The sequence below is a fragment of the Microbacterium sp. NPDC007973 genome, assembly GCF_042958465.1.
Lineage (GTDB): Bacteria > Actinomycetota > Actinomycetes > Actinomycetales > Microbacteriaceae > Microbacterium > Microbacterium galbum.
Map to the genome: position 1 here is coordinate 511,113 of NZ_JBIBJJ010000001.1, position 57,671 is coordinate 568,783.

47 protein-coding genes (2 of these 47 cut by a window edge) are annotated in these 57,671 nt (G+C 70.6%); 17 read left to right on the plus strand and 30 right to left on the minus strand.

Features of this window, described 5'->3' with window-relative positions; all coding sequences use genetic code 11:
• The 3 genes from katG to ACFZA2_RS02680 form a co-directional block, all read right to left on the minus strand.
• A protein-coding gene (gene katG / locus ACFZA2_RS02670) for a catalase/peroxidase HPI (protein ID WP_391400233.1) crosses the window boundary here: on the minus strand, positions 1-2,165 show its 5' portion. Its footprint begins 88 nt before the window's first position; the window shows 2,165 of its 2,253 coding nt (coding positions 1-2,165); it begins with the start codon at positions 2,163-2,165; the stop codon falls past the left edge of the window.
• On the minus strand, positions 2,162-2,623 hold the full coding sequence (locus tag ACFZA2_RS02675) for a Fur family transcriptional regulator (RefSeq protein WP_315993314.1): 462 nt from the start codon (positions 2,621-2,623) through the stop codon (positions 2,162-2,164). The genes katG and ACFZA2_RS02675 overlap by 4 nt, the downstream gene beginning before the upstream one ends.
• Before the next feature lie 191 nt (positions 2,624-2,814).
• Positions 2,815-3,810, minus strand: a complete 996-nt coding sequence (locus ACFZA2_RS02680; RefSeq protein ID WP_391400237.1) for a stage II sporulation protein M — start codon at positions 3,808-3,810, stop codon at positions 2,815-2,817.
• Positions 3,811-3,826: 16 nt separating this feature from the next.
• Between ACFZA2_RS02680 and ACFZA2_RS02685 the strand changes: the two genes are divergently transcribed.
• Positions 3,827-4,657, plus strand: a complete 831-nt coding sequence (locus tag ACFZA2_RS02685; RefSeq protein ID WP_391400240.1) for an RDD family protein — start codon at positions 3,827-3,829, stop codon at positions 4,655-4,657.
• A gap of 157 nt (positions 4,658-4,814) precedes the next feature.
• Here the strand turns inward: ACFZA2_RS02685 and ACFZA2_RS02690 are convergent, their stop codons facing one another.
• Positions 4,815-5,021, minus strand: a complete 207-nt coding sequence (locus ACFZA2_RS02690) for a DUF3499 family protein (protein WP_136587001.1) — start codon at positions 5,019-5,021, stop codon at positions 4,815-4,817.
• A 263-nt stretch (positions 5,022-5,284) separates the two neighbouring features.
• On the opposite strand from ACFZA2_RS02690, the gene ACFZA2_RS02695 reads away from it, so the two are divergent.
• Complete coding sequence (locus ACFZA2_RS02695) at positions 5,285-5,716, plus strand: hypothetical protein (RefSeq protein ID WP_391401501.1); 432 nt, start codon at positions 5,285-5,287, stop codon at positions 5,714-5,716.
• 33 nt (positions 5,717-5,749) lie between these two features.
• Here the strand turns inward: ACFZA2_RS02695 and ACFZA2_RS02700 are convergent, their stop codons facing one another.
• The 4 genes from ACFZA2_RS02700 to manA form a co-directional block, all read right to left on the minus strand.
• Positions 5,750-7,141 carry a DUF5719 family protein gene (locus tag ACFZA2_RS02700; protein WP_391400243.1) on the minus strand — a complete coding sequence of 464 codons (1,392 nt, stop codon included), beginning with the start codon at positions 7,139-7,141 and terminating at the stop codon, positions 5,750-5,752.
• A complete protein-coding gene (locus ACFZA2_RS02705; protein ID WP_391400246.1) occupies positions 7,138-9,981 on the minus strand; it encodes a glycosyltransferase in 2,844 nt (947 codons plus the stop codon). The genes ACFZA2_RS02700 and ACFZA2_RS02705 overlap by 4 nt, the downstream gene beginning before the upstream one ends.
• A 95-nt stretch (positions 9,982-10,076) precedes the next feature.
• Complete coding sequence (locus ACFZA2_RS02710) at positions 10,077-10,400, minus strand: WhiB family transcriptional regulator (protein WP_058232110.1); 324 nt, start codon at positions 10,398-10,400, stop codon at positions 10,077-10,079.
• 143 nt (positions 10,401-10,543) lie between these two features.
• The gene (gene manA, locus ACFZA2_RS02715; protein ID WP_391400249.1) at positions 10,544-11,707 is read right to left on the minus strand and encodes a mannose-6-phosphate isomerase, class I; all 1,164 of its coding nucleotides are present in this window, start codon (positions 11,705-11,707) and stop codon (positions 10,544-10,546) included.
• A gap of 61 nt (positions 11,708-11,768) precedes the next feature.
• Here manA and ACFZA2_RS02720 point away from each other — a divergent pair, with 61 nt between their 5' ends.
• Genes ACFZA2_RS02720 through ACFZA2_RS02735 form a run of 4 tightly spaced genes read left to right on the plus strand, consistent with a single transcriptional unit; the run spans position 11,769 to position 17,475 of the window.
• Positions 11,769-13,169 carry an O-antigen ligase family protein gene (locus tag ACFZA2_RS02720; RefSeq protein WP_391400253.1) on the plus strand — a complete coding sequence of 467 codons (1,401 nt, stop codon included), beginning with the start codon at positions 11,769-11,771 and terminating at the stop codon, positions 13,167-13,169.
• A complete protein-coding gene (locus tag ACFZA2_RS02725; protein WP_391400255.1) occupies positions 13,166-14,542 on the plus strand; it encodes an O-antigen ligase family protein in 1,377 nt (458 codons plus the stop codon). The genes ACFZA2_RS02720 and ACFZA2_RS02725 overlap by 4 nt, the downstream gene beginning before the upstream one ends.
• Before the next feature lie 51 nt (positions 14,543-14,593).
• On the plus strand, positions 14,594-16,507 hold the full coding sequence (locus tag ACFZA2_RS02730; protein ID WP_391400258.1) for a glycosyltransferase: 1,914 nt from the start codon (positions 14,594-14,596) through the stop codon (positions 16,505-16,507).
• Between the two features lie 2 nt (positions 16,508-16,509).
• Positions 16,510-17,475, plus strand: coding sequence for a glycosyltransferase (locus ACFZA2_RS02735; RefSeq protein WP_391400261.1), 966 nt, complete (start codon positions 16,510-16,512; stop codon positions 17,473-17,475).
• Between the two features lie 10 nt (positions 17,476-17,485).
• Here the strand turns inward: ACFZA2_RS02735 and ACFZA2_RS02740 are convergent, their stop codons facing one another.
• Genes ACFZA2_RS02740 through glf form a run of 4 tightly spaced genes read right to left on the minus strand, consistent with a single transcriptional unit; the run spans position 17,486 to position 22,226 of the window.
• A complete protein-coding gene (locus ACFZA2_RS02740; RefSeq protein ID WP_391400263.1) occupies positions 17,486-18,226 on the minus strand; it encodes an ABC transporter ATP-binding protein in 741 nt (246 codons plus the stop codon).
• Positions 18,226-19,017 carry an ABC transporter permease gene (locus tag ACFZA2_RS02745; protein ID WP_391400266.1) on the minus strand — a complete coding sequence of 264 codons (792 nt, stop codon included), beginning with the start codon at positions 19,015-19,017 and terminating at the stop codon, positions 18,226-18,228. Before ACFZA2_RS02745 ends, ACFZA2_RS02740 begins: the two co-directional genes overlap by 1 nt.
• Positions 19,018-19,039: 22 nt before the next feature.
• On the minus strand, positions 19,040-21,082 hold the full coding sequence (locus ACFZA2_RS02750; RefSeq protein ID WP_391400270.1) for an acyltransferase family protein: 2,043 nt from the start codon (positions 21,080-21,082) through the stop codon (positions 19,040-19,042).
• Between the two features lie 7 nt (positions 21,083-21,089).
• Positions 21,090-22,226 (minus strand): UDP-galactopyranose mutase, encoded by a 1,137-nt coding sequence (gene glf, locus ACFZA2_RS02755; protein ID WP_315993328.1) that lies wholly within the window; start codon positions 22,224-22,226, stop codon positions 21,090-21,092.
• A gap of 148 nt (positions 22,227-22,374) precedes the next feature.
• Between glf and ACFZA2_RS02760 the strand changes: the two genes are divergently transcribed.
• The 9 genes from ACFZA2_RS02760 (at position 22,375) to ACFZA2_RS02800 (ending at position 33,919) form a co-directional block, all read left to right on the plus strand.
• Positions 22,375-24,300 carry a DUF6541 family protein gene (locus ACFZA2_RS02760; protein WP_391400275.1) on the plus strand — a complete coding sequence of 642 codons (1,926 nt, stop codon included), beginning with the start codon at positions 22,375-22,377 and terminating at the stop codon, positions 24,298-24,300.
• 1 nt (position 24,301) lies between these two features.
• Positions 24,302-25,498: a glycosyltransferase family 4 protein gene (locus ACFZA2_RS02765; protein ID WP_391400278.1), complete on the plus strand. Its 1,197-nt coding sequence runs from the start codon at positions 24,302-24,304 to the stop codon at positions 25,496-25,498.
• Positions 25,495-26,691: a glycosyltransferase family 2 protein gene (locus ACFZA2_RS02770; protein ID WP_391400281.1), complete on the plus strand. Its 1,197-nt coding sequence runs from the start codon at positions 25,495-25,497 to the stop codon at positions 26,689-26,691. The genes ACFZA2_RS02765 and ACFZA2_RS02770 overlap by 4 nt, the downstream gene beginning before the upstream one ends.
• A 5-nt stretch (positions 26,692-26,696) precedes the next feature.
• A complete protein-coding gene (locus ACFZA2_RS02775; RefSeq protein ID WP_391400284.1) occupies positions 26,697-27,830 on the plus strand; it encodes a glycosyltransferase family 4 protein in 1,134 nt (377 codons plus the stop codon).
• Positions 27,823-29,061 (plus strand): hypothetical protein, encoded by a 1,239-nt coding sequence (locus ACFZA2_RS02780; protein WP_391400287.1) that lies wholly within the window; start codon positions 27,823-27,825, stop codon positions 29,059-29,061. The genes ACFZA2_RS02775 and ACFZA2_RS02780 overlap by 8 nt, the downstream gene beginning before the upstream one ends.
• Positions 29,062-29,092: 31 nt before the next feature.
• Positions 29,093-30,070, plus strand: coding sequence for a glycosyltransferase family 2 protein (locus ACFZA2_RS02785; protein ID WP_391400289.1), 978 nt, complete (start codon positions 29,093-29,095; stop codon positions 30,068-30,070).
• Positions 30,071-30,209: 139 nt separating this feature from the next.
• Positions 30,210-32,414 carry a glycosyltransferase gene (locus ACFZA2_RS02790; RefSeq protein ID WP_391400292.1) on the plus strand — a complete coding sequence of 735 codons (2,205 nt, stop codon included), beginning with the start codon at positions 30,210-30,212 and terminating at the stop codon, positions 32,412-32,414.
• 109 nt (positions 32,415-32,523) lie between these two features.
• Entirely contained in the window at positions 32,524-32,964 is a 441-nt protein-coding gene (locus tag ACFZA2_RS02795) for a GtrA family protein (RefSeq protein WP_391400295.1), read from the plus strand.
• Positions 32,965-32,971: 7 nt separating this feature from the next.
• Entirely contained in the window at positions 32,972-33,919 is a 948-nt protein-coding gene (locus ACFZA2_RS02800) for a glycosyltransferase family 2 protein (protein ID WP_391400298.1), read from the plus strand.
• A 64-nt stretch (positions 33,920-33,983) separates the two neighbouring features.
• On the opposite strand, the gene ACFZA2_RS02805 is transcribed toward ACFZA2_RS02800, so the two are convergent.
• The 8 genes from ACFZA2_RS02805 to rfbA all read right to left on the minus strand — a co-directional run bounded on the left by ACFZA2_RS02805 (position 33,984) and on the right by rfbA (position 43,727).
• On the minus strand, positions 33,984-35,000 hold the full coding sequence (locus tag ACFZA2_RS02805; protein ID WP_391400301.1) for a Gfo/Idh/MocA family oxidoreductase: 1,017 nt from the start codon (positions 34,998-35,000) through the stop codon (positions 33,984-33,986).
• The gene (locus ACFZA2_RS02810) at positions 34,997-36,094 is read right to left on the minus strand and encodes a DegT/DnrJ/EryC1/StrS family aminotransferase (RefSeq protein ID WP_391400304.1); all 1,098 of its coding nucleotides are present in this window, start codon (positions 36,092-36,094) and stop codon (positions 34,997-34,999) included. Before ACFZA2_RS02810 ends, ACFZA2_RS02805 begins: the two co-directional genes overlap by 4 nt.
• On the minus strand, positions 36,087-36,710 hold the full coding sequence (locus ACFZA2_RS02815; RefSeq protein WP_391400307.1) for an acyltransferase: 624 nt from the start codon (positions 36,708-36,710) through the stop codon (positions 36,087-36,089). The genes ACFZA2_RS02810 and ACFZA2_RS02815 overlap by 8 nt, the downstream gene beginning before the upstream one ends.
• Before the next feature lie 57 nt (positions 36,711-36,767).
• Entirely contained in the window at positions 36,768-37,976 is a 1,209-nt protein-coding gene (locus tag ACFZA2_RS02820; RefSeq protein ID WP_391400310.1) for an ABC transporter ATP-binding protein, read from the minus strand.
• A complete protein-coding gene (locus tag ACFZA2_RS02825) occupies positions 37,976-38,893 on the minus strand; it encodes an ABC transporter permease (protein ID WP_391400313.1) in 918 nt (305 codons plus the stop codon). Before ACFZA2_RS02825 ends, ACFZA2_RS02820 begins: the two co-directional genes overlap by 1 nt.
• Positions 38,894-38,915: 22 nt before the next feature.
• Positions 38,916-40,844 carry a rhamnan synthesis F family protein gene (locus ACFZA2_RS02830; protein ID WP_391400316.1) on the minus strand — a complete coding sequence of 643 codons (1,929 nt, stop codon included), beginning with the start codon at positions 40,842-40,844 and terminating at the stop codon, positions 38,916-38,918.
• Entirely contained in the window at positions 40,841-42,754 is a 1,914-nt protein-coding gene (locus tag ACFZA2_RS02835; protein ID WP_391400319.1) for a rhamnan synthesis F family protein, read from the minus strand. The genes ACFZA2_RS02830 and ACFZA2_RS02835 overlap by 4 nt, the downstream gene beginning before the upstream one ends.
• 88 nt (positions 42,755-42,842) lie before the next feature.
• Entirely contained in the window at positions 42,843-43,727 is an 885-nt protein-coding gene (gene rfbA, locus ACFZA2_RS02840; protein WP_391400322.1) for a glucose-1-phosphate thymidylyltransferase RfbA, read from the minus strand.
• Positions 43,728-43,807: 80 nt separating this feature from the next.
• Between rfbA and rfbB the strand changes: the two genes are divergently transcribed.
• Positions 43,808-44,806 (plus strand): dTDP-glucose 4,6-dehydratase, encoded by a 999-nt coding sequence (rfbB, locus tag ACFZA2_RS02845; RefSeq protein WP_391400325.1) that lies wholly within the window; start codon positions 43,808-43,810, stop codon positions 44,804-44,806.
• A gap of 4 nt (positions 44,807-44,810) precedes the next feature.
• Positions 44,811-46,223: a sugar nucleotide-binding protein gene (locus tag ACFZA2_RS02850; protein ID WP_391400328.1), complete on the plus strand. Its 1,413-nt coding sequence runs from the start codon at positions 44,811-44,813 to the stop codon at positions 46,221-46,223.
• 42 nt (positions 46,224-46,265) lie between these two features.
• Here ACFZA2_RS02850 and ACFZA2_RS02855 read toward each other — a convergent pair whose 3' ends face one another.
• The 10 genes from ACFZA2_RS02855 to ACFZA2_RS02900 all read right to left on the minus strand — a co-directional run.
• Positions 46,266-48,314, minus strand: coding sequence for a hypothetical protein (locus tag ACFZA2_RS02855; protein ID WP_391400331.1), 2,049 nt, complete (start codon positions 48,312-48,314; stop codon positions 46,266-46,268).
• 94 nt (positions 48,315-48,408) lie between these two features.
• Positions 48,409-50,769, minus strand: coding sequence for an FG-GAP repeat domain-containing protein (locus ACFZA2_RS02860; protein WP_391400334.1), 2,361 nt, complete (start codon positions 50,767-50,769; stop codon positions 48,409-48,411).
• Positions 50,766-51,293 carry a hypothetical protein gene (locus ACFZA2_RS02865; protein WP_391400337.1) on the minus strand — a complete coding sequence of 176 codons (528 nt, stop codon included), beginning with the start codon at positions 51,291-51,293 and terminating at the stop codon, positions 50,766-50,768. Before ACFZA2_RS02865 ends, ACFZA2_RS02860 begins: the two co-directional genes overlap by 4 nt.
• A 61-nt stretch (positions 51,294-51,354) precedes the next feature.
• Positions 51,355-52,305, minus strand: a complete 951-nt coding sequence (locus ACFZA2_RS02870; protein ID WP_391400340.1) for a glycosyltransferase family 2 protein — start codon at positions 52,303-52,305, stop codon at positions 51,355-51,357.
• A 60-nt stretch (positions 52,306-52,365) separates the two neighbouring features.
• Positions 52,366-53,469, minus strand: a complete 1,104-nt coding sequence (locus ACFZA2_RS02875) for a glycosyltransferase (protein WP_391400342.1) — start codon at positions 53,467-53,469, stop codon at positions 52,366-52,368.
• Positions 53,466-54,932 carry an LCP family protein gene (locus tag ACFZA2_RS02880; protein ID WP_391400345.1) on the minus strand — a complete coding sequence of 489 codons (1,467 nt, stop codon included), beginning with the start codon at positions 54,930-54,932 and terminating at the stop codon, positions 53,466-53,468. The genes ACFZA2_RS02875 and ACFZA2_RS02880 overlap by 4 nt, the downstream gene beginning before the upstream one ends.
• Positions 54,929-55,396, minus strand: coding sequence for a 5-(carboxyamino)imidazole ribonucleotide mutase (gene purE / locus ACFZA2_RS02885; protein ID WP_391401504.1), 468 nt, complete (start codon positions 55,394-55,396; stop codon positions 54,929-54,931). Before purE ends, ACFZA2_RS02880 begins: the two co-directional genes overlap by 4 nt.
• Positions 55,397-55,515: 119 nt before the next feature.
• Positions 55,516-56,649 (minus strand): 5-(carboxyamino)imidazole ribonucleotide synthase, encoded by a 1,134-nt coding sequence (locus ACFZA2_RS02890; protein ID WP_391400348.1) that lies wholly within the window; start codon positions 56,647-56,649, stop codon positions 55,516-55,518.
• Between the two features lie 203 nt (positions 56,650-56,852).
• Positions 56,853-57,407, minus strand: coding sequence for a PH domain-containing protein (locus ACFZA2_RS02895; RefSeq protein WP_391400351.1), 555 nt, complete (start codon positions 57,405-57,407; stop codon positions 56,853-56,855).
• A gap of 80 nt (positions 57,408-57,487) precedes the next feature.
• On the minus strand, positions 57,488-57,671 hold the 3' portion of the coding sequence (locus ACFZA2_RS02900) for a biotin--[acetyl-CoA-carboxylase] ligase (RefSeq protein WP_391400354.1). It continues 599 nt past the right edge of the window; only the last 184 of its 783 coding nucleotides appear in the window; the start codon falls outside the window, past its right edge — the gene reads right to left on this strand; the stop codon is at positions 57,488-57,490.

The following is a 57,671-nucleotide window of genomic DNA, read 5'->3' on the forward strand; positions in this document are numbered from 1 at the left end:
GCGTACACCTCGGCGAGCGCGCGCAGTTCGGAGTTCGACGAGAACACCAGGTCGACGCGGGTTCCGATGCCGACCTTCTCGCCCGAGCCGTCCTTCGTGCCCTCGAAGGCGTGCTTGCCGCTGTCGAGCGGCTTCCACGTCGTGCCGAGGTCGAGGAGGTTCGCGAACACGTCGTTCGTCAGCGCGCCGGGGGTGTCGGTGAACACGCCCCAGTCGCTGCCGTCCCAGTTCGCGCCGATCGCGCGGAGGCCCCCGACGAGCACCGTCATCTCGGGCGCGGTGAGCGTCAGCAGGTTGGCCTTGTCGAGCAGCAGGAACTCCGCGGGCAGCCGCGCCTCGCGCGAGGCGTAGTTGCGGAACCCGTCGGCGATCGGCTCGAGCCAGCGGAACGACTCGATCTCGGTCTGCTCCTGCGAGGCGTCGGTGCGACCGGGGGTGAAGGGCACCTCGATCTCGACGCCGCCGGCGAGGGCGGCCTGCTCGACACCGGCGTTGCCCGCGAGCACGAGCAGGTCGGCGATCGAGACCTTCTTCTCGCTCTGTGCGTCGAACTCGGCCTTGATCTTCTCGAGCACCTCGAGCACGGATGCCAGCTGCTCGGGGTTGTTGACCGTCCAGCTCTTCTGCGGCTCGAGCCGGATACGCGCGCCGTTCACGCCGCCGCGCTTGTCGCTCCCGCGGAACGTGGATGCCGCGGCCCACGTCGTGGTGACGAGCTGCTGCACCGTGAGGCCGCTGTCGAGGATCTGCTGCTTGAGCGCCGCGGCATCCGCGGAGTCGATGAGCGGGTGGTCGACGGCGGGCACCGGGTCCTGCCACACGAGCACCTCGGAGGGCACCTCGGAACCGAGGTAGCGCTCGCGCGGGCCCATGTCGCGGTGGGTCAGCTTGAACCACGCGCGGGCGAACGCGTCCTGGAACGCCGCCGGGTCTTCGGCGAAACGCCGCGAGATCTTCTCGTACGCCGGGTCGACGCGCAGCGCCAGGTCGCTCGTGAGCATGCGGGGCTCGCGGCGTCCGGCCGAGTGCGCCTCGGGGACCATGTCGGCTCCCCCGCCGTTGACGGGACGCCACTGGTGCGCTCCCGCGGGGCTCTGGAAGAGCTCCCACTCGTAGGCGAAGAGGATGTGGAAGAACTCGTTGTCCCACCGGGTCGGGTGGTAGGTCCAGGTGACCTCGAGACCGCTGGTGATGGTGTCGTCGCCCTTGCCGGTGCCGTGGCTGTTCTTCCAGCCCAGGCCCTGATCCTCGATGTCGGCGGCCTCGGGGTTGACGCCCACGTGCGAGTCGCTCGCCGCACCGTGCGTCTTGCCGAAGGTGTGTCCACCGGCGATGAGGGCGACGGTCTCCTCGTCGTTCATGGCCATGCGGCCGAACGTCTCGCGGATGTCGTGGGCCGACAGCTGCGGGTCGGGGTTGCCGTTGGGCCCCTCGGGGTTGACGTAGATCAGGCCCATCTGAACGGCGGCGAGCGGGCGCTCGAGCTCGCGGTTGCCGGTGTAGCGCTCGTCGCCGAGCCAGGTGGTCTCGGGACCCCAGTACACGTCGTCGTCGGGCTCCCACACGTCGGTTCGGCCGCCGGCGAAGCCGAAGGTGGGGAAGCCCATGTCCTCCAGCGCGACGTTGCCGGCGAGGATCATGAGGTCGGCCCACGAGATGGACTGGCCGTACTTCTTCTTGACGGGCCAGAGCAGGCGGCGCGCCTTGTCGAGGTTGACGTTGTCGGGCCAGCTGTTCAGCGGGGCGAAGCGCTGCATGCCCGCGCCCGAGCCGCCGCGACCGTCGGTCACGCGATAGGTGCCGGCGCTGTGCCAGGCCATGCGGATCATGAGGGGGCCGTAGTGACCGAAGTCGGCGGGCCACCAGTCCTGCGAGGTCGTCATGACGGCCTGCAGGTCCTTCTTCACGGCCTCGAGATCGAGCGCCTCGAACGCGGCCTTGTAGTCGAAGCCCTCGTCGAGCGGGTCGCGGAGGGCGTTGTTCTTCGCGAGGATTTTCACGTTCAGGGACTCGGGCCACCACACGCGGTTGGCGGATCCCTGGGTCGGGTGCGGCAGGGCGCCGGCGGGCTCGCTGTCGGCGGGGGCCTCGCCCACCGGCAGTCGGTTGTCGTCGGGGGCGGCGCCGTCGTGGAAGACGGGGCATCCGTTCAGAGTGTCGCTCATCGGGATCCTCTCGGTTTTTCGGCTTCGGACTCGGCCCGGCAGTCGGGGCACACGCCCCAGAACGTCACCTCGGCGGTCTCGATGACGAAACCGCTCCCCTCCGGCACGTGCAGGCACGGCGCCGCGCCGACGACGCAATCCACGTCGTCGATGCGTCCGCATCCGGTGCACACCACGTGGTGGTGGTTGTCTCCGACGCGCAGCTCGAACGTGCCGGAGTGCCCGGCCGGTTCGATGCGGCGCGCGAGACCCGCGTCGGCGAAGTCGCCGAGCGCGTTGTACACGGATTGCTTGCTCGTGCCGGCGAGGGTGCCGCTGACCCGTGCGAACACGTCGTCGGCGGTGGCGTGCGGCCGGGCGCGCAGGGCCTCGAGCACGGCGACGCGCGTCGTCGTGACCCGCAAGCCCGCACCACGGATGAGGGCATCCGCGGGGGCGTCCGGCTGACTGTCGAGCATGCGTCGAGCCTACCTAGTTTTGAATGAATCAAAAATGACACGCCGGTGAACGACGCGATCGGGGTGCGGGCGGCACGACGCGGGGCGTTTGCGCTGCGCCGCGCGCACGGCGCCGGAGCCGCCCGTCCCCGCGGAACGCCCCTGGAACCCCGAAGCTTCCACGGCGCCCCCGGGTCGGCATCCGGATGCCGTCAGCCGGCCGTCAGCGTGGGAGTGCCCGCCTCGTATTCGGTGAGGTCGCCCGTCTCCCCCGCTCGGACCGCGCGGCGTCCGACCCACAGCATGTAGAAGAGGAAGACGCCGAGGGCGGCCGCGCCGATCGCGATCTTGATGGGCCAGGGCCACTCGCGCGGGGTGACGAAGCCCTCGACGAGACCCGACAGCGCCAGCGCGAACACGAGTCCGACGGCGACGGTCGCGAGGGAGCGTCCCGCCGCCGCGAGCGCCGCCGCGCGGGTGCGACGCCCCGGGGCGACCCACGCCCAGAAGATCTGCAGCCCCGCCGCCCCCGCGACGAAGATCGCCGTGAGCTCCAGCAGGCCGTGCGGGAGGATGAACTGGAAGAACACGTCGGCCCGGTCGAAGGCGACCATGATCGCGGCCGAGGTCCCCACGCCGACCGCGTTCTGCATGATGACCATGAGCGGCCAGAACCCCGTCACCCCGAACAGCACGCACTGCGCCGCGATCCAGGCGTTGTTCGTCCACACGGTGCCGGCGAAGATCGCATTCGGGTTCTCGCGGTAGTAGTCGACGAACTGCTCGTCGGCGTAGCGCTGCAGATCGCTCTGCGCCCCGAGCGCGGCCACGGCCTGCGGGTCGCCCGAGATCCACAGCGCGACGAGGGTGGCCACGACCAGGAAGAACACCGTCACCGCCAGCGTCATCCACCGCACGCGGTACAACGCCGCGGGCAGCTGGAGGAGGAAGAAGCGCGGAAGCTGCTTCAGCACGTTCTCGCGCACGCCGGTGAGACGCAGACGCGTGCGCGCGAGCAGGATCGAGACGTAGTCGCCCTGCGGGGTGCGACCGGCCGAGGTCTTGATGTCGGCCAGATCCGCGGAAGCCGCCCGGTAGCGGGTGACGAGCTCGTCGACCTCCTCGCCGCTCAGGCGACGGCGTCTGCCGAGCTCGTCGAGCCGCTCCCACTCGCGGCGGCGCGCGGCCGTGAGCGCGTCGAGGTCCATGTGGTCAACTGTACGCATGGCATCGACCCCGGTCCCCTCCCCCGCGGTCTCGCTCGTGCACACCACCGCCGAGGAGACGCTCACCGGTGAGGCCGTCGCCCTCGACGTCCAGCCGATCGGGTTCTTCCTGCGCGCGGTGGGCGCGGTCATCGACGTCGTGATCGGCGCGGTGCTGCTCTTCGGCGGTGCCCTTCTGCTCGCCACCCTCACCGCGCAGGGCTCGCTGCCGGAATCCGCCCTCGGCATCGGCGTGATCACGCTGCTCGTGCTCGTGATGGTGGCGGTGCCCACCACGGTCGAGACGCTGTCGCGCGGGCGCAGTCTCGGTCGCCTCGCGGTGGGGGCGCGCATCGTCCGCACCGACGGCGGCGCCTCCGGCTTCCGTCAGGCGCTCATCCGCGCGCTGACGGGGGTGCTCGAGATCTGGTTCACCTTCGGCGCGATCGCCGCGGTCGTCGGGATGTTCACCCCGCGCTCTCAGCGCCTCGGCGACCTCCTCGCGGGCACCGCCAGCGAACGGACGCGCACCCCGCGCCTGCCCCTCGAGGCCCCCGGCATCCCGCTCGGTCTCGAGGCGTGGGCGCAGGTCGCCGACGTCTCTCGTCTGCCCGACCGCCTCGCCGCGCGACTGTCGCAGTTCGTGCGCGGGGCCGACACGCTCACCCCCGCCGCACGCGCGCGCGTGGCGGTCTCGCTCGCCGAGGCGGTTCGGCCCTTCGTCTCGCCGATCCCCGCGGTGGATGCCGAGAGCCTGGTCCGCGCGGTGTCGGCGGTGCGACGCGATCGCGAGTATCGCGCTCTCCTGCTCGAGAACGAGCGGGCCGCCGCCCTCACCGAGCGCGCCTGAGCTGCGGGTCGCGGGCGAGGGAGCGCCGCCTTCGGGGCGGATCACCGCATTCCGGGCGCCGATCCCCTGCCCCACGGAGCGGAACGCGCCTCGAACCGGGAAAGCCGGCGCCACGACGCGAAGGGCGGACCGGGCCAGACGCGCGGTACGGCCGGTCTCAGGCGCGCAGCGTCTCGTGGCGCACGACGACCCAGCCCTTGGGGACCGACAGGCGGTCGGCGTGGATCGCGCACAGGTCGTGCGCGTGCGGGTCACCCGCGGGTCCCAGGGGGCCGAGGGCCGCCATCTGGTCGCCGTAGTCGTAGGTGAGGGTGCTCATCGCCTCGCGGGCGCATCCCACCTTCGAGCAGAGTCTGTCGCGCATCGCGGTCAGCCTACCCAGCCCCTCCGACACCGCCACGACGCCGCGCCGGGATGAGGAGCACCCCGGATGCCGGGAACCGGCGCCGCAGAAGACGGCGGAGGCGGGGTGCGCACAGGCATACCCCGGCGATGCAGGGGCCCGGGGCCGATCGCCGTGCGGCGGAGGGCACCGACGCGGAGCGGACGTGCGGACGACTCCCCGCCGGCACCGACCGTTGTCCGACGCCCGGCGCGACCCGCCGACGAACGTAGGATGGGCGGATGATGCGTCGTCGATCCCGCGAAGCGCGTCCGGTCGTCCGCCCCTCCCGTCACGGTCGGCACGGCCGCGAGAACCGCAGCCCGGTCGTCCGTCCACCGCTGCCCCCGATCGACACCCGGGTCGAGCGGTTCGACGTCGCCGTCAGTACGGCGGCGGAGTTCCTGCGCTCCGCCTGGCCCGAGCTGCGCGAGGTCTCGTTCGAGATCGGCATCATGCCTCCGGCGGCCGGTGACGGCATCCCCCGCTGGACGGTACTGCGCGATGAGAAGCGCATCATCCTGTACCGCGTGCCGATCGAGCGCCTCGGTCACCCGCACCACGACGACGACCTGCACCGTCGCATGATGATCGAGGGCGCCGTCTTCCGCGCGGCCGCGGAGTTCCTCGATCGCGACCCATGGGACCTCGGGCCCGAGCGCTTCCGCTTCCTCTGACCGGTCCGGATGCCGTGACCCGGCGCCCGGGGCCTAGGGCAGGACGGTGACCGCCGAGGCCGCGGCGTCCGCCGGCCACAGCGGGTACGACGCGAGTGCGCCGGCCCCCGCGTACGACACCGCGGCGCGCACCGGCGCATCGGTGTCGAAGCGGTAGACCCCCGTGCCGACGGGGAGGGCGACGCTCTCGCCGGCCCCCACCGCGGTCGTCAGCGGGTCTCCCCCGTCGACCGGCGTGAGGGTGACCGTCGCGTCGCTCGCGTCGCCGGCGATCACCACGGCGGCACCGACGCCCGAGGCGACGGCGATCACTCCGGACGACGAGAACGCGGGGGCGGCGGCGTACCAGGCGAAGTCCGCGCCCTCGCCGAAGCCCGTGGTCGACCACGCGCCTGCGACGACGGGAGCGGCGGCCGTCACCTCGACGGTGTAGGCCCCGGCCGCGACGCCCGAGAGGTCGAGCGAGGTCGGGAGTCCTGCCGTGAGCGGCACCGAGCGGGCCTCCGGCACCGCGGTCGCGGCATCCAACGGGGTCATGGTCACCGTCGCCGTGGTGTCGGCGCCCGGTGCGAGAAGGCGCAGGACGGTCCCCGCCTGGCCCTCCCCCGTCGTCAGCACCTGCACCCCGGGGATCACCAGGCGCGTGTCGGCCTGGGCGAGAGGCGCGACCTGGTCGCTGCCGCCCGGCAGCAGCACGCGCGTGAGGCTCGCCTGCAACGAGGCGTGCACGGGGGCACCGGATGCCACGACCCGCACCACCGGGCTCTCCTCGCCCAGCAGCAGGCCGGCGAGGGGCACGACGCGGCGCTCACCGGGCGGGACGACGAGATTGCTGCCACCGGGAGGGGTCGAGACGCCCTGGGCACCGTAGACCGACAGCTGGACGGTCGCCGGGACGGTTCCCGGGTTGGCGAGGACGACGAGGTCATTCGACCCGGTGGTGGAGGCGCCGCCCACGAGCCACGACTCGGCGAGGGGCGCGCGGCAGGCGGAGGCGGCGAAGCCGGTGAGGTCCTCCGACACCGCGGTCGCCGAACCGGCAGCGGCCAGCGGGGTCTGCACACCGTCCTGCGGGGCGGCACGCAGGGCGTCGGCGGAACCGTCGTCGCCGCCCGTCGCCCCGGTGAGCGCCGACGTCTCCGCGGAAGCGGAGGAGGGACCGCTCACCACCTGCTGCGCGGCGGCGGCGCTCAGGCTGTTCGCCGCGTCGGCGCTGCGACCGAGCGCCAGCAGCGGGCCGTCGCACGCGAGGACGGTGTCGGAGGGCGCGGGGGTCGCCTGCACCCGGACCGGCTCGGCGGCGTACTCGGGCCAGGGCGCGGCGATACCCGCGACGGTGCCGACGACGGCCGCCGTGGCGACGGCTGCCCCCGCCACGACGCGGGCGCTCGTGGCGGCGAAGCGGACGAGACGACGATCGCTCATCGTGATCCTCCCGAGATCGGGCCGACCGTGCGCGGCGTCCGCCGGGCGACCCGGCGCGAGGCGGCGGTGGGCACGGCGAGCAGGAGCGCGACCAGCACCACGCCCAGCGAGGCGAGAGTGACCAGGCGCTGGAGACGCACCTGGTGATCGTCGATGGGCGCACGGGCGACGATGGTGGTGTTCACGCGCCAGAGGTCGCCGCGGGAGGTGGCCCCCACCGGGTCGAGCAGGTCGCGCTGGTCGAGCGACGTGGCCGCACCGAGACGCGCCCCGCGGATCACGTCGTCCTCGCCCGCGGGCGCTGACGCCAGCAGCACGAAGCCGATGCCACGATCAGCCAGACGCGTGACGACGTCGTCGGCGGACGGAGTGACGAGATCGGCGGCGAGCGCCGCGAGCTCCTCGTCCGCGGGCGACGCGGCGGTGCGCGTGGCCTGCACGGTGCTCTGACCGGACAGGGTGGCGCTGCCGCCCCAGACGACGTCGACGCGCATGCCGTCGGCGCGGGGGTCGAGCACGATGGTGCCGATGTCGGTGGAGCCGCGCCCCTCGGCGGCGACGAAGGCCGGCAGGGTCGACACCGGACCGTTGGTCAGCACCGAGCGACCGCTCTCGACGGAGGCGGTCTGCGCGGTCAGCGCCGGGGCCACGGCGACGAGCAGCGCCGCCAGAGCGGCCAGCGCGCCGATCGGTCGCAGCACGCGCACGCGCTCCACGAGGCCGGCGTCGAGCGCGACGACGGCGGCGCCGACCAGGCCGACCCACGCGAGGCTCAGGCCCGATCCGGCCCACACGGGCACGGCGATCGCGTCGCGGAACGACACGGCGACGCCCACCGCGGCGAAGGCCGTGGCGAGCCCCGTGACCGCGATCACCAGCAGAGCGGATGCCGTCACCCAGCGGGGCGTCAGCACCGCGAGCAGCGCGAGCACGGCGAGAGGCGCGACCAGCAGCCCCACCCACCACACGGGCCCGTCGAACACGGCAGCCCAGCCGCCGGGATCCGACGTCGGGAAGCCCGCCGCCAGGAGCGCCCGACCCAGGGGGTCGGCCGTGGCCTCCGCCCCGGCGTAGGGAACGCCCGGATCCGCCAGCAGCGCCCACGGCGTCCCGCGACGCACCTGCGTCCACACCAGGGGCGCGAAGATGACCGCCGACGGCACGATCAGCCACACCACGCGCGCCACTCCGCGGCCCGCGACGAGCGCCACCACGATGAGCGCCGCCGACCACAGCACGACCACCGCGGGCGCAAGCGACGGGGCGCACGCGAGCACGGCGACCAGGAGGAGGGATGCCGCTCCGGCCGGCGCCCACGACCGATGGGCCACGCTCGCCGCGAAGAACAGCCACGGCAGCAGCAGGTGCAGCAGCACGGCAGCGGGGCGGCCCTCCACGAGGGCGGCGAGGAAGGTGGGGGCGAGGGCCCACGCGAAGGCGGCGGTGATGCGCAGCAGCGACGACTCGGTCACCCGCGTGGCGGCGAACCAGCCGCCCAGCACCGCCAGCGGGAGCGCGAGCACCCACAGCACGACGAAGGCTCGCGAGGGGTCCCCCGGCGAGAGCGTGCCGAGGAGCGCGACGAGCGCCGAGAACGGGTCTGCCGGTCCCACGGCATCCAGACCGAGGGGGCGAGCGCCCCAGGCGGCGTCCTGCCAGAGCTGAGCGATGTCGGCACGGAGCGGCAGCAGCGCTCCCCCGCCGAGGACGGGCCAGGCCAGCAGGGGGGCGAAGAGCGCCGCCGACACGGCGAGCGCGCCGAGGACGGCCCACGCGCCCCCGCCGACGAAGAAGCGCAGCTCCGAACGAACGGGGGCGTCGGGGTCGGCGCCGTCGGCGTCGAGACGCAGGCGCATCTGCGCCCGCGAGATGCGCAGCGGCGCGATGCGCGACCACCCCACGCGGCGTACCGTCCGGATGCGGCGACGGGCGCGCGCGACGGCGGCGGGTCGGAAGAGGACGAGCAGCGTCGCCCCCCACTCCGGCAGCACCCGGTAGGGCATCTTCGTCACGAGGTGCATGACCGTGCGCCACAGGGCGAGCGGCAGGAACGAGAGCCAATGCAGCAGCACGGCCGCGGACGGCGCGTACGCCAACCGCCGGTGCAACTGCGCGGTGCGCGTGGCGAACGCGCGACGACGCGCCCGACGGCGACCGCGGGCCATCGCGGCCACGCCGTCGCCCGCCACCGCGACGCGCGCCGCCGGCACGAGCGAGACGAGATCGCCCGCGAGGCGCGCGCGCACGCCGAGATCGAGCCCCTCGTCGGCCCCACCGAGGGCGGGGTCCAGACCGCCGAGCGCGGTCCACGCCTCGCGACGCACGAGCATGCCGCGCACGTCGGCACCGAGCACGTCGGCATCCGCGTCGTGCTGACCCTGGTCGAGCTCGCCCTTGGCGAGTTCGACCGTGCCGCCGTAGCGGTTCATGCTCACGCCCAGCGACACGATCTCGTCGCGGTCGTCCCACGACACGAGCTTGGGCGCCGCGATCACGAGCGACGACGACAGCTCGAGGGCACCCGCGAGACGGACGAGGGCGTCGGGATCGGGCGCGGTGTCCTGTGCGAGCAGCCACACGGCGTCACCGGTCAGGCGCGGCGTGGCCAGGGCCGTCGCGACGGCGAACGGGGTGCCGGCCGGAGCCGTGATGACGCCTTCAGCGCCGGAGGAGGCCGCGACCTGCGTCAAGGCCGGGTCGGCGCCGCACAAGACGATGGTCAGGGCGTCGACCGGACGGGTCTGGGCCGCGAGGGCTGCGAGCGTGCGCTGCAGATGGTTCGCGGCGGGGGTGCGTCCTTCGGGACGCACGACGAGGATGGCGTGTACACGGGCGGGCATGACCGGATCAGCCTAAGTCGGCTCCTCCGCGATCACGGACGCCGCGCCGTCGGGACGCCGATCGCTCACCCCTGGGTCACCCGGAGGGCGGCGGATCAGGCGCGACGCTTGAGCTTGCGGCGCTCGCGCTCGCTGAGACCGCCCCAGATGCCGAAGCGCTCGTCGTTCTGCAGGGCGTACTCGAGGCACTCGCTCTTGACATCGCACGAGGTGCAGATGCGCTTCGCGTCGCGGGTCGATCCGCCCTTTTCCGGGAAGAAGGCCTCGGGATCGGTCTGCGAGCACAGCGCGTCGGTCTGCCAGGCGAGGGTGTTCTCCTCGGTCGCGTCGATGTCTCGGCGAACGCCGGGCACTCCCAGATCGACCGGGTCTACGAACCAGTTGTCCGGGACACCGGACCGGTACTGCGACGTCGCCATATCGTCCTCCGCCTCGTTCAAGCCCCCATGACGCGGTTCCGCGTAGACATAATTACACCCGTGTGATTCGGTTTGGTCAAGTCGCGGATCGTAAACCCTCAAGGCCGAGGTGAAGCTTCACACCCCCTCACGGCGTGTCGCGATCAGGCCCCCGGCATCGCGACGAAGACCTCGCCGCCACCGTCGCCCGACAACGGGGACTCGTCGGGGGTCACGAGCGCGGCCTGCCCGGGCTTCAGGCTCACCTGCGCGCCCGAGGCTCCGGTGATCGTCACCTCCCCGGCGACGCCGAGCGCGATCGCGACGCCGCGCAGGTCGAGCGACCCCGACGCCTCGGCGGCCAGGTGCCCGAGGGCGAAGTCGGCGATCCCGGGTGCGAACACCTCGGCACCGTCGCCCGCCGGGGTCGGCCGCAGGAACGGCGGCTCGGCGGGCCGGAAGTCCACCAGCGCCAGCAGCTCGTCCACGTCGATGTGCTTGGGGGTCAGCCCCCCGCGCAGCACGTTGTCGCTCGCGGCCATGATCTCCACGCCGAGACCGGCGACGTAGGCGTGCAGCACGCCGGCGGGCACGAAAATCGCCTCACCGCGCCGCAGCTCGACGAGGTTCATCAGCAGCGCCACCACGATGCCGGGGTCGGCCGGGTAGGCGGTGTGCAGCGAGCGGGTCAGGGCCAGCTCGGCGGCGAACTCCCCCGGATCGGCGGATGCCGCGGCATCCACGATCTGCTCGATCGCGGTTGCGTCGGCCTCGCCGAGGAGCCAGCCGATGCTCGCGCGCAGGGCGTCTGCGGCGTCGGGCGCGGACAGGTGGGTGCGCAGCGTCTGCACGCCCGGGGCCGCACCGAGCGTCGCGACGAGCGCGCGCGTGCGCTCGATGTCGCGGAGTCCCGCGAGAGCGGTGAAGGTCTCGCTCAGCGCCACGATCACCTCGGGCTTGTGGTTGTCGTCCTTGTAGTTGCGCTCGCCCGCATCGCGCGGGACCCCCGCGGCCTCCTCGCGCGCGAAGCCCTCGACGGCCTGCTCCTTCGAGGGGTGCACCTGGATCGACAGCGGAGCGCCGGCGGCCAGGAGCTTCAGCAGGTAAGGCAGCGCGGCGGGCACGCCGTGCTCGCCGGCGGCGGCCGGGAGCCACGCGTCGAGGGTGCGCTCGGAACCGTCGTGCACCCGCGCGGGCGAGCCCGGGTGGTCGCCGAACCACACCTCGGCCTCGGGAGCACCGGAGGGCTCACGACCCTCGAGGTCGGCGATGAGCGTGGGGCTGCCCCAGGCGTAGTCGCGGGGCGTGTTCGAGATCGGGATCAGCACGGCGTCAGCCTAGTGGTCCGACCGGACGGTCCCGGATGCCGCCCGGTACCCTGAGATCACCATGGCGATGCACACGAACCACCCGGTGTCGGCGCTGCCGACCGCGCCTGCGCGCGAGACGACCGGGCACCTGCTGCTGCGCGCCTGGTGCGTGTTCGTCCTCGTGCTGGCGCTGGGCGGTGTGGGACTCGTCAACGCCGTCGGGCCCGTGCCGACGGCCGTCGTCGTCGTCGCCTCCGCCGTGGTCTCCGCGATCCTCTGGCTCGTGACCCGACCCCCGCTGGCCGTGCGCCGCCTGCCGTGGCTGGCGTTCGGCTACGTCGCGTGGGCCACCGCGTCGCTCGCGTGGAGCGCCTGGCCGGCGGCATCCGTGCTCACCTGGCTCCTGCTGGTGATCACGACCTTCCAGGGCCTGTTCGTGGGAGCCGTGCTCACCTGGCGCGACGTCGTTCGCGCCGTCGCGTCGGCCGCCAAATGGATCGTGGGGCTGTCGTTGCTCTTCGAGCTCGTGGTGTCGGTGTTCGTGCGGGGGCCGGTGCTCCCGGGCTTCGTGATCCCCGACGAGCGCCTCGATCCGATCGTCTACTGGTCGCGCGACAACCTCTTCGACGGCGGCCGCATCCAGGGCGTGTTCGGCAACGCCAACCTCCTCGCCGCCGTCATGCTCGTCGCGATCATCGTGTTCGCGATCCGGCTGGCCGTGGGCGCCCCCCGACGGGTGCTGCTCGGGGTGTGGATCGCGATCGCCGCTTTCCTGTTCGTGCGCGCGGGGTCGGCCACCGCCTTCCTGGCCGCCGCGTTCGTCGCGCTCGTGCTCGGCACCGTGCTCGTGATGCGCACGGCGCGGCGCCCCGGCGAGCGCACCCGCTGGTACCTCCTCTACGCGGCGATCGGTCTCGGTGCGGCCGCTGCGCTGTGGTTCGGTCGCGACGCCCTGTTCGGCCTGCTCGGGCGCGGTGCCGATCTGACCGGACGCGAGGGCATCTGGGCCGACGTGATCGCCCGCGCCGACCAGCATCCCGTGATCGGCTGGGGCTTCTCGACCCCCTGGATCGCCTCGGAACCGCTGATCGACGGCTGGATCGTCGACCACGGCCAGACGGTCGTGCAGGCGCACAGCATGTGGCTCGACGTCTACCTCCAGCTCGGCGGTGTCGGCGTCGTGCTCCTCGCGCTCGTGTACCTCGCCTACGTCTGGCGCTCGTGGTTCTTCGCCGTCGACCGGCCGCGGTGGGACCTCCGCGACGACCGCCCGCACTCCCCGCTCACACTCCTGCCCACGCTGATCGGCGCCCTCCTCGTCGTGCAGGGACTCACCGAGTCGGGACCGCTGCTGCTGTGGGGCTGGATGTTCGTGGTGCTGTTCGGCGCGAAGATCAAGCAGACGCCGCTGGTCGGAGTGGGGCCCAGCGAGCAGAGCATCTCGATCGAACGCGGCGAACTGCAAAGACCGACCCCGTGACCGCGGAGCCCGACGCGCTCCGCCCTCGCCTGCGCTCGTTGCTCTCCTCGGCGGCGCTCGCCCGCGCGTTCACCTTGACGGTCTTCGCCACGGTGTTCGGCGGCTTCGCCCTGACCGCCGTCGCTGGTGCGGTCACGCTGGCGACGGTCCTCGCGGGGCTGTGCATCCTGGGCGCGGCGATCCTGTTCGCGCGGCGCGACGAGATCGAGCTGGTGCGCCTCGCCCCCACGACCCTCGTGCTGCTGGTGGCGTGGGCCGCCGCGAGCGTTTTCTGGAGCGCCGCGCCGACCGCCGCCCTCGCCGGATGGATGCAGCTGGCGGGGATCGCCCTCCTGGCCGTCGTGATCGGCCACGTGCGCGACGCCCTGCAGACCGTGCGCGCCCTCGGCGATGTCCTGCGCTGGCTGCTCGGCATCTCGCTCGGGCTCGAGGTGCTCAGCGGCATCCTCCTCGATCTGCCCATCCCGTTCCTCGGCATCCAGGGGGCGATCGCCGACCTCGGCCCCATCCAGGGCCTGTTCGGCACGCGCAACGCGCTGGGCTTCGTCACCGTCATCGCGCTGATCACCTTCCTCGTGGAGTTCCGCACCCAGTCGGTCGGCGTGGGCGTCGCGATCGGATCCGTCGTGCTCGGCGGCGTACTGGCCGCGCTGAGCGGGTCGCCGACGGTGATCGTGGTCGCGCTGGTCACGGCCGTCGCCACCCTCGCCCTGTGGGGCGTGCGGCGGGTGCCGACCGATCGACGACGCGGGGTGCAGGTCGGCCTCGGCATCGGGGTGGCGGTCGTGGTGGCCGTCGCGTACGCCGCACGGGCGTCGCTGGTCACGGCCTTCGGGGCCCAGGACGACCTCGAGACGCGCACGCGCGTGTGGACGCGCGTCCTCGACATCGCCGACATCCGCCCCGTCCAGGGCTTCGGGTGGTTCGGGGCGTGGGACCCCGACGCCGTCCCTTTCGCCCTCGTCACCCTCGCCGACGGCGCGCGGCACGCCTCGGCCCTCAACGCCTACCTCGACGTGCTGCTGCAGCTCGGCTGGGTGGGCCTGCTGCTGTTCCTGGCGCTCGGCGGCCTCGGCCTCGCACGCGGATGGCTCGTCGCGGGCGAGCGGCGCGCCGTCGTCCACGCCTGGGCGCCGCTCATCCTGGTCGCTCTGCTCACCGTGTCGCTGTTCGAGAGCTTCACGCTCACGGGTCCGGGGTGGCTCCTGCTCGCCCTGTGCGCCGTGCGGGCGGGGCAGTCCCGGTCGTGGCGCGAGCGCCTCGAGCAGCGGATGACGGATGCCGCACGCCCCGCGACCGACGGCCGCCCCGGCCCCGACGGGGGGCGCGGGCACGCTCCCGACGCTCAGGGCGGCGCCGGTGACGCCGGGTAGACTGCGGGCGGCCCCGCCGAGGCCCCCTCGCCTGAGACGAAAGACCTCTTCGTGACGTACACCCTGCAGAACGCCGTGCTCCCGCTCGACCGCGATCCCGACCTTCTCCCCCTGTACGTCGACCCCGAGACATGGTCGACGATCGACGAGGAGCCGGTGCGCGTCACCAACGTCGCACAGCTGAGCAACATCCTCGACCGCACGCGCGCCCGCATCGTCGCGGGTCGGCGCGTGTCGTTCGGCACCTACTTCAACGCGTTCCCGGCGTCGTACTGGCAGCACTGGACCGCCGTGCGGCAGGTGCGCCTCACGGTGCGCACCACGGGAGACGCCACGATCCTCGTCTACCGCTCGAACGGCGGCGGGACCAAGCAGCGCCTGGACACCCGTGAAGTGCGCGGCGACGCCAACGAGTCCTCCTTCGACCTCGTGCTCGACCAGTACAGCGACGGCGGGTGGATCTGGTTCGACGTCGCCGCCGACCGCGCCGACGCGATGTTCGAGGGCGCCGAGTGGACCACCGAGCAGGAACCGGTCCGCGCGGGCAAGGCGAGCATCGGCATCACCACCTACAACAAGCCCGACTACTGCGTCGAGACGCTCACGGCTCTCGCCGACTCCCCCGACGCTCTCGACGTGATCGACCGGGTCTTCCTCATCGACCAGGGAACCGATCTCGTCGCCGACCAGGACGCGTTCCCCGCGGTCGCCGGACGCCTGGGTGAGACCCTCGAGGTGGTGCGCCAGCCCAACCTCGGCGGCTCGGGCGGCTTCGCCCGCGCGATGGTCGAGACCCTCGCCCGCGAGGGGAGCGACTTCGTGCAGCTCCTCGACGACGACGTGCGCATCGAGCCCGAGTCCATCCGACGCTCCGTCGTCTTCGGCCGCTACGCCTCCGTACCCACCATCGTGGGCGCGCACATGTTCGACCTGCTCGACCGACCCAAGCTGCACGCGTGGGCCGAGGTCGTCGACGACGCCCCGTTCATGTGGCGAGCGCTGTTCCAGGAGCGCCTCCCCCACGACTTCAGCGTCGCGAACCTGCGCCAGTCCCCCCTGATGCACATGCGCCTCGACGCCGACTACAACGGCTGGTGGATGTGCCTCATCCCCACCAGCATCCTGCGGGAGATCGGGCTGTCCCTGCCCGCGTTCATCAAGTGGGACGACGCCGAATTCTGCGTGCGGGCGCGGGATGCCGGTTACCCCACCGTCTCGGTCCCCGGCGTGGCGCTCTGGCACGTGTCGTGGCTCGGCAAAGACGACTCGATCGACTGGCAGGCCTACTTCCACGCCCGCAACCGCATCGTGTCGGCACTGCTGCACTCGCGTTCCCCGCAGGGCGGCACGCTCATCCGTCACAGTCGACGCGTCGACCTCAAGCACCTGATGATGATGCAGTACTACCCGGTGGAGCTGCGCCACCGTGCGCTGCGCGACATCCTCTCCGGCCCCGAGCACATGCGGGCGAACCTCGCCACCGCGATGCCCGCCGCCCGTGCCGTCGCGAAGAAGCATCCCGAGACGGTCATCCACAAGGATTCCGGCGTCCCGCTGCGCTCCCGCCGCGGTCGGCAGGTGTTCAAGCGTCTGAAGAACCACCAGTTCGACAGCCCGACCGGCATCGCCCTGCGCACCTTCACACTGCGCACGCTCCTCTCGCACTGGTTCCACACTCCGCGCCCCGAGAACGTCGAACAGCCCGAGGTCGAGTTCGGCAAGGGCGACGCCAACTGGTGGCGCGTTCCGCTGTACGACAGCGCCCTCGTGAGCGCCGCCGACGGGTCGGGGAAGAACATCTACACGCGCGACCGCGCGCTGTTCCGCCGCATGCTCGTCGACAGCTGGCGGCTGCACCGCCGCCTGCAGCGGGAGTGGCCCTCCCTCTCGCGCCGTTACCGTCGCGCCCTGCCCGACCTCGTCTCCGAATCGCAGTGGCGCGCCACCTTCGAGGAGCGTTCCTGACCGTGGCATCCTTCGATCCGACGTCGGCGACCATCGTCGTCGTCACCTACAACCGAACGCCCCTGCTCACCCGGTTGCTCGAGAGCATCGAGCAGATGGATCCGGCGCCCGGGCACCTCGTGGTGGTCGACAACGCCTCGACCGACGACACCACCGCGGTCGTGGAATCCTTCCGCGACCGTCTGCCCACGACGCTGGTCTACCGCCGTCTCGAGACCAACACCGGAGGATCCGGCGGGTTCAGCGAGGGCATGCGCGTGGCGTACGACCTCGGATCCGAGTGGATCTGGCTGATGGACGACGATGTCGAGGTCGTCTCCGACGGACTGGCGCGCATGGGTCACTGGGCGCCGCGCTTCCGCAGCATCCAGGGTCGTCGGTACGACTCCGACGGCAGCGAGTTCTACTGGCAGTACCGCGTGGCGGAGTCGATGGCGATCCCCATCCCCTTCGCCCCGGCCGGCTTCGACTCCTCGGGCTACAAGCCGATGAACTCGGGATGCTTCGAGGGCATGTTCATCCACCGCGACATCGTCGCGAAGATCGGCCTGCCCGACCCCCGCTTCTTCATCTACTGGGACGACCAGCTCTACGGATGGCTCGCCTCCCGGCAGACGCCCTCGGTCATCGTGAACGAGTTCGTGCTGCGCCGCACGCGCGAGATCAAGCAGTGGGACATGGGCATCCGCCACATGAACGCCTCCAGCGACGCCTATCGGTACTTCATCATGCGCAACCGCGCGTACCTCGCGAAGTACTACCGCGCACTGGGCGTCTATCGCCCGCTGCCCTTCCTCACCGGCACCGCGCTGACCTTCGTCAAGGAGCTCATCCGGCTCGTCGTCGTCGAACGCAAGGTCCGCGGCACGAGCCACCTCTTCCGGGGGCTCCGCGACGGACGGGCGATCGCCCGCGACTCCTCGTGGAAGCCGATGCCGCCCTTGGAGCAGGCGCAGCCCGCGTCCTGAGCGCGCGCGCTCAGCGAGTGGCGTAGTCGGTGTTGTAGCGGTCGAGCACCTCGGCGATCGGGGCGTCCAGCTGCAGGGCGCCGCGGTCGAGGTAGAGGCCGCGCGTGCAGAAGCGGCGCAGGTCCTTCTCGTTGTGACTGACGAAGAAGAGGGTGCGTCCCGCGGCGAGCATCTCGTCGATGCGCCGGTAGCACTTCTCGCGGAACGCACGGTCGCCCACGGCGAGCACCTCGTCGACGAGAAGGATCGGCTCGTCCAGCTGCGAGACGACCGAGAACGCCAAGCGCACCTTCATCCCGTTGGAGAGGTGCTTGTAGGGCGTGTCGACGAAGTCGCCGATCTCGGCGAACGCGATCATGTCGTCGAAGCGACGCGCGACCTCCGCACGCGGCATCCCGTGCAGTCCCGCCGTGAGGCGCACGTTCTCGCGCACCGTCAGGTCGCCGACGAAACCGCCCGTGATCTCGATGAGCGGTGCCACACCGCCGTCGACCTCGACGCCGCCCTCGTCCGGCAGCAGCACGCCCGCGACGAGCTTGAGCAGGGTCGACTTGCCCTGCCCGTTGCGCCCGACCACGCCGATGGACTCGCCCGGCTGCACGCGGAACGATACGTCGCGCAGGGCCCAGAACTCGTCGGGACGCGAGCGGCGCGCGGAGCCGGCGAACAGATCCTTGAGGCTGCGGCTGCCGCGGCGGTTGCGGCGGAAGCGGACGCCGAGGCCCTCGACCTCGATGGCGGGTCGCGTCATCACAGCTCCTTCAGCACGGGACGCTCGAGACGCGGGAACACCACCAGGCCGATGACCAGGATGCCGACGCTCACCGCCGCGCCCACGACGACGGTCAGGGTGTCCCACTGGTCGGGGAAGAAGCCCACGCGGTAGAGGGTGAAGATGCCGGCGAGCGGGTTGAACGCGGCGATGTCGGCGAAGACCCCGGGGAGATTGCCGACGCCGTAGATGATGGGCGAGGCGTAGAACAGCGCGCGCAACACGAGGCGCGTGGTGCGCTCGAGGTCGCCGAACATCACGCACAGGGGTGCGACGATCAATCCGAGTCCCACCAGCAGGATCGATTGCAGCAGCACGGCGAGGGGGAACGCCAGCAACGCCCACGACACCTGCGCTCCGCCGAAGACGGCGAACAGGGCGAGCACCGGCAGGGAGAAGAGGAACTCGATGCCCTTGCTCAGCACGATGCGGTTCACCCAGATCCACCGCGGGATCGCGGTCGAGCGCACCAGGCGGGCGTCCTTCTTGAACGCTTTGGTGAAGTCGGTGACCGCGGAGTTGAACCACACCCACGGCAGCAGCGCCGTGATGAGGAAGACGATGTAGGGGTCCTCTCCGACCGACCGGTGGAAGACCTGCGTGAACACGAACCAGTAGATGCCGGTCATCACCAGCGGGTCCAGCACCGACCACAGGTAGCCCAAGGCGCTCGTCGAATAGCGCACGCGGAGGTCGCGCGCCGACAGCAGCCACAGGGAGTGGAGCGAGCGCCGCACCGATCCGGGGGCGCCGACGGCGGCGGAAGTCACCACGAAATCCTATGCGGGTGCGTCATCCGAGGCTGGACGGAAGCTGCTCGGCCAGCGAGGGACCGAGGGTGCGGGCGTACAGACGCGTGAGGTGGTTGTCGTCGCGGTACACGGAGACGTTGCCGATCACGCCGACGCACAGGTCGTCGGGGCAGATCCAGGGAGTGAGGTCGAGCAGGTCGACACCCGGGCGGTCGAGCACACGGGCGGGGTTCTCGTCGGCGAGGGACGCCGCACGGGGTGCGGCGCAGTCGAGCGGATCCTCCGCGTCGATGACGCAGCCGTACATGTCGAACGCGAACCGCGGGTTGTCGCGCACCGCCAGCACCGGGATGCCGGCATCGCCCATGCGATCGAGGAACAGCTCAATGCCGGGGCGCACGACTTCGTCGTCCTCCCCCGCGTCGGAACGCGTGACGACCGTCATGACGGCGTCGGGCGCGACCCGCTCGACGAGATCGATCGCCTCCTCGCGCCACGCGTCGCAGCGCTCGTCCATTCCGGGTTCTGCCAGTCCCATCGAGCAGCCGCCCTTGATGAGACTGACGACTCCCCACCCGTTCTCGTCCGCGAGCGGCAGCAGCGCTCCGGTGATCTGCTGCGCGTGCGAGTCGCCGATGACCGCGATCGTGAAACCGGCTCGTGCGGTGCGAGCGGTCTCGAAGCACGTGCCGAGGAGGATGTCCGTGTCGACGCTCCATCGACCGGCGCACGGGTTCTCCAACTGGACCCACTCGTCGTCGAGCAGGGTCGGGAGGGGCAGCAGCTCGGCATCCGTCGGGATCTCCGCCAGCGACGGATCGCGCAGCACCGCGGCACCGGGGTTGTCGCGTACGGCCTGCGCCTCGATCGCCCGCTCCTGCGCCCACGTCGACACCTGCCAGGCGCCGAGGGGAAGGGCGACGACGCTCGCCGCGACGGCGACCACCGCCACCGGCACCCACGGCGAGCTGTCCGACCGACGCCACGCGCGCACCGGTCGATCCACCGCCCACGTCAATGCGCGCGCGAGCAGCAGCGACAGCGCGATGATCGCGGCACCTCCCACGAGACCGACCTCGACGCGCTCGTTGACGACGAGGAAAGTGACGAGGATCGGCCAGTGCACGAGGTAGAGCGCGTACGCGTCGCGCCCCACCGCCTGCAGCGGCCGGGAGGACAGCAACCGCGCGGGCCCCCTGCCCCGGTCATCGCCCGACCCCGACACGACGATCGCGGCCGCGCACAGGACCGGCCACAGCGCGAGGAACCCCGGGAAGCCGCCGCGCACGTCGAGCACCGCGCCGAGGACGAGCAGGCCCGCCAGCCCGACCCATCCCAGGATCGCCCGGGCGACGGCGCCGACACGCACGTGCGGGAGAGCGACGACCAGGAGGGAGCCGGCTGCGAACTCCCACAGCCGCGCCCCCGTGTCGAAGTACGCCATCTCCTGCGCCGTCGCGGTGCGCACCACCGAGTACACGAACGACAGCGCGAAGACGGCGCCGAACACGGCACCCACGACCCGGTCGGGAGAGAGGCCGCGTCGGCGGACGACGAGCTGGCAGAGTCCGAGCAGCACGACCCACAGGACGAACGCCTGCCCCTGCACCGACATCGACCAGAAGTGCTGCAGGGGGCTCGGGATCTCGGTGCGGGCGTAGTAGTCCACGGCATCCGCCGCGAGCACCCAGTTCTGCACGTAGGCGAGCGACGCCCAGGTCTGATCCCAGACCGCGCGCCAGGCGGTAGGAGGGTAGGTGAACCAGACGAGCGCGAGGACGCCCGCGAGAATCACCGCCGCGGCCGGCAGCAGGCGGCGGAAGATACCGAGCAGGTGAGGGAGTGGCCGGACGGGGTCGGGCCCGGCCATCCGCCGGACGAACCCCCGGGTGAGGAAGAACGCCGACAGCATCAGGAAGACGTCGACCCCGCCCGAGACGCGTCCGAACCACACGTGGTACGTGACGACGAGGAGGATGGCGACGGCACGGAGGCCGTCGACGTCGGGCCGATACGCCCACCGCCCCTCGTCCGCCCCCCCGCCGATCGACGGGAGGGTCTGCGGACGCAGCGTCAGACGCACGAATCCGTCACGCGAGCTGGTTGTTCCACATCGACAGCGCCGATCCGATGGCCATGTGCATGTCGAGGTACTGGTAGGTGCCCAGGCGTCCGCCGAAGTACACCTCGCTCTCGCCCTTGGCAAGCTCGCGGTACGCGAGCAGACCGGAGCGGTCGTCGGCGGTGTTGACCGGGTAGTAGGGCTCGTCCGCGCGCGTGGCGAAGCGCGAGTACTCCCGCACGACCACCGTCTTGTCGGTCGGGTAGCGGTCCGCGCGCTCGGGGTGGAAGTGCTTGAACTCGTGGATGCGCGTGTAGGGCACGTCGGCATCGGCGTAGTTCATGACGCTGGTGCCCTGGAAGTCGCCGATCGGCAGCACCTCCTGCTCGAAGTCGAGCGTGCGCCACGACAGCTCGCCCTCGGCGTAGTCGAAGTACCGGTCGACCGGACCGGTGTAGACGACCGGCACCTGACCGACGGTGGCCTTCTTGTTCAGCGGCTGCGCCTCGTCGAAGTAATCGGTCGACAGCTTCACCTCGATGTTCGGGTGATCGGCCATCCGCTCCAGCCACGCGGTGTATCCGTCGACCGGGAGACCCTCCCAGGTGTCGTTGAAGTACCGGTTGTCGTACGTGTACCGCACGGGCAGCCGCGAGATGACCTCCGCGGGGAGGTCCTTCGGGTCGGTCTGCCACTGCTTCGCGGTGTAATCGCGGATGAACGCCTCGTACAGCGGGCGTCCGATCAGGGCGATGCCCTTCTCCTCCAGGTTCGCGGCATCCTTCGCGTCGAACTCGCCGGCGAGCTCGTGCACGAGCGCCTTCGCCTGGTCGGGCGTGTAGGCGGCCTGGAAGAACTGGTTGATGGTGCCGAGGTTGATCGGCAGCGGGAAAACCACGCCCTTGTGCGTCGTGTAGACGCGGTGGACGTACGAAGTGAAGTCGGTGAATCGGTTGACGTACTCCCACACCGTCGGGTTGGAGGTGTGGAACAGGTGCGCGCCGTACTGGTGCACCTCGATGCCCGTCTCGGGCTCGTTCGCGGAGTAGGCGTTTCCGCCGATGTGATGACGACGATCGATGACCGTCACCTTGCGGCCCGCAGCGGCTGCGCGCTCGGCGATCGTGAGACCGAAGAAGCCGGAGCCGACGATGAGGAGATCCATGAAGTGGTGCGTCTTTCGTGTCGCGGACACGCGGAGAGCGATCCCGCGCCCCTCCAGTCTAAAGGGGCACCTCGCCGCGCCCCTCAGGGGCGGGTCAGCGACCGTCCGTTAGCATGGCTGACTGTCGTCCAGCGAGAAATGGGAGTGCATGAGCGATTCCTGGTGGGTGATCGTGATGCCTCTGATCATCTCGATCCTCGCTCTCGTCGTCCCCGGAATCGTGGTCCTCGCCGCCGGGTGGGGCGTGCGGCGTCTGCGCATCCTGGCCCTGGCGCCGGTCGTCTCGATCGCGATCCTCGCCGTCGCCGCAATCGCCGCCCCGCTCGTGCGCCTGTCGTGGTCGGTCGTGCCGATCGCGATCGTCACGATCGTCGCCGCGGCTGCGGCGTACGCCCTGCGTCGCTGGGTCGGAACCGAATCCGGCGACCGCACTCCGGGGCGCACCCTCCTGTGGGGCGGCCTGTCCCTCGTGGTCGCGGGCGTGGTCATCGCCCTCCAGCTCGCCTGGGTCTTCGGCGGTCCCGCGCACATCTCGCAGACCTTCGACGCGATCGTCCATCTGAACACGGTCGCCTTCGCCGTCGACACGGGCGATGCGTCGGCCTTCCACATCGGGCTCACCTCCGACATCGGCTTCTACCCCAACGGCTGGCACACCGTCGCCGCGCTCGCCGCCCAGGCGACGGGCGCCGCCGTCCCGGTCGCCGTCAACGCCGCCAACATCGCGCTCGCAGCCGTCGCCTGGCCGCTGTCGGTCGTCGCCCTGAGCACCGCCCTGCTGTCGGAGCGCACCGCCGTGGTCGTCAGCGCCGCAGCACTGTCGACGGGGTTCGGCGCCTTCCCCCTGCTGCTGATGTTCTTCGGCGTGCTCTACCCGAACGCCATGGGCTACGCGGTCCTCCCGGGCGGCGTCGCCGTCGTCGTCCACCTGCTGCGGGCGACCGGACTCGCCGCGCGGGTGCGCGCGGCCGTGCTGCTCCTGGTGGCGGCCGCGGGCGTGGGCCTCGCCCACCCGAACGCCTTCCTGTCGATGGCGGCCCTGGGCGCCGGTGTCGCCGTCGTCGAGCTGGTCGGCCGTGCGGTGCGGCATCCGTCCCGCCGTCGGTGGCTCTCGACCACGGCGATCCTGCTGGCGCTGTTCGTCGTGCTCGGCGTGCTGTGGCGTGTCATGCGCACCAACGCCGAGATGTCGATCTGGGCGCCGTGGCAGACCACGGCACGCGCGGTCGGCGAGGCCCTCCTGCTCTCCCCCGGCGGCTACACGATCACCCTGACGGTGTCGGTGATGATCGCTGTGGGCGTCTTCGCCATCGTGCGCCGACCGCGCCTCCTCGTCGTCGCCGCGCCCATGGCGGTCGCGACGGTGCTCTTCGTGGTGGCCTCGGGCACCGCCGGGGGCAACGCGCTGCGGGAGTTCCTGACGAACCCCTGGTACAACGACTCCTATCGCCTCGCCGCTCTCCTGCCGGCCGCCGGGATCCCGGTCGCCGTCCTCGGCGCGGTCACCATCGCCGACGCCGCCTGGCGCGTCCTCTCCCGCGCCCGCGCCGGACGCGTGCTGCGCGTCGCGGTCGCCGCGGTCGGCGTCCTGGCGGTGTTCTCGGTCGGGGTCAGCCCGAACATCCTCCGCACCGCCGCCGACGCGCGCGGCGCCTACGCTCTCGACGCCACCTCGCCGCTGCTCACGAGCGATGAGGAGGCGCTGCTGGAGCGCCTGCCCGAGACCACGCCCGCTGACGCGGTCATCGCCGGCAGCCCCTGGACGGGAGCCTCCCTGGCGTATGCGATCGGCGACCGCGAGGTGCTGCGCAAGCACGTGTTCGGTGCGATCGGAACCGACGAGGAGTACCTCGACAACCGCTTGAGCGCGATCGACTCGGATCCGCGCGTGTGCGAGGTCGTCGACCGCCTCGGCGTCGACTACGTGCTCGACTTCGGCGCGCAGAACGTCTGGAACAACCCCGCCGTCGGACTCGAGCGCCAGGGGCTCTACAACCTCTCCCCCTCCGAGCACCTCGTCCTCGTCGACTCCGAGGGACCGTCGGCGCGCCTGTTCAAGATCGAGGGGTGCTGACGTGTCCCGCGAAAAGCACGTCGCCGTCGCGTACGACTGCCTGTTCCCCTACTCCACGGGCGGGGGCGAACGGCAGTATCGCGCGGAGGCCGTCGAGCTCGCCCAGAAGGGGTTCGAGGTCGACTACCTCACCGCGGCGCAGTGGGACGGCCCGGCCCCGGTCGAGGACGCGTTCCGCATCGTCCCCGTCACCGGGCGACTCTCGCTCTACTCGGATGACGGGGTGCGCCGCATCCCCGCGGCCCTCCGGTACGCCGGTTCGCTGTTCGGCGCTCTCCTGCGCCGCCGTCGCCGCTACGCCGCGGTGATCGTCAGCGGTCTGCCGATCTTCAACGTCTTCGCCGCGCGGGCGGCGCTGCTGGGTTCGGGGACGAAGCTCGTCGTCGACTACCTCGAGGTCTGGCACCGTCGTCAGTGGGTCGAATACTCCGGTCCGGTGACCGGAACGATCGCGTGGCTGCTGCAGCGGGCCGCGATCGCGATCACGCCGATCGCGACCTGCCATTCGCAGCTCTCGGCCACCCGGCTGCGACGCGAGGGCCTCCGCGGAGAACCGCTGGTCAGCCCCGGACTCATCGACGGTGCCGCCGAGGTGCCGCCGCCGGCTCCGGCCGCGGCTCCGCCCTACGTGATCTACGTCGGTCGCCACATCCCCGACAAGCGCGTCGAGGTGCTCCCCGCCGCCGTCGCCGCCGCTCGCGAGAGCATCCCCGACCTGCGACTCGTCGTCCTGGGCACCGGTCCGAGCTCCGACGCCGTGCGCGCCGAGGTCCGCCGCGTGGGCGGCGAGGCCTGGACGCGGTTCCCGGGCTTCGTCTCCGACGCCGAACTCGACGAGCTGCTGCACGGGGCCGCGTGCCTGGTGAACCCCTCCCGCCGCGAGGGCTACGGACTCGTCGTCGTCGAGGCCAACGCCCAGGGCGTTCCCGTCGTGCTCGTCGCCGACGAGGGCAACGCCTCGACCGAACTCATCGACGACGGCGTCAACGGCGTCGTCTCCCCGACCACCTCGCCCGCCGACCTCGCCCGGGCCATCCGGGTCGCCGTCGACGGCGGTGACGACCTGCGCCGCTCCGCGCGCGCCTGGTACGACACCGCCGTCGGCACCCGCACCATCCGCCGCACCGTGGAAGGGATCCTGTCGGCACTGCCGCTGTCGACGCCCGCCGCGGTGAAGACGAAAGAAGACAGCCCGTGACCACTCCCGCTCCCACGGACGTCGAACTGACGATCCTCATGCCCTGCCTCAACGAGGCCGAGACCCTCGAGGTCTGCATCCGCAAGGCGCAGGGCTTCCTGCAGCGCAGCGGCATCCGCGGTGAGGTCCTCATCTCCGACAACGGCAGCACCGACGGCTCCCAGGCGATCGCCGAAGGACTCGGCGCCCGCGTGTCGCACGCCCCGCGCCGCGGGTACGGCGCGGCCCTCATCAACGGCATCGAGCAGGCGCGTGGGACGTACGTCATCATGGCGGATGCCGACGACAGCTACGACTTCGAGAACCTCGAGCCGTTCGTCGACCGCCTCCGCGCCGGAGCCGACCTCGTCATGGGCAACCGCTTCCGCGGCGGGATCGCCCCGGGCGCCATGCCTCCGCTGCACAAGTATCTCGGCAACCCGGTGCTGTCGTTCATCGGCGAGCTGTTCTTCCGTCCCGGCATCCGCGACTTCCACTGCGGTCTGCGTGGCTTCAACCGTGCGCGCATCCGCCATCTCGACCTGCAGACCACGGGGATGGAGTTCGCCTCCGAGATGGTCGTGCGCGCCTCCCTCGCGCGATACCGCATCGAAGAGGTGCCGACGACGCTGAAGAAGGACGGCCGCTCGCGGCCGCCGCACCTGCGCAGCTGGCACGACGGCTGGCGCCACCTCCGCTTCCTGCTGCTGTTCGCCCCGCGCTGGCTCTTCGTCTACCCCGGGCTGGTGGCGTTCTTCCTCGGCGCGATCGCCGTGGGTGTCCTCTCCTTCGGCGGGATCAATGTCGGCGGCGTCGGATTCGACGTCACGACGATGGTCTACGCCAGCGCCCTGTGCGTGATCGGGTTCCAATCGCTGCTGTTCTTCTGGTTGACAAAGCTCTACGCCACGCAGGAGGGGTTCCTCCCCACCAGCGAGCGTTATCGCCGGATCGTGGCGAAGTGGTCGGCCGAGCGCGGCCTGCTCATCGGCGTCGGACTCTTCGTCCTCGGCGTGGTGATAGGCATCGTGCAGGTCATCCTGTGGGGCAGCCTCGACTTCGGGCAGCAGAATGCGGCCCAGGCCGTGCGCATCGCCGTGCCGAGCGCGCTGCTGATCATCCTCGGTTTCCAGACCGTGATGATGAGCTTCTTCTCGGGCGTCCTCACCACGCCCCGGCGCGAGCAGCGCCCCGAAGCCGTCATCGAGAGCTGATCGCCGTGCGGATCCTCGTCGATCTGCTCGGCTACACCGGCGGTCGCGGCGGCACCGAGACGTACGTGCGCGAGCTGCTGCCGCGCCTGGCCGAAGAGATGCCGGATGCCGACTTCGTCGCCCTGACCGGAGCGTCCGGCGCCGCCGGGGTGCGGGCGTTCTTCCCGGGCGAGGTGCGCGTCGTCGAGTGGGTCGGCGACGGACGTGCCTCGTGGGCCGCGGGTGAGATCGTCGCGGTGGAGCGGGCGGCGAAAGCGACGGATGCCGACCTCGTGTGGAGCCCCGCGAACTTCGGTCCCCTGACCGCCGGCGCCGTCCCCCGCGTGGTGTCGGTGCATGACGTCATTTACCACGAGGTGCCCGGCGCCGGTCTCGAGCGGATCACGCGCGCCGTGACGGCCTGGCTCATGACCCGCACCGCGCAGACCGCGCGGGAGGTCGTCACCGTCTCCTCCACGGCGGCGAGCGCGATCTCCCGTCATCTCGGCGTCGCGCGCGAGCGCATCACGGTCGTGCACAACGGCGGGAGCGACATCACCCGCGTCGACGACCCCTGGCGTCTGCTGGCACCCCTCGGCATCCATCAGGGAAGACCGCTCCTGCTGTCGACGGGCAACCGGATGCCGCACAAGAACTTCGCGGGTCTGCTGGCCGCTGTGGCGCGGATCCCCGCCGATCGGCGTCCTCTCACGGTGATCGCGGGCGGAGGCGCTGACGACCCGCTGCGCCCGACGGTGGAGAAGCTCGGACTCGCCGACGACGTGATCCTGCCCGGATGGGTCGGCGACGACCAGCTGCGGGCGCTGTACCAGGTGGCCGACGTCTACGCGTGCCCCTCGCTCACCGAGGGCTTCGGCCTGCCCGTCGTCGACGCGCTCGGCGCGGGAGTACCCGTGGTGGCCCACGACACCGCGGTGCTGCGCGAAGTCGGCGGGAAGTGGGCGCGCTACGCCGACGCGACGGATCCCGCCGTGTTCGCCCGGGCGATCCTCGCGGTGCTGTCCCTCGACGACGAGACGCGCGCGGCGCTGCGCACGGGCGGGCGGGAGTGGGCGGGCCGCTTCAGCTGGTCGGCTGCGGCCGTCGCCCTCTCGGTCGTGTTCCGTCGCACGGCGGCGCGGGGGAACAGCCGTGGCTGAACCGGCGTCCCTGCGCTCGCGACTGTTCGGCTTCACGCTGATCCCGGCGGTCGCGGCGGTGTCGCCCCTCGTGGTGCTGCCGGCCGTCTCCCGCGCGGCGCCCGACGGCTGGTCCAGCGCGATCGCGGGTGAGTCGATCGGGACGTTCGCCGCCATCGCCGTGGCCTACGGGTGGACGACGGTGGGACCGGCCCTCGTGTCGATCGCGGCCGACGACGTGCGTCGCGGTCGCCTCTACCGCGATGCGCTCGTCGTGCGGTTGGCGACCTCGATCATCGCCCTGCCCGCCCTCGTCGTGGTCTGCGCCCTCGTCGCGAGTCCCGGGTACGGGCTGCTCGCCGCCCTCATGGGGCTGCAGGGCGCGATGATCGCCCTGTCGTTCACATGGTTCTCGGTGGGCGTGGGCGACCCGCGGTCGATCCTCTTCTACGACGCAATCCCGCGGCTCGTGGTAGCCGTGGGGTCGATGCTCGCGATCGTCAACGGCGCTCCCGTCGAGGTCTACCCGATGGCCGGCATCGCGGTCACGGTGGTCGGGACGACGCTGTTCTCGCTGCGCCTGCTGCGCCGGTATCCGTCGGCGTGGCCGCCCGTCCGCGAGATCCCGGGCCTCTTCCGGGTCGGCGCGCCGGTGGCGCTGAACGATGCCGCCCTGGGGGCGTACTCCGCCGTGCCCACGCCGCTCGTGAACGTGCTGTCGGTCGGGACGGCCGCCTCCGGCTTCGCCTCGGCCGACAAGATGGCCAAGCTCGGGCAGTTCCTCCCGCTCACCCTGGCCAACGCCCTGCAGTCGTGGTCGGCCGAGGTCACGGGGCCCGCGCGGCGGTCGCGGCTGCGACTGGCGCTGCTGATGCACGGCGGCTTCGGCGTGCTCGGGATGCTCGTGCTCGGCTTCGCCGGTCCCCCGGTCAGCGCGCTCATGTTCGGCGAGCCGGCGGCGGCGCCTTTCCTGGTCTGCCTGGCGCTCGGCGTCGCCTTCGCCCTGTTCTCCCTGCGCACCTCGATGACGCGGCACGTGCTCTTCCCCGCGGGTGAGCAGCATGCCGTGATGCGGGCCACCGTGACGGCCACCGTCGTCGGCATCCCCCTCATGATCGGCGCGGGCCTGCTCCTCGGCCCCGTAGGGGTGGCCGCCGGGCTGGCCGTGACCGAGGCGATCTCCACGCTCATCCTGGTCGGGCGCACGCGCCGCCAGGTCGACCTCGTCGCCGCCGAGGCACCCACCCCGTGATCTCACCGACAGCTCGAAGGGCAGGTCTCGCATGACCGACGCACCCGACATCGACATCGTCATCCCCGTGTACGGCGGGTGGGATTTCGTGCGCTCGTGCCTGCTCGCGGCCACCCGGCAGAGCGTCGCGGCGCGGATCATCGTCGTCGACGACCACTCCCCCGACGACACCGCCGACCGCGTCGCCGCCGAGTTCCCCGAGGTCACCCTCATCCGCAACGACCGCAACCTCGGCTTCGCCCGCGCGTGCAACGTGGGTCTGGCGGCCGGTTCGGCGCGACTGGTCATGCTGGTCAACAGCGACGTCGTCCTCGAGCCGGATGCCGTGGAGCGTGTGCTCGCGGCGATGACCGCCGACGCGGAGTCGCGTCGCGTCGGTAGCGGAGCGACTCTCCTGTTGGCCCCCGACGGCAGCGTCGATTCCTACGGCATCGTCGCCGACGTCACGGGAGCGGGTTTCGTGCGCTTCCACGGGGCGGAGCCGGCGGCGGCGGACCCCGTCGATCCCCCCGTTCTCGGGCCGTACGGAGCCGTCGCCGTCTACGTCCGTGCCGCCCTCGACGAGGTCGGCCTGTTCGACACCCACATCTTCATGTACGGCGAAGAACTCGATCTCGCGTTCCGGCTGCGCGCGGCGGCGTGGGAGTGCGTCGCGATCGAGGGCCCCCTCGGCACGCACCTCGGCGGGGCCAGCGCGGGCCGGGAGTCGGCTCGCCAGCGTCGTCTGTCGGGCTTCGCACGCGGCTACCTGCTGCGCAAGTACGGCGTGCTCCGTTCGCGCTGGGCGCTGCGCGCGCTGGCCGTCGAGCTGGTCGTCAGCGCCGCGCGCCTCGTGCTGCGACGAGACGTCCTCTCGCTCCGCGGTCGGTGGGAGGGCTGGCGCCGCGGCGCCGCCGCGCCCACCGCGGTCCTGCCGCTCGACGCGGTCGACCGCACGATCGGCCTGCGCAAATCAATGCGCATGCGCGGCGACCGATACTGGGCCGATCGCCCCGTCTCGCCGCGGTGACGGCATCCGGGTGTCGCCCAGGCGGGCCCGCCGTCCCGTCCCCCGTCCGCACGGGCCGGGTGGCCCAACTCTCGCCCGGGCGGGCCGGCGGGCCCGCGTCTCGCTCGGGAGGGCCTGACGCCCTGCCTAGACTCGAAGAGTGCTGACCGCCCTCCGCTCGCGCGTGCGCGCCGCGCGCGACTTGCCGCTGCTCCGCCCGCTCGTCGCCCGCGCCGACCGGCTGTGGTGGGCGCGGGTCATTCGCCGCGCCGGGGTCGTCGACCTCGAATACGTGCGCGCCCAGGTCGGGCGACCGCTCAGCGAGGCCGCGGCCGTCCGACGGTACGTCGACGGCGGCTTCCGCGAGGGCCTGCGCCTGTCGCCGCTCTTCGTCGACACGGCGGTCGGTGACCACCTGCCCGAGGCATGGCGCGTGCCCGCGCTCTACGCCTACCTCGTCGCCGATCCGCGCGGCCTGCAGGTGAGCCCGCTGTGGGATGCCGTGGCCTACGGCACCGCTCATCCCGAGGCGTGGGAGGCTCCCGGCGGACCTCTCGGCCACGCCTGGCGCCACCGCGAGACGCACTCGCTCCCCCTCGGTCCGCGATCCGAGCCCGCTGCGGCATCCTGGCCCGACTTGTCGCGCGTGATCGTCGAGGCCGCCCGTCGCGCCCGAGTGGGCGGCGAGGTCGGCCCGGCGCCGTCGGCGGAGCCCGTCGATCGCGAGTTGATCGTCGCGATCGGCCCCGAGGAATGGGACTTCGACGAGTCCTTCGCCGAGGCGGTGGCCTTCGCGGACGCCGCCGATCAGGGCGTCGCGATCGCCGTGCTCGACGACCGCGTCGAAGACTGGATGCTCGCCTCCGTGCTCGCGGCGGGGCATCCGCGCGTGCGCGTCGCCCGACGACGTCACGACGACGCGAGCGCCGCCCTCGACGAGCTGCTGGTGAGCTCGCGCGCCGAGATCGTCGTCGTGCGCGGACCCAATCAGACCCTCACCGCGACCGACGCCGCACGCCTCGCCGAACGCATCGAGACGCTGCCCGCCGATGCGGTGGTCGGTCCCGTGTGGAGGGACGGCGACGGCACGATCGCCGCGGTCGGCGCGGGAGCGGACGGCCGTTTCCTCGCGGGGCACCCGATCGAAGACCTCGGCGCCTTCGGTTCCGCGACCCATCTGGAGGTACCGGCGCTGGCGGGGACGACGTTCGCCGCGCGGCGCTCTCGCGTCACCGCTGCCCTCCGCGGAGCCGATGCGGCCGCACACCTCGACGGGCCGGCCGTCGTCGCGCTCGACATCGAAACCCGCACGCGGTCGATCGCCGCGCCGGCGGACCTCCCCCCGACCCTCTCCGGCGGCGACGATCTGCTGAGCCGGGCGGGCTGGGAGCGTGTGGCCACGGGCCCCTTGCCGCGGGTGCGTCGCCCGCAGCGCGAGGTGGACCTGCCCGACGGCGAGCGCGTCCCCGTCTTGCGGTGGGCGCTGCGCACGGCCGCCCCCGTCGGCCCGCGCGCCGAGGGGTGGGGCGACACGCACTTCGCCCGCGCCCTCGCGGCGGCCCTCCGGCGCCTGGGACAGGAGGTCGTCATCGATGCCTACCCCGCCCGCGAGCGCCCCACACGCCACCTCGACGACGTCACGGTGGCCCTGCGCGGACCCGAACCGCTCGAAGCCTCCGATGTCGGGACCTCCCTGCTGTGGGTCATCAGCCATCCCGACGAGATTGGGGCGGCCGACGTGGCCGGCTTCGACGAGGTCTTCGCCGCGTCGGCTCCGTGGGCGCGCTCGACCGGCCGCGCGCTCGGCGTCGCGATCACCCCCCTGCTGCAGTGCACGGACGCGACCCGCTTCCTCCCCGCGGGGCGCGCGCGCGGCCGTGACATCCTCTTCGTCGGGACGGCGCGCGGCATCCTTCGTCCCTCCGTCGTCGAGCCGATCCGCGCGGGGGTGCCCGTGACGGTGATCGGCCCCGACTGGCGCGGATGGATCCCCGCCGAGCGCATCGCCGCCACCGGGGTGCGCAACGACGACCTCCCGGCCCTCTACGAGAGCGCGGGCGTGGTGTTGAACGACCATTGGCCCGCCATGCAGGAACGCGGGTTCATCGGCAACCGCCTGTTCGACGTCGTCGCCGCCGGCGGCCGCGCGATCAGCGACCGCGTCGAGGGGATCGACGAGCTCTTCGACGGGGTCGTACACACGTGGGACACCGTGCCCGAACTCATCGACCTGCTCTCCGGTGACCTCGACGCCGTCTTTCCCGATCGTGCCCGGGCGGATGCCGTCTCGGCGCGCATCCGAGCCGATCACTCCTTCGACGCTCGCGCACGGACGCTGCTCGACGCGGCGCTGCGGCGCCGCTGACGGGCCGGCCGGCGGGCGTGCACACGGTCGACGTTCCGCGAGGGTGGACGGGACCGACACGACCCCATGCCGTCTCGGGCGGCGCGTCGCGGCTGGCACAATGGAACCCATGCCTTCGGAGACCCCCTCGCGACGTGGCGGATGGTTCTCCCGGCTCTGGTCGTCGAGTCTCGTGCGGTACCTCGTCATGGGCGGGCTGTCCTTCGCCTTCGACTTCGGCCTGCTCTGGCTGCTGTACGACATCGCCGGCGTCCCGCTCCCGGTGGCGACGCCCACCGCATTCCTCGCGAGCTTCGTCGTGACGTACACCTTGCAGCGCTTGTTCGCATTCCGCGCGACGGATTCCGTCGCACCCAGCGTCGTCCGGTACGCCCTGCTCGTCATCGCCAATACGGCCCTGACCACCGGCATCGTCGCTGTCGCCGACGAGGCGGGCTGGTCCTGGGCCTTCGGCAAGGTCGTCGCCGTCGCGGTCACCACCGTGGGCAACTACTTCGCGTACCGCTACTGGGTCTTCGCCCGTCCGAAAGGTTCTCCTACGCATGTATAAAGGCGCCATGATCGCCGCGGTCGTCCCCGCGTACAAAGAAGAGAAGATGATCGCGCGCGTCATCGAGACCATGCCGGACTTCGTCGACCACATCGTCATCGTCGACGACTGCAGCCCCGACGACACCAGCGGCGCCGTGAACCGAGCGGACGACGGGCGCGTCACCCTGATCCGCCACGAGGTGAACCAGGGCGTCGGCGGAGCGATCATCACCGGCCACCGCACGGCGCTCGAATTGGGCAGCGATGTCAACGTCATCATGGCGGGCGACGCCCAGATGGACCCCGCCTATCTGCCCGCGCTACTGGATCGTGTGGTCGAGGACGGCTACGGCTTCGCGAAGGCGAACCGCTTCTACTCCCCCGAATCATTCACTGGGATGCCGGGCTACCGCGTCTTCGGCAACATCGCCCTGTCGTTCATCACGAAGCTGTCGTCCGGGTACTGGAACCTCTTCGATCCCCAGAACGGGTACACCGCCATCCGTTCGGAGGCGCTGCGGCGGGTACCGCTGGAGCGCGTGGCCAAACGCTACAGCTTCGAGAACGACCTTCTGATCCACCTCAACATCCTGCAGGTCTCGGCCGTCGACGTGCCGATCCCCGCCGTCTACGGCGACGAGGTCTCGAGCATCAAGCTGAGCAAGGTCATCCCCGAGCTGATGCACCGACTGACCGTCGGCTTCTGGCACCGCATCTGGTACCGCTACGTGCTGTGGTCGTTCTCGCCGATCGCCCTGCTGCTGTTCCTCGGACTGCTGTTCCTCGGGTTCGGTCTCATCGTGACGATCTGGTTGTTCTTCCAGATCCTCGGCTCGGTGATCGCCACGGCCGCCACCGTGATGCTGGCGGCGCTCCCCCTCATGTTGGGAACCCAACTGCTCATCAGCGCCCTGCAACTCGACATCCAGGCGACGCCGTCGACGCCCGAACACCCGCCCTTCACCGCGCGCTGACGCCGTCTCGAACGGCGGAATGCCCCGATACTCGACGTAGCATCGGGGCATTCTCGCGTCGGGATCAGAGGGATGCCGCGACCGGCTCCGTGGGGCGCACCAGGCGCCCGTCGTCGGATGCCGACTCGAGCGACGCCTCGACGACGCGCAGCACGTGAACGGCCTCGCGCATGGTCGACAAGGCGGTGCTCTCGCCGTTGACCGCGTCGCGGAACGCCTCGAGTTCCGCGCGCAAAGGCTCGCGCTTGGGGAAGGCGAAGCGGGTGACGTCGCCCTCCGAGACCCCCCGGAACGTCGAGACCGATTCCCACTCGAGCGCGGCCGTGCCGTTGCGGTGCAGGGTCAGGTCGGCCGTGGCGGTGTCGGCGATGAACGTACCCCGTTCACCGGTCACGACCGTGACGCGCTCCTTCATCGGGCTCAGCCAGTTGATGAGGTGGTTGACGACGGCTCCGTCGGTCAGCCGACCCGAGATCGCGATCATGTCCTCGAACGAGCGACCGCTTTGGAAGGCGGTCTGCGCGGACACTGCGGCGTACCCCGACTGCGCGACCCAGGCCGTGAGGTCGATGTCGTGAGTCGCCAGGTCTTTCGCGACCCCGACGTCGCCGATGCGTGCCGGGAACGTGCTCTGCCGCCGCGTTGCGATCTGGTAGACGTCGCCGATCTCGCCCTCTGCCAGGCGCGCGCGGAGCTGCTGGAGAGCGGGGTTGAACCGCTCGACGTGCCCGACGGCGCCGACGAGACCCCGCGACTCGAAGAGATCGGCCAGCGCCTGCCCGTCCTCGGAGCTGTCGGCGATCGGCTTCTCGACCAGCACGTGCACGTCGGACTGCGCGAGGGCGGCCGCCGCCTCCGCGTGGAAGCGCGTCGGCACCGCGACCACGGCGATGTCGAGACCGGCGGATGCCAACCGTGAGACGTCGGGCAGCACCTCCAGGCCTCCCGCGACACCGTGCGGATCTCCCGCCGGGTCGGCGACGGCGACGAGTTCGACGCCCTCGATCTCGCGCAGGAGCCTTGCGTGGTGACGCCCCATCATGCCGAGGCCGAGCAGACCCGCACGCAGGACCGCGCTCATGCTCCCGCTCCCGCGACGGCGGTGACGGCCGCGACGATGCGTCCGAGGTCGTCGTCGCTCAGCGAGGGGTGCACCGGGAGCGACACGACCTCGCGCGCGGCGATCTCGGTCTGCGGGAGATCCAGCCCCGGCGCGAAGCGCGCCAGCGAGGGCAGACGATGGTTCGGGATCGGGTAGTAGACCCCGCTGCCGACCTGGTGCTCCTCGCGGAGGGCACGAACGAATCCGTCACGATCGTCTCGCACCCGGATGGTGTACTGGTGATAGACGTGGTGAACGCCCTCCGCGACCGCGGGGGTCGTGACGCCGGACAGGTGGGAGTCCAGGAACGCCGCGTTCTGCCGACGTCGGGAGGTCCAGGCGTCGACCTTGGTCAGCTGCACCCGTCCGATCGCGGCGTGCAGATCGGTCATGCGCGCGTTGAAGCCGACGATCTCGTTCTCGTACTGGCGCTCCATCCCCTGGTTGCGCAGCAGACGGAGCATGCGTGCAATCTCGGGGGATCCGGCGGTGACCATGCCCCCCTCGCCGCTGGTCATGTTCTTCGTCGGGTAGAGCGAGAACATCGTGAAGGAACCGAAGGTGCCGACGGGGCGGCCGTCGATCTTCGCCCCGTGAGCCTGCGCGGCATCTTCGAAGAGCGCGATGCCGTGTCGCTCCGCCAGCGCGGAGAGCGCGACCATGTCGGCGGGGTGACCGTAGAGGTGCACGGGCATGATCGCCCGCGTCTTCGGGGTGATGGCCGCCTCCACGCTCGCGACGTCGAGCGTGTAAGTGACGGGATCGATGTCGGCGAACACCGGGGTCGCCCCCGTGAGCGCCACGGAGTTGCCCGTCGCCGCGAAGGTGAAGGACGGCACGATGACCTCGTCGCCGGGGCCGATACCGCAAGCCAACAGCCCGAGGTGCAGGCCCGAGGTCCCCGAGTTGACGGCCACCGTCTCGCGACCGTCGACGAAGTGGTCGGCGAACTCGCGCTCGAATGCGGCGACTTCGGGCCCCTGGGCGATCATGCCGCTGCGGAGAACGCGATCGACCGCGGCTCGCTCGTCGTCGCCGATGAGCGGCTTCGCTGCGGGGATGAGATCAGGCACGTGTTTCCTCCTTGAGTGCGCCGTCGAGCTCGACGAAGCGTGCGCCGGTGCGCGGGCAGGTCCACACCCCGTCGTGCTGCGCCAGCGGCACGCCGGCAGGTCCGACCCAGCCGATGCGCTTCGCCGGCACCCCCGCGACCAGCGCGAAGTCGGGGACGTCTTTCGTGACGACCGCTCCGGCAGCGACGGTGGCCCACCGGCCGACGACGACCGGGGCCACGCAGGTCGCGTGCGCCCCGATGGACGCTCCTTCGCGAACGGTCACTCCGACCGGTGTCCAATCGGACGCCGACTTGGGCGATCCGTCGGGGTTCACCGCGCGAGGATGGGTGTCGTTCGTGAACACGACGGCCGGGCCGACGAAGACACCCCGCTCCAGCCGTGCCGGCTCGTAGACCAGTGCGTGGTTTTGGATCTTGCAGTTGTCGCCCACCTGGACGCCCGATCCGATGTACACGCCGCGTCCGATGACGCAACCGGTGCCGACGACGGCGCCCTCGCGCACCTGTGCCAGGTGCCAGACGGAGGTGCCGTCACCGATGACGGCACCCGTCACATCAGCGGATGGATCGATGCGGGGGGACGTCTGCGCGGACGGATCTGTGGTGTGGTGCACGGCGGACCAGTTTATCGGGACGGGGTGCCGCCATCAGGGCGCCACCCGGAGGGTGAGTCAGACCGAGGACGCTCCGACGAAGGCGACGCTCGCCGCCACCGTGCCCACGGTCACGTCGTCTCGCGTCTTGACGGTGAAGAGCGCTCCCTGCGCCAGGCCGTGGCTGCTCGGCTCGCTCACCCCGGCGGCGTTGGCGTTGACGTAGTACTGACCGGCACCGAGATTCACCGCGGCGACCCGCAGATCGACGGCGACCGGACCCTCGATGGGATCCAGACGGTGCTCGAGCATCTCGGTGTTCGACGCGAGCACCATGTGCCCGAGAGGCGTGTCGATGCTGAAGCCGAGCTCCCATCGCTCGATCGACTTCATGGAGTCCACGTGGACGCGGATCGTCAGGGGATCGCCCTCGTTCACGACCTTCGTGGGCGAACCGTCGTCGGCGAGCAGTTCGACGCGCTTCACCTGGATCGGGTGCACCGTCTGTTCGGGCGGAGCTTCACCCACCCGGCGACCCTCGAGCACGTCGCGCAGGGCTCCGATGGCGGCGCGGGTCTCGCCGTCGAAGACGACGGCTCCGTCCTTGAGGACGATGCCCCGGTCGCAGAGTTCCGCGACCTGCTGCGCGGAGTGCGTCACGAGGATGATGGTGCGCCCCTGGGCGCGGAACTCCGCGATGCGGTCCATGCATTTGCGCTGGAAGGTCTCGTCGCCCACGGCGAGGACCTCGTCGACGAGCAGCACGTCCGGGTCGGTGTGAATGGCGACCGCGAACGCCAAGCGCACGTACATGCCGGAGGAGTAGAACTTCACCGCTGTGTCGATGAAGTCACCGATCCCGCTGAACTCCACGATGTTGTCGAATTCGCGGTCGATCTCCTCGCGCGTCATGCCGAGGATCGAGGCGTTGAGGTACACGTTCTCGCGACCGCTCAGGTCGGGGTGGAAGCCCGCCCCGAGCTCGAGGAGGGCGGCCATCCGCCCGCGGGTCTCGACGGTCCCCTCCGACGGCGAGAGGATGCCGCCGATGAGCTTGAGCAGCGTGCTCTTGCCGGAACCGTTGGCCCCGAGCAGACCCACGGTCGTCCCGGCCTGGATGGTCAGAGTCACGTCGTCCACCGCGACGAAGTCGCGGCGGTGGGTCTTGCCGAGACGGCCGAAGTGCACGACGCGGTCTTTCAGACTGTTGTCCTTGCGCACCCGGAAGTGCTTCGAGACGGAGGACAGGCGCACGATGTCCGGTGCGGCGGTGGCGGTGTTCGACATCACAGCTCCTGAGCGAAATTGCCCTGCATACGGGTGAAGACGCGGTGCGAGATCACGAGCAGGACGAGGCCGACGAGACCGGCGATGAGCATGCGCAGCCCGAGATTGGCGGGGTAGTCCTCGAGCGTGCCCGCGCCCCAGAAGGCGCGGTGGAAACCGAGGACGGCGATCGTGAGGGGGTTCGCGGCGTACACCTCGAGAACCCACTCGGGCAACTGGAAGCGCGTGATCACGTCCTGCACCATGCGCCACGAGTACACGATGGGAGCGCCCCACATGGCCAGCATGAGTACGACCTCCGTGAGGTACTGGATGTCGCGCAGGTAGACGTTGAGCGCCGACAGCAGCAGCCCGATCGCCAGGCCGTAGACGGTGATCAGGATCACCGACGGGAAGAACCACAGCATCTCCGCCGGCTCCGGGAGCGCGCGGAACAGCAGCGCCGCCACGACGAGGACGCCCAGCTGAACGAGGAACATGAATCCCGCGCCACCGATGCTCGCGAGCGGAAAGATCTCGCGCGGCAGGTAGATCTTCTTGACCAGGCCACCGTTCTGGAGAATCGACCCGGTCGCCCCGAAGACCATGTCATTGAAGAAGACGTAGAGCGTCAATCCCGAGAACAGGTAGACCGCGAAATTGTCGATCCCCTCCGCGGCACGGAGGAACTGACCGAGCACGATGAAATACATCAGGAACTGGATCAGGGGCCGGATCACGGTCCACAGGAATCCCAGGAAGCTGTCGCGGTAGCGCGCCTGCAGGTCGCGGCGCACCAGCAGATTGAGCAGATCGCGTCGGGCGAGTATCTCGCCCACCTTGCCCAGCCGACCCGTGGCACGGCGGCCTCTCGCGTCGACGACCGCGTACGGCGCGTCGGCGATGCGAGCGAACCTCGCCTCGGTCTCCGTGCTCATCGCTGTCCTTCCCGCCGTCGTGTCATCGCTTCTTCCATCGTCTTCCCACTCCATCGGCGACCCGGTGGATCCATCGCCCCGGTCGGCGCTGGGGATCCATCAGCCGTCGCAGCCGGTGCACCGTGCCCATGTGATTGAGGCGCATGTACATCCGGAGGAAATCTTTTCCGGAACCCTTTCCGACGAAGCCCATCGCGCGCAGCCTGTCGATCTTCTCGAAGGCGTATCCCGGCGTTGTCGCCGACATTTCGTCGAGCTTGTAATCGAGCGCCGTGAAGCTGACCGCCGCGTAGTCGGGTGCGACGATCGTCCGGGTGTGGAAGCCGGCCTCGCCTGCCGCATACGACGGCATGCGCTCAAGAATATGCGCGAGGCCGCCGTCCTGGTACGCCTCCGCGCCGCCGAAGTCCGAATAGCGCCAAGAATGCTCGACGAGGATGCCGAGAGCCTCGGGGCGCGCGAAGAACATCGACCCGTAGGGCGCCAACGGAGAGACGTCGTCGAGGGGGACGCGGATGCCGAGCTCGCCGGCGAGTAGCTCGAATCCGGGCTTGTTGGCCCACCACGCCCGTCCGAGCGTCGGATACCCGATGTGGATCATGGGCGGGTAGGCGAGTCCGAGCCCGGGTTCGCGCTGGAACAACGCCACCACGCGCGACGTGTGCTCGTCGTCGTGGAGGAGATTCAGAAACTGCTGCTCGCGGAAGTGCGTACCGACGTTGTAGCCGTCCTGGGGCGTCTTCTTGCTGTGGAGCTTGACCACCAGGTCGTACCGACCGGAGGTCAGCACGTCGCGGCAGCCGATCAGGAAAGCGCTCTGATCGCGACCGTCGTTGGATTCCACGACCCGGACGTCGACCGAGTCGCGGTCCCCCGGGAGCGTGGCGATACGCGCGCGGATTCGCTCGGCGCGCTCGGCGTCGGGCGTCGTGACCACGAGGTCGTAGGGCATCGGGAGCGTGTCGGCCCGCTCGACCATCTCGGCGGTCATCTCGTCGTAGAAGATGTGCGCGATCACGACGACCCGCATCGGGCGGGAGGGATCGTAGGGCGGGTGGTCCGCGCCGATGACGTCCATGAGACCCGCGTCGGCGTTCAGCACCTTGGGTGGCACGTTGCGCGCGAGGTTGGACAGCGCCTTCTCGATCGGGTAGCCGCCCTCGGCGGCGGCATCCAGGGCCCACCTCCCGATGACCGCGTAGCGGTCGAGGAAGGGCGGCCAGTGGAAGAACGGACGACGCTTGAGCACGGGGCACCCGTCGTCGATCAGCGCCCGGGGGGCGAAGAGCGAGGCGTTGACGCACCCGTAGTCGTCGGAGGTGAACGCGACGTCGGCGACGTACCCGGCGTCGCCGAACGCTGCGGCGAACACGATCTCGTGCTGCACCACCGCATCGGTGTACGAGTCCAAAGCGGGCATCTCGCGCCAGTAGCGCTCCCAGCGATCGGACGTGAACATCTCCCGGCGGACCGCGAGCCAGTAGGACTGCAGGTGGTACGGCAATGTGCCCTTGCCGGTGACCGGGTTGTGGTCCTCCTCGGCGTGGTCCGTCATCCCCCAGAAGTGCACGGCACGCGCATTCATCCGCTCGAAGACGGGTCCGAAAGGACGCACCGGACCGAACCACGTGTCGTTGGTGAGCACGATCTCGTCGTACTGCGACAGCTCCTCGCTCAGGTGACGCAGCGCATGTCGCTGGGCACCGATGTCGAAGCCGCTGTTCTCGCGCACGATCACCTCGTCCACGACGGGCTCGAGGCGCGCGCGGCCGGACGGGGTGAGGTCGCCGTTGACCACCGCGACGATGCGCGCGCTGTGGGGACGCAGACCCTCGAGCGCGTGCACGACGTAATCGTCGATGCCGCCGCGTCGGTCGTAGATCGTGTAGATGACCAGCCGGCGGCCCCCATCGGGGAACGCCGCCGGGGGTGAGACTCGCGAACCGCTCACGCGCGGCCCCCTCTCGCCAGCCGACGACCTGCCGCCGCGCCGGCCCGCGCCGTGCGCAGGAGCGCACGCGCGCCCCGCCCGAACGGGCGCATGACCGGATCGAGACGCTCGACGACGTCGTTGTGGTTCGTCTTCATGTGCATGCGGAAGAAGGCGACGGCGCCGGCGATGCCCATCCAGCCGGCTCGATGCAGGAACTGGATCTGCTCGACCGGATAGCCGGGGAGGTTCACCGCGAGCTGGTCGATCTTGTACTCGACCGCAAGATGCGTCAGGCTCGCGTGTTCCGGGTCGAGGACCGTCCGCACGTGGTAACCGTCCTCGCCGGCGGCGGCGGAGATCAACCGTTCGAGCAGTCGCTGCAGATCGGGAACGCGCTCGCGAGAGCGGTCGCGGAAGTCGTGGTAGGCGAACTCCTCGTCGAGGAGGGGCCGCAGGGCAGCCGGACGCCCCGCCCACATCCCCCCGAGCGGCGAGAGCGGCGTCACCCCGTCGAGGGGCACACGGATGCCGAGGCGCTCGGCCATGTCGTGTCCCATCCCTCGGTACCAGGACCAGCCCTCTCCGGTCGTGGCGTATCCCGTCTCGATCACAGGCGGCATGACGACGCCGAGACCCGGCTCGCGCACGAAGAGCGCGAGCATGTTCGCGATGTAGGCGCGGCTGCCGAGGAGGTTGTCGCGCGTGTAGCGACGGAAATACTCCGCGATGGTGCGACCCCGACGCACGGGGAGCCGATCGTGGAGCTTCACGAAGACGTCGTACCCGCCCTGGAGCAGCTCCTCACGGCATCCGATGAGGAACGCGCTCATGTCGCGCCCCTCATCGGAGGGCATGACGCGCACGCGCGCGTCGTGCCCGGTGGCGCCCACCAGCTCTTCCAGAGCGGGGACCAGCGCCGCATCCGACGTCGTCACGATGACGTCGACCGGCGCAGGAAACCACGACAGGCGCTCGACGAGAGGAGCGGACGCCGCTATCCCGGTGGCGTGCAGGACCACCAGCACTCGCAGCGCGGAAGGGTCTTCGGATGCCGTGACGACCGTGCGGGGCAGCACCTCGAGCATCGCGAGATTCGTGTTGATCACCTTCGCGGGAACGGTGCGCGCGAGGTTGTCGAGGATGAGGGCGCTCGGATATCCGTAGCCCTCGATGCTCTCCATGAGCGTGCGGCCGATGACGGCGTGCCGGTCGAGGAAGACCGGCCAATGGAAAAACGGCCGACGCTTGACCAGCGGGCAGCCGTCGTCCAGGAGAAGTGTCGGATTGAACAGCGCCGGGTGATCCGTCGGGTAATCGCCGGACGCGAAGGCGACGGCCGAGGTGAACCCCGCCTGAACGAAGGTCTCGGTGAAAAGGGTCTCGTGCTTGAGGACGGCGTCGAAGTACGACGGCATCGGCGGCAGATCGCGCCAGTACTGCGCCCACCGGTCCGAGAGAAGCATCTCCCGGCGCACGGCGATCCAGAAGGACTGCAGGTGGTAGGGCAGCACACCCTTCCCGGTGAAGGGGTTCGGTTCTTCGCGCGCGTGGTCCGTCATGCCCCAGAAGTCGACGTCGAGGGCATCCATCCGGTCGAAGACGGGCCCGTAGGGACGAACGGGACCGAACCAGGTGTCGTTCGTGAGCACGACCTCGTCGAAGTCGCGCAGACCCGATCCCACGTGATCGAGAGCCTCTTTGTGCGCCCAGATGTCGAATCCGACGTTCTCGCGCACGAGAATTTCGTCGGACACCGGCTCCAGACGCCGTCGCCCTCCCGTCGTCAGAGAGCCATTGACCACGACGAGGACGTGCGCCGCGTGATCGCGCAGACCCTCGAGAGCGTGGACCACGTATTGATCGACACCACCGCGTCGGTCGTACACGACGTAGACGACGAGCCGACGCCCATCCGAGGGGAAGACCACCAGACGCACACCTTTCGGTCCCTCAGCTGCATCCACCGGTACTTCGGATGCGGCAGGGACCTCGACCGCACTCAGACCACCCGAGAGCTTAGATCGGACCGCGGTCGCTTCCCTGTGCAAGGGCCTTGAGGAGGTATGCACCGTAGCCGCTCTTGACCAGCGGTTCGGCGCGCTCGCGCAGTTCGTCGTCGGAGAGGAAGCCCATGCGCCAGGCGACCTCCTCGGGGCAACCGATCGACAGGCCCTGACGCTTCTCGACGGTCCGGATGAACTCGGTGGCCTCGCTGAGCGAATCGAACGTCCCGGTATCGAGCCACGCCGTGCCGCGCGGGAGCAGCTCGACGCGCAGACGTCCCTGCTCGAGATAGGTGCGGTTGACGTCGGTGATCTCGAGCTCGCCGCGCGGCGAGGGGGTGAGATTGCGAGCGATCTCGATCACGTCGTTGTCGTAGAAGTACAGCCCCGGCACGGCGTAGTCGCTCTTGGGGACAGCGGGCTTCTCTTCGAGCGAGACCACGCGGCCCGCGGAATCGAACTCGACGACCCCGTAGGCCGTCGGGTCCGCGACCCGGTATCCGAACACGACACCGCCGTCGAGATCCGTGTACTGGCGCAGGCGGGTGCCCATGCCCTGCCCGTAGAAGATGTTGTCCCCGAGGACCAGGGCCACCGACTCGGACCCGATGTGCTCCTCTCCGAGGAGGAACGCCTGGGCGAGGCCGTCGGGAGACGGCTGCACCTTATAGGTGAGCGAGATACCGAAGCGCGAACCGTCGCCCAGCAGGCGCTGGAACTGCTCGGAGTCCTGGGGCGTCGTGATGATGAGGATGTCGCGGATGCCGGCGAGGATCAGCGTGGAGAGCGGGTAGTAGATCATCGGCTTGTCGTAGACCGGGACGAGCTGCTTCGAGATGCCCAGCGTGATGGGATGAAGTCGCGAGCCCGTGCCGCCCGCCAGAATGATTCCGCGCATGGATTCAGTCTCCCCCATGGCGAGGTGCGCGCCAATCCGCCACCCCTCGGCCGAGCTGAGCACCCTCTACTCTGGTGAGCATGAGTCGTCTTCTCGTGACCGGTGGCGCCGGTTTCATCGGTTCCAACTTCGTGCACCACGTCGTCGCGCACACCGACCACACGGTGACCGTGCTGGACAAGCTCACCTACGCCGGTAACGAGGCCTCCCTGGCGGGGCTCCCCGAGGACCGCGTGCGTCTGGTCGTGGGCGACATCGCGGATGCCGCCGTGGTCGACCCCCTCGTCGCCGAGGCCGACGCCGTGGTGCACTACGCCGCGGAATCGCACAACGACAACTCCCTGCACGACCCCCGCCCGTTCCTCGACACCAACATCATCGGGACATACACGCTGCTCGAGGCGGCCCGCCGTCACGACGTGCGCTTCCACCACATCTCCACCGACGAGGTCTACGGCGACCTCGAACTCGAGGACCCGGCCCGCTTCACCGAGAGCACGCCCTACAACCCCTCCTCGCCCTACTCCTCGACCAAAGCCGGGTCCGACCTCCTCGTGCGAGCCTGGGTCCGCTCGTTCGGGGTCCGCGCCACGATCAGCAACTGCTCGAACAACTACGGGCCGTACCAGCACGTCGAGAAGTTCATCCCCCGCCAGATCACCAACGTCCTGCGCGGAGTTCGCCCGAAGCTCTACGGCACCGGTGAGAACGTGCGCGATTGGATTCACGCCGACGACCACTCCTCCGCTGTCCTGACGATCCTCGACAAGGGCGAGATCGGCGAGACGTACCTGATCGGCGCCGACGGGGAGAAGGACAACAAGAGCGTCGTCGAACTGATCCTGCAGATCACCGGGAACCCCACGGACGCCTACGACCTCGTCACCGACCGTCCCGGTCACGACCTGCGGTACGCCATCGACTCGACGAAGCTGCGCACCGAACTCGGGTGGACCCCGACCTACGGCGACTTCGAGTCCGGCCTCGCCGCGACGATCGACTGGTACCGCGAGAACGAGGCCTGGTGGGCTCCCACCAAGGACGGCGTCGAGGCGTTCTACGCCAGCAAGGGCCAGTGACGCGGTGTCGATCGACTTCGGAAAGGCGCTCTCGGCCCGGGAGACGACCATCCCCGGCCTGATCCTGCTCGACCTGCCCGTGCACGGCGACTCGCGCGGCTGGTTCAAGGAGAACTGGCAGCGCGAGAAGATGACGGCGTCGGCCGTCGACCTGCCCGACTTCGGGCCCGTCCAGAACAACATCTCGTTCAACGACGCCGTGGGCACCACCCGCGGCATCCACGCGGAACCGTGGGACAAGTACGTCTCCGTCGCCACGGGTCGGATCTTCGGCGCCTGGGTCGACCTGCGCGAGGGCGCCTCCTTCGGAGCGGTCTTCACCGCCGAACTCGACCCCTCGGTCGCGATCTTCGTGCCGCGAGGCGTCGGCAACTCGTACCAGACGCTCGAACCCGACACCGCCTACACGTACCTCGTGAACGACCACTGGTCTCCCGATGCGACGTACACCTTCCTCAACCTCGCTGACGAGACGGTCGCGATCGCGTGGCCCATCCCCCTCGATGAAGTCGAGATCAGCGTCAAGGACCAGAATCATCCGCGTCTGGCCGAGGTGGTGCCCATGCCGCCCAAGAAGACCCTCGTGACGGGCGCCAACGGCCAGCTCGGCCGCGCTCTGCGGGAGCACTTCGGCGATCACCCGTGGATCGAGTACGCCACGCGTGCCGACCTCGACCTCACCTCCCCCGACCTCGGTGCCGCACGCCGCTGGCGCGACTACGGCGCGATCATCAACGCCGCGGCGTACACGAAGGTCGACGCTGCCGAGACACCGGACGGACGCGTCGAGGCCTGGGCGGCCAATGTCACCGCGGTGGCGGCGCTGGCGCGTATCGCGGCGGCGAACGGGATCACTCTGGTCCACGTCTCGAGCGACTACGTCTTCGACGGGACGAAGGACGGCGCGTACGGCACGGACGACGTCGTCAGTCCCCTGGGGGTCTACGGGCAGACGAAGGCCGCGGGCGATGCCATCGTGGCCACCGTGCCGCGCCATTACATCCTGCGCACGAGCTGGGTCATCGGCGACGGCGCGAACTTCGTCCGGACGATGGCGTCACTCGCCGAGCGGGGAATCGACCCGCGCGTGGTGAACGATCAGGTCGGACGCCTGACGTTCACCACCGACATCGCCTCCACGATCCAAGGTCTCCTCGATGCTGCAGCTCCCTTCGGCGTCTACAACGTCACGGGGGTCGGGACTGCGCGCACCTGGTACGACATCGCACGCGAAGTGTTCGCGATCACCGGACACGACCCCGAGCGCGTCTCCGGGGTCGGCACCGACGAGTACTTCGCGGCGTCCCCGACGCCCGTCGCGCCTCGCCCCCGCAACAGCGTGCTGCTCGTCGATGAAGCGGGCCCCGTCGTCACCGGCGATATGGAAGAGAGATTGCGCGCCTACCTTCAGGGATGACGCTCCAGGAATGAAGAGGGGACCGCGGACGCGGTCCCCTCTTCATTTCCGCACTTCGTAGATGCGCATCGTGGTCGGGCCCTCCTGGACGGTGTCCGACAGGGTGACGCACGCCGAGTCGATCGGGGCCTCGCTCAGCACCCAGGTGACGTGCTCCTGGGCGAAGGGTGCACAGGCGTCGAACGTCATCTGCACCTGGTCCGGGTAGGGATTGCGCGGCGCAGGGTCGCCGGTGCCGAGCACCCACGACACCATTCCCAGGCGGTTCCACTCCTCTTCCGCGGCCCCGGTGGGATCGATCTGACCCCACATCTCCTCGGACGGCGCACCCTGGAAGCCGTTGAGCGCGGTGACCCCCGACTCGACGAGCATCATCGTGGGCAGCGAGCTCGAGGTGATGCCCACCCAGGTTCCCGGGTCCTGTTCATCCCGCTGCTGAACCGTCTGCACGGTCGCGGTCTCCCGCAAGTCGAGCACGCCCCGGTAGAGCGGGTTCACGCCCAGTCCCGACGCTATCGACACCAGCAGCAAAGCGATCGCACCGGCGGTGACCCCTCCGCGCGCGAAAGCCACGACCGAGAAGAGGAAGAGCAGGCCCAGAACCACCCCGAGGACCGCGTCCGCGCCGCTGCTGCCCTCCAGATAGGCCGTCAGCCCGCCGGTCCGATGCACGCGCCAGAGGACCATCGCCATGGATGCCGCGGCCACGGCCAGCGCACCGAGAGACACCCACCAGGGCCCTCGACCGGCCCCTCGGCTCCGTCGGCGGTCGAGGGCGGCGCCGACCACGAGCACCAGGACGAAACTGAGGACGCCGAAGCCGATGCGCATGCGCGCGGAGGTGGTGCGATCCAGGAGCAGCAGGTGCGCGATCGCATCCCACCCCGGCACGAACAGGAAGGCGAGCATGACGGCCCCCGCCACGAGGAGCGCGATCGACACGGGGTCTGCACGGCGCTCGGCTCTCCAGCGCTCCACGAGCAGCCAGACCACCACGACGACGAGGAACAGGCCGGGGAGGAAGAACGTCGACGCCTCGGGCATGTTCATCGCGAAGGGCTTGCCCGCGGTGCGGCCGAGGTCGAAGGACAGGAACCCGGCGAACAGCTGTGCGAGTTCGGACCACCCGCCCTCGCCCACCTTCTGCAGGCGTTCGCCCGGGTAGACCGTCGACGTGAACCCCTCGATCGTCGACAACCTCGTCATCAGCCAGACCACCATGACGACGGCCGCCGCCCCGCCCGCGACGAGAAGAGGCACCGGACGACGCAACCGACGGCGGAAGGGAAGCAGATCGTCTCCCGGTGTCAGGACGGCACCGACCGTGAAAGCCGCGGCCACGAGGACCACGGGGACGATGAAAGGCGCGTACACGCCGACCGCCATGGCCGCCGTCGTCCAGGCGGTCACGGCGGCGAGGATCCAGGCGCCGCGTCGTCGCCGCGACCGCAGGCACCACAGCGCCGTCGCCATCACCAGGAAAGCCCACGCGGCGGGATAGAGGGTCGTGGACAGGTACCACCACTGGAAGAACGGCGCGAAGAAGAAGCCGACGGACAGCGCTGCCGCCGTCAGAGGCCGGCGTGGCATCAGCACGACCGAGAGGAGATAACCTGCGGCGATGACGGCGAATCCCGGTAGCCACCACTTCAGGGCCATCGCTTGATCCAGCGGCAGGAAGAAGAAACCCCACAGGTGCGGCCTGAGCAGCGTCGACCAGTCGGTGGTGGGGAGGTCGTTCTGAACGGTCGCATCCATTCCGCCGGGGAACGTCTCATTACGGGCCGGCAGATCTTGCTCCACCTGCGAGATCACCCACGACGTCTGAACGAACCATTCATCACTGCGGATCGGCTCGGGCTCGCCCGCGATCAAGGCGGGGTCCTCGCCCTGGCTGATGAGGTCGTGGACGACCCCCGTCGAGGATCCCGTCAACCCCAGCGCGACGAGGGCCACCAGCACGAATCCGAGGATGCCGAGAGGCACGCCCACGACCGCGGAGTTCGGCAGCCCGTCCGATCGCGGCGTCGTCCATTCGCGATACCGATCGCGGAAGGCGCGCCGCGCGTCAGAAGCGAGGGGGTTCGTCACGGAGCTGGTCTCACTTTCGAAAAGGCCGACTCTCCAGTGTCGTCGATGCGGCGGCATCCCGCGAACGGCACCGGCCCGCTCGACGAGCGGCAACTCAGCGGATCTGCGACATCACTCCCCACCCGATTCCCGCGAGCACCCGATCGCCCTGCCATCCGCCCCCGCCGTCCCCGCGGTAGAGGAACAAGTTGCCGTTCGACGCACGGCCGAGGACGTCCGGCCCGCCGGAGCCGTCGAAGTTACCCGGGCTGAAGACGGCTCCGAAGACGTTCCAACCGGTGCCGATCTGTCGGATCGATCCCCAATTTCCCCGCCCGTCGGTGCCGTACATCCACAGCGTCCCGTCTGTGCGGCGTGCAATGAAGTCGTTGACACCGTCTCCGTCGACGTCGCCGGCCGCGGAGAGCGAGTCGATGACGTTCCAGCCGATGCCGATGGGCTGACCCTGGCCGGTCAGCCATCCGCCCATCCCGTCGCCGCGGTAGAGCTTCAACCCTCCCGAAGCGTCACGGGCGACGACGTCCACACGACGGTCTCCGTCGAAATCGATGCCACCGGTCACGAGGCCGAATCCGCTCCATCCACTGCCGATCGTCGTGGGCTTGTCGAAAGTCCCGTCGCCTCTGCCGCGCAACAGCTGGAAAGTGCCGTCGCTCGTGATGCGTCCGAGGTCCGCACGGCCGTCGCCCGTGAAGTCACCCAGGGGCACGATCTTCGACGTTCCCCACTTGGCGTCGACCTGGATGGGGCCCAGCCAACCGCCGGATCCGTTCCCGGGGTAGACGCTCATCACACCCTTGTTCGACACGGCGACCACGTCGCCCGCGCCGTCGCCGGTGAGGTCACCGGCGCCGCCGGGGAAGGACTTGCGCCACCCCGGCCGGGGTCCCTCACTCGTGATGACGCTCATGACCGACCACCCGCTGCCGACGGGAGTACTCACACGGTTGAAGCTGCCGTTGTTGCTCCCGGCGTAGGCCCACAGCACGCCCGACTTGTCCGCTGCGAGAATGTCGCCGGGACCGTCTCCCGTGAAGTCGCCGGGCATCAGGATCGTCTTCATGACGTCCCATCCGCCGCCGAGATAATCCCGGCCGTCGCGGAACCCGCCCTTGCCGTCACCGCGGTAACTCCATAGTGCGCCGGAGTCGTCGCGCGCGAGGAGGTCGGGCACGCCGTCGCCGGTGATGTCGGACCCGCTGACGAAGGCGGTGTAACCGATCCAGCCGCTTCCGACTTGACGTGCCGCTGCGAAGGTTCCGTAGCCGGTGCCCTTCCAGAACAGCAACCGCCCGTCCTTCGTCGTCGTATAGACGTCCGGGATCCCGTCGCCGTCGGCATCGCCCGCCGCGCTGATGAACGGCGCGTCCGACCAGTTCACGTCGATGCGCTTGGGTGCCAGATCGTTGCCCTGCTCCGCGAGCGGGCGCAACCACACCTTCTTCGCCTTGTCGATGACGATCATGTCGCGACGACCATCGCCGTCGAAATCGCCCATGGCGAGAACCCGATCCGTGCTGGCGACTCCCCCGGCGGTGCGCACGCGAGCCCCCCACGCGCTGTTCTTGAAGGGGTACGACAACACGCTCCCCGACGCATCGACCGCCACCACGGACGGGTCCACCCCGTACTGCGGCAGCTTCGGCGTGTACCGGGTCGAGCCGAACCAGTCGACGAACGTGCGCCAAAAGTTCCGGTTGCCGTATGCCGAGCATCCGTCGCCGGTGCCGTAGAGATTGTTCAGCGCGGCCTGGTTCGGCACGTAGGGGGTGTAGATGTAGAGCCCGGCCGTGGCCTGGTTCTCGATGAAGACGCGCTGGGTTCCGCATCCGCCGTTGGGGTTGTAGAGGATGTTGTTCCACCGACCGGACTGATAGCCCCACCAGGTGGGATTCAGGCGGTAGACCTCGAACTGCCGGGCGCCGTAATAGACCTGGTAGAAGAACCCCTGGGTCGACGCGTCGCAGGGGGCGGTGTCGGGGCAGCCTTGACCGGTCGCCGCGAGGTAGTTCCACTCGGAGGGGGCCGTGGAGGTGATCAGTCCCTGCTCCTTCTGCAGGAGCACCAAGAGCGATTTCTGGCTGATGCCGCAGGACCGCGCCACCTTGTCGATGATCGTCGCGGCGCTCTCGTTCGGCGCCCCCGCGTAGCCGTTGCAGTACTTGTCCGCGGGACGGTTGTCGGTGTTCTGGCGGTAGTCCTTGAGACAGGTGTACCCCGACTGGCAGGTTCGGACCTTGCCGTTCAGGAAGGTCTGGATCTCTCCGGCCGTCATCGCGTCGCCGTCGTAGAAGACGGCATCGTCGATGATGTTGCCCGGGTTCCAGTCAGCGGCGTCCGCGGCTGCCGCCGATGAGGTGGGAGCGACGGTCGCCGGAAGCGCCACGAGGAGGGCCATGGCGCACGCCCATGCCGCCAGGATGGCCGCAAGACGACGAGCCACCGGGCGGGTCACGGGGTCGGCTCGATCGTCGTGATCGACGACTGCGCCTGAAGCGCCCGCGACGTGTAGGACACGTGGAAGGCGAGGTCCTCCGGCGCGTCAGCGCCGACCGCGATCGACATCAATCCGCAGTAGGTGACGTCCTTGCCTTCGTTCGCTTCGACCGACGCCGTGGCGCCGGTGGAATCCACGGTGAGGGTGCACGTCCCACCGGACTCCGAGATGCCCGGCACCATCGCGCTCACTTCGAGGTTGCTGTCGCGCACCTCGGAGGTCACGATCAGGATCTCGCCGTTGTAGACGGTCCCCGGTGTGGCGGAGGCGGAGGGCGACGGCGAGGGCGTTCCCGTGGGGGTGCTCGTCGGCGACGCCGAGGGGCTTGCGGATGCCGCCGTCGCCGTCGGGGAGGGGCTCACCCCTCCGACCGGGGTCGCGCACGCCGACAGCCCGACGAGGCCGGCGACCATGAGCACCGGGAGGGTCGTCCGCAGGCGACGCGAGCGGGACGAGCGGGCAGCGGCTGTGGTGTGGCTCACGCGATCATTATGCGGGGGCTGAACGTGGGTTCCCGCTGCCACGCCGCGCGACGCCGGGTCGTTACCCGCGCCGAAGGGTTCGCCGCACCCGCCGCAGCCGCGACATCACCGGCTGATGCGCGTCGATCTCGCGCCGGACGTCATCGCGGATGTCGGCGCGCAGCCGCTCGACGATCCGCTCGACGGCCCGGTCGATCGACCGGTCGACGTGAGCCGTCAGCTCGGCCTGCGACGCGGCGACGAAGAGAGGGAGCCCGGCGCCCTCACGGCGCACCCACTCCCCCAGCGCGCGGTCACGGACGAGCGCGTCGTCGCGCGCGTGCTCCGCGGCCAGACCGAACATGCTGTTGGCGTCGAGGCCGACGGCATCCGGTCGCTGCGTCCAGAAGGCGAGGGGCTCGCCCGGGAGGAAGCCGATTCCGTGCACGCGCAGGATGCGCAGGTAGAGGTCCCAGTCCTCGACGGCGTCGAGCGTCTCGTCGTACCAGCCCACCTCGGCGTGCACGGCACGGCGGTACAGCACCGCGATGGGCACCATGCGGTTGATGCTCATCATCTCGGTGAGCGAGACCCGCTGCATCCCCGCCCAGAACGGCGCTCGACCGACCTCGACCCAGGCGCCGTCGCGCTGCTCCTCGTAGACGATCTCGGTCGGTACCGCGACGGCGGCGTCGTCGGGGTGCGCGTCGAGCCACGCGACGGTGCGGGAGAGGAATTCGGGATGCCACCGGTCGTCGTCGTCGTGCAGCACGACGTGGTCGGTGTCGAGTGCGCGCACGCCCGTGTTCGCGGCGACGCAGCGACCGCCGTCGCCGTCGGCGATGTGCATGATCTCGGCGTCCGAGAGGCCGGATTCCGCGACCACGCGGTCGACCTCGGCGGCGACGCCGCCGTCGTTCACGACCACGACTCGCCGGTCGGCGAAGGTCTGCGCGGCGATGTCGGCGAGCGCACCGCGGAGGAATCCGGGACGGTGGCGGGTGCGGACGACGATCCCGACGCGAGCAGGCATACGCCGAAGCCTAGGGTCGCCTCGTCCGCGGTCGCGGGAGCCTCGCGGGAGGTCGCTCGATCACAGCTCCGCGTGCAGGGCCCAGACGCGCTCGGCCGCGGCTGCCCAGGCGAACCCCTTCGCGCGGTCACCGGCGAGCACGCGCAGACGCTCCGCCTCGTCGCCCAGGGCGCGGGCGAGGGCCTCACCGAGTGCCCCCGGAGCCGCATAGGCCGCCGCGTCGTCGAGCACTTCGCGGTGCGCGACGGTGTCGACGGCCACGACGGGAACGGTGAGCGCGAGCGCATCGACCGCCCGCCAGGGCCAGTCGGTGCGGGCGCACGGGGCGATGAACGCGGCGGCGTGCGAGAGCACGGCGGCGCGATCCCACCGGTCGAGCGAACCGCGCGCGTGCACGCGCGTCTCCGCCACGCCGGCCGCCGCCGCGATGCCGGCCACGCCGGGCTCCTCCCCTTCCGGCACGTCGAGCACGACCACGTCGCCGTCCCAGCCCGCCGAGACGACCGCTTCGAAGGCGTGGGCGAGGTCGTCCGAGGCCGCGACGCCTCCCGTCGTGGCGACGAACGTCGACGGCAGATCGAGGGCGCGCAGGCGCCCCACGGCATCCGAGGGCACGCGGAGTCCCGCGGCGGGAGCACCGCCGATCACGCGAAGCTTCTTCACGAGCTTCGCCTTGGCCGTCTCGGCCAGCCGGTCGGCCATCGCGTGGGTCGGCACGATCACCGCGTCCGCGTGCTTCGCCACGCGCGAGAGCAGGGCCCGCGCGGCAAGGCTCTCGGTCCTCGGCAGCTCGTCGGGGGTCTCGAACGCCCGCAGGTCCCACAGCGTCACGACGATCTGGTGCGTCTCGTTGACCCGGTCGTGTCGGACGAGCGGGGCCAACGCCGTCGGGGAGTGAATGAGCCCCTTGCCGATTCCCGGGGCCACCCCGAGCTGCCACGACGCCGCGAGTTCGCGACGACGCACCGCCAGCCGCGTCTCGGAGCTCAGCCCTTCGATCGTCTGATCGTCGGCGAGACCGGGGGCGGGAACGATCGCCGCGACGTCGCAGCCCCGCGGGGCCGTCGCGATGAGGGCTTCGGCGAGGGATGCCGAGGCCTCGGCGAGGTCGCGGGAGGTCGGCGCGACGAGCTGGTCGAGGACGACGCGGAGGGTGACGGTCACGGCGCGGGGCTCTCCGTTTCGGTCGGCGGGTGCAGGGCGTCCTTCACCATCTGCTGCACCTGCGCGTAGTCGGGGTCGAACTCGTCGACGCCGCCGGCGGGAGTGAGCTCGAGGGTGTTCACCGTCTGGTCCTTCGCCTTGAGGGCGAGATCGACCAGCGTCGGGGCGATGAGGCTCTGCGGCAGATCGGTCTGGAGGATGTTCGTGGTCGAGGTGGCCACCTGCTGGAAATGCGCGAGCACGTTCTGGGGCGTGAACTGCGCGAGGATCGCCTCCTGCAACTCGCGCTGGCGACGCATGCGGTCGAAGTCGCTCGTGGTGTAGCGCGAGCGGGCGTACCACTGGGCGGTGTCGCCGTCCATGTGCTGCTGACCGGGCTCGATCCATCCGAAGGCCCAGTCCTCCACCGGCTGGCCGTCGTAGGCGGGTCCGCCCTTGGGCAGGCGCTCCTGGACGTTGATGTCGACCCCGCCGAGAGCGTCGATGACGTCGGCGAAGCCCTTCATGTCGATGAGCACGTAGTAGGGGATCTGAATGCCCATGATGCCCTCGGCGGCATCCTTCGTCGCCTCGATCCCGGGCTCGGAGTCGTGCGCCTTTGCCTCGGGGTAGAGGGCGTTGCCGTCCTGGCAGATCTCGACCTCGGTCTTGAGCTGGTTGATGCCGCTGCCCCAGCCGCACGTCGCATTGGCGTATCCGGTGTGTCCGTCCGGGTATTTGTCCTGCATCGGCCCCGGGGCGAAGGGGAAGTGCGGCATGTCGCGCGGGATGCCGGTGATCGTCGTCGCGCCGGTGGCGGCGTTGATGGAGACCACCGAGATGCTGTCGAAACGCATCGAATCACGACCTTCGCCGGAGTCGGCGCCGAGAAGGAGGATGTTGTAGTAGCCGTCGGACGGCGGGACGACGGGCGCCGACTGCGCGAACAGCGTCGAGAACGCGTCACGGGTGCTTCCCGCGACCTGGGCCGCCCAGGCGGCTCCCGAACCGGTGAGCACCAGCATCCCGACGGACACGATCGCGAGGGCGACGCGGGAGATCGGACCGACCTTGACCAGCCGGATCAGGCGCAGGGTGTCGATGGTGAGCACGACCCACAGCACGACGTAGGCGGCGATCACGACCTGCACGAGGGTCAGCGGCAGCGGCCGGAACCACGACAGGAAGTCGGGGAAGAACGAGCCGGTGGCGAGGGTGAAGAGGCCGGTCGGCCACAGGATCGCCCCCAGGCCCGCCAGCACGAGCAGCGTCCACAGCGCGAGGGTGGCCCCGAGCCCGAACCGACCGAGGCGCCGGTTGCCGGCCAGCACCTGCGCCGACCCGGGGATGAGCAGGTTCAGCACGACGAGCCACCAGCCGCGGCGGGTCATGACCTCGACCGACGACGCGTCGGGGTTGCGCAGCGGCCGCGCCTCGATCATCGGCGCGTGTGCGCGCGGGCGGGCGGGCGCTGCGAGGGTCACAGCGAGTCCTTCAGACGCCGGTTCTTCTCGTCGACCTGGGCCTCGAGGTCTCGGGCGTAGGCCTCCACGCGCTCCGCGAGCTCTGCGTCGGCACTGCCGAGGATGCGGGCGGCCAGCAGTCCGGCGTTCTTCGCGCCGTTGATCGACACGGTTGCGACGGGGATGCCGGCCGGCATCTGCACGATGCTGAGCAGCGAGTCCAGTCCGTCGAGGGTCGCCAGCTGCACCGGGACGCCGATCACGGGGAGGGCGGTCACGGATGCCAGCATGCCCGGCAGGTGCGCCGCTCCCCCGGCCCCGGCGATGATGGCGCGGAGCCCCCGGCCGCGCGCCTCGCGTCCGTAGCGCACGAGCTTGTCGGGGGTGCGGTGGGCGGAGACGACCTCGACCTCGTGCGGGATGCCGAACTCCGTCAGCACCGCGGAGGCGGCATCCATCACCCGCCAGTCGGAGTCGGAGCCCATGACGACGCCGACCACGGGCGTCTCGGAAGAATGCAGCGGCCGGGTCACCGCACCAGGCTAGGGGGGCTCGCTGGAAGATCGCGGAACGGCGCGCTCAGGAGCACCGGTCGGTCGCCGATTCAGTCGAAGAAGGCCGCGGCCGCGCGCCCCTCGTACACGACGTCGTCGAGGTCCTCGCCGACGACGTTGACGTGCCCGACCTTGCGGCCCGGACGCGGCGCCTTGCCGTAGGTGTGGATCTTGGCGGACGGGTGAGCGGCCATGGCGGTGGGGAAGCGCTCCTCGAGCGTTCCCTCCGCCGGACCGCCCAGCACGTTGATCATCACGGTCCAGGGGGCGACGGCATCCGTCGATCCGAGGGGCAGGTCGAGGACCGCGCGCACGTGCTGCTCGAATTGGCTCGTGACCGCGCCGTCCTGCGTCCAGTGCCCGCTGTTGTGCGGACGCATGGCGAGTTCGTTGATGAGGATGCGCTCGTCGGTGGTCTCGAAGAGCTCGACGGCGAGCATGCCGGTCACCCCCAGGCCCTCCGCGACCGCGACACCGATCTCGGCGGCCGCGCGCTGCACGCGCTGGTCGGCGCGCGGGGCGGGGGCGACCACCTCGGCGCACACCCCGTCGCGCTGGACGGTCTCGACGACCGGGTAGGCGCGGACGTCGCCGGAGGGGCGGCGGGCGACCTGCTGGGCGAGCTCGCGCGTGAAGTCGACGAGCTCCTCGACGAGCAGCGACCCCCCGTTGCCGTCTTCCGCGAGGGCGGCGAACCAGTCGTCGGCCTCGGTCGCGGCCGACACGACCCGGACGCCCTTGCCGTCGTATCCGCCGCGGGGGGTCTTGACGACCGCGCGACCGCCGTGGGCGTCGAGGAAGTCCTGGAGCGCCGTGGAGTCGGCGACGGCGGCCCAATCGGGCTGCGGCAGGCCGAGCTCGGCCATGCGGGCGCGCATGACGAGCTTGTCCTGCGCGACCCCGAGGGGCGCGGGGCCGGGGTGCACGGCAACACCCGCGTCGACGAGGGCGGCGAGGACGTCCTGCGGGACGTGCTCGTGGTCGAAGGTGATGACGTCGACGTCGCGCGCGAACGCGAGCACGGTCTCGGCGTCGCGGTAATCGCCGACGGCGGTTGCGGCGAGGGCCGCCGACATGCCCTCCTCCTCGGCGAGCACGCGGATCTCTACGCCCAGCTCGACCGCCGGTGCGATCATCATCCGCGCCAGCTGTCCGCCACCGACCACTCCGACTCGCAGCGCCATGCCGCTCCTTCCGTCGGCATCCATTCTGTCGGGACGTCCGCGCGCGCGCGAGCCGGGGCCGCCCCGGGGCGTCGGGAAGCGCCGACGCCCCGCCCCGGCTCCGGGGGCGCAGATGCGGGGCCCGGTGGCTTCGACAGGCTCAGCCACCTCTCCGCGACGTGAGGTCCCTGAGCCCGTCGAAGGGACCGGGACCCGCCGCAACGTCAGAGGCCGACGGAGCCCGAGCCGAAGGTCTGCGAATCGCGGTGGGCGAGGATCTGGTTGACCTCGACCTGATCGACCAGCGTCTCGTGCACGAGCACGGCGTGCGGGATGTTCTTCATGCGCAGCGGGGGCTCGACGCCGTTCGACAGCGACAACGTGCCCGCACCCCAGAGGCGCTGGAAGATGCCGCGGCGCATCTGGATCGCGTAGCCCCGCACGTGGGAGATCTCGCGCTGGGTCGAGCCGAACGGCCCCGAGCGCTCGATGACGCGGCGCGTCGTGATGGTCCACGTGTGGGAGAGCCACACGAGGAACGGGATGACGACCAGCAGCAGGACGACGACCGCGGCGGCGGTCAGCAGCATCCAGTTCTCGTAGGGCGCGGGGAGGTTGTCGTAGAAGTAGGCGGTCGCCCCCGCGACGGCGATGAGCACGAGCGCGGACCAGAACAGCCCGCGGGCATGAGCGTGCAGCCGGGCGATGCGCAGCTCGGGCGCGTTCGTGCCCGGCGCCGGCATGCGTGGGCGCCCGATCGAGCTCGACGGCTGGGTCACCCTCTCATTGTGCGACCCCGCGGCCGACGATCGCGGCGCACACGCGGGCGGCGGTCGCGGCGGACCAGCGCCGCACCGCGTCAGCGCACGTGCACGACGTCGCCCGCGGCCACGACCGTCTCGATCGTGCCGGCCGCGACGACGAGGCGACCGTCGTCGTCGAGTCGCTCGGCGCGCCCCTGCACCGTCGACCCGTCGGGCATCGACACCGTCACCTCGCGCCCGACCGTCGCGCACAGCCCCTCGATGTCGCGGTGCACGCCC

Excerpts from the sequence above, each read along its gene's own strand:
- ACFZA2_RS02675 (WP_315993314.1), bottom strand. The coding sequence starts at position 2,623 with ATGCTCGACAGTCAGCCGGACGCCCCCGCGGATGCCCTCATCCGTGGT.
- ACFZA2_RS02680 (WP_391400237.1), bottom strand. The coding sequence starts at position 3,810 with ATGGACCTCGACGCGCTCACGGCCGCGCGCCGCCGCGAGTGGGAGCGG.
- ACFZA2_RS02685 (WP_391400240.1), top strand. The coding sequence starts at position 3,827 with ATGGCATCGACCCCGGTCCCCTCCCCCGCGGTCTCGCTCGTGCACACC.
- ACFZA2_RS02690 (WP_136587001.1), bottom strand. The coding sequence starts at position 5,021 with ATGCGCGACAGACTCTGCTCGAAGGTGGGATGCGCCCGCGAGGCGATG.
- ACFZA2_RS02695 (WP_391401501.1), top strand. The coding sequence starts at position 5,285 with ATGCGTCGTCGATCCCGCGAAGCGCGTCCGGTCGTCCGCCCCTCCCGT.
- ACFZA2_RS02700 (WP_391400243.1), bottom strand. The coding sequence starts at position 7,141 with ATGAGCGATCGTCGTCTCGTCCGCTTCGCCGCCACGAGCGCCCGCGTC.
- ACFZA2_RS02705 (WP_391400246.1), bottom strand. The coding sequence starts at position 9,981 with ATGCCCGCCCGTGTACACGCCATCCTCGTCGTGCGTCCCGAAGGACGC.
- ACFZA2_RS02710 (WP_058232110.1), bottom strand. The coding sequence starts at position 10,400 with ATGGCGACGTCGCAGTACCGGTCCGGTGTCCCGGACAACTGGTTCGTA.
- ACFZA2_RS02720 (WP_391400253.1), top strand. The coding sequence starts at position 11,769 with ATGGCGATGCACACGAACCACCCGGTGTCGGCGCTGCCGACCGCGCCT.
- ACFZA2_RS02740 (WP_391400263.1), bottom strand. The coding sequence starts at position 18,226 with ATGACGCGACCCGCCATCGAGGTCGAGGGCCTCGGCGTCCGCTTCCGC.
- glf (WP_315993328.1), bottom strand. The coding sequence starts at position 22,226 with ATGGATCTCCTCATCGTCGGCTCCGGCTTCTTCGGTCTCACGATCGCC.
- ACFZA2_RS02760 (WP_391400275.1), top strand. The coding sequence starts at position 22,375 with ATGAGCGATTCCTGGTGGGTGATCGTGATGCCTCTGATCATCTCGATC.
- ACFZA2_RS02785 (WP_391400289.1), top strand. The coding sequence starts at position 29,093 with ATGACCGACGCACCCGACATCGACATCGTCATCCCCGTGTACGGCGGG.
- ACFZA2_RS02795 (WP_391400295.1), top strand. The coding sequence starts at position 32,524 with ATGCCTTCGGAGACCCCCTCGCGACGTGGCGGATGGTTCTCCCGGCTC.
- ACFZA2_RS02800 (WP_391400298.1), top strand. The coding sequence starts at position 32,972 with ATGATCGCCGCGGTCGTCCCCGCGTACAAAGAAGAGAAGATGATCGCG.
- ACFZA2_RS02805 (WP_391400301.1), bottom strand. The coding sequence starts at position 35,000 with ATGAGCGCGGTCCTGCGTGCGGGTCTGCTCGGCCTCGGCATGATGGGG.
- ACFZA2_RS02820 (WP_391400310.1), bottom strand. The coding sequence starts at position 37,976 with ATGTCGAACACCGCCACCGCCGCACCGGACATCGTGCGCCTGTCCTCC.
- ACFZA2_RS02825 (WP_391400313.1), bottom strand. The coding sequence starts at position 38,893 with ATGAGCACGGAGACCGAGGCGAGGTTCGCTCGCATCGCCGACGCGCCG.
- rfbA (WP_391400322.1), bottom strand. The coding sequence starts at position 43,727 with ATGCGCGGAATCATTCTGGCGGGCGGCACGGGCTCGCGACTTCATCCC.
- rfbB (WP_391400325.1), top strand. The coding sequence starts at position 43,808 with ATGAGTCGTCTTCTCGTGACCGGTGGCGCCGGTTTCATCGGTTCCAAC.
- ACFZA2_RS02870 (WP_391400340.1), bottom strand. The coding sequence starts at position 52,305 with ATGCCTGCTCGCGTCGGGATCGTCGTCCGCACCCGCCACCGTCCCGGA.
- purE (WP_391401504.1), bottom strand. The coding sequence starts at position 55,396 with ATGGGCTCCGACTCCGACTGGCGGGTGATGGATGCCGCCTCCGCGGTG.
- ACFZA2_RS02890 (WP_391400348.1), bottom strand. The coding sequence starts at position 56,649 with ATGGCGCTGCGAGTCGGAGTGGTCGGTGGCGGACAGCTGGCGCGGATG.